This window comes from Cylindrospermum stagnale PCC 7417, from assembly GCF_000317535.1.
GTDB lineage: Bacteria > Cyanobacteriota > Cyanobacteriia > Cyanobacteriales > Nostocaceae > Cylindrospermum > Cylindrospermum stagnale.
This window is the reverse complement of record NC_019757.1, coordinates 1,726,788-1,784,458: the sequence shown is the minus strand read 5'-3', so window position 1 is coordinate 1,784,458 and position 57,671 is coordinate 1,726,788. Positions and strand designations below refer to the sequence as shown.

Sequence of the window (57,671 nt, the reverse complement as noted above, 5' to 3'; positions counted from 1 at the left end):
TCTTTTCCCAGTCTGAATCCAGACACATCACTTGTGCTGCTTCGTTGAACAGTTGTAATTTCAGTTTCTGTTGGGTAAGCAGCAATGGCGCTTGCACATCCTGCTTGATATATTCCAAACGTTCCTGGGGATAACCAGGGTCGAGCGGTACATAAGCACCACCTGCTTTTAATATTCCCAACAGCCCAACTATCATCTCTAGGGAACGTTCCACACAAATACAAACTGGTACTTCTGGGCCGACACCGCATTTTTGTAAATAGTGAGCTAGTTGATTTGCTCGCCGGTTTAACTCCCGGTAGGTTAGTTGTTGGTTTTCAAACACCACAGCTACCGCATTCGGTGTTTTTTCTACCTGTTCTTCAAATAATTGATCAATGCATTTATCTTGGGGGTAATCTGTTTGGGTGTCATTCCACTCCACAAGTAATCGGTGCTTCTCAGTTGGGGTCAGTAGAGGCAGTTGTGCAACTCGCTCTTGGGGATTAGCCACAATACCCGCAAGCAATATTTGAAAATGTTCTGCCATACGGGCAATAGTGGTTGCATCAAACAAATCGCAGTTGTACTCTAACTCACCACTAATTCCTGACTCGTTTTCCTGAATTGAGAGTGTCAAGTCAAACTTAGCAGTTTTGCTGCTGGTTTCCACAGACTGCAAAGTTAAGTCCGACAACTCTATAGCCGACATTGGTGCATTCTGGAGAATAAACATGACTTGGAATAGCGGTGTATAGCTCAAGTCTCGCTCCGGCTTTAATTCTTCCACCAGCAAATCAAAGGGTAAATCTTGGTGGTCATAGGCTCCCAAGGTAACTTCGCGTACCCTAGTGAGTAACCCTCGAAAAGTCGGATTATCTGATAGGTCAGTTCGCAGCACTAGGGTATTGACAAAAAAGCCAATTAATCGTTCTAATTCAGCACGGTGACGATTGGCAATTGGTGAACCGACTACAATATCGCCAGTATCACTGTAGCGGTATAACAGCACTTTGAAAGCTGCCAGCAGGGTCATAAATAATGTCACTCCCTCCTGCCGACTTAAGGTTTTGATAGCTTCAGATAGCTCAACAGACAACACAAAACTAGTGGTTTCTCCCCGGAAAGTCTGCACAGGAGGTCGCGGTCTATCTGTCGGTAAATTCAAGCTAGCGGGAGCGCCACCGAGTTGCTGTTTCCAGTAGGCGAGTTGAGTTTCTAGTACCTCTCCTTGCAACCATTGCCGTTGCCAAACCGCAAAGTCTGCATATTGAATCGGTAGTTCAGGAAGTTGCGGTTGCTGACCGGAAACAAAACCTTCGTATAATGCTCCTAATTCCTGAACTAATACGCCCATTGACCAGGCATCACCAACAATATGGTGCATCGTCAACAGCAAGATATTTTCTGTCTGATTTAACTGTAACAAGGTGACTCGCAGCAATGGCCCTATACTTAAGTCAAAGGGATGTTTTGCTTCTGCTAAAGCCAACCGTTGTACTTCCTCCTCTTGCTCTTCAGCGTTTAAGTCTTGTAGATCTACTATTGTTAATGAGAGTGTCTGTTGGCAAGCGATTACCTGCATCAGTTGCTTGCTTCCCATGACCAAGGTAGTGCGTAAGGCTTCGTGACGACTGATAATTTCGTTGAAGCTTTGCTCTAGTGCGCCAATACTGAGATTGCCTATTAATTTGACCGCAGATGGCATATTGTAGACGGATTTCTCCGACTCTAGCTGATCCAAGAACCACAGCCTGGCTTGAGCAAAGGATAGGGGCAGTTCTGAAGGGCGATCGCACACTTGTAGAGACTGTGGTGGTAAGCCCAGTTGTTGTTGACGGATAGTTTGTAAGCGATCGCTAAAGGTTGCTACTGTCGAATTTTCAAACAGAGTTCTCAGTGGTATTTCTACCTGAAATGCTTTTCGCACTTGGGAAATTACTTGAGTAGCTAATAAGGAGTGTCCACCTAGTTCAAAAAAGTTATCGTGGATACCTACTTTCTCTAACCCAAGGATGTTGGCCCAAATTTCCACCAGCATTTCCTCCGCAGGGGTACGAGGTACAACAAAGCCCTTAATTTCGTTTACTTCAGTTGCATCGATTTCTGGCAAGGCTTTGCGGTCAACTTTGCCATTTGGTGTTAAAGGCAGGCTTTCCAAGAACACAAAAGTGTTAGGAACCATATAATATGGCAGTTGCTGCTTGAGGAAGTCTCGCAGTTGGCTAACTGTGGGTGTATTTTGGCAATTAGCAACTACGTAAGCGACAAGTGAATTTTGATTGGCGATCACAACTGTCTGTTGCACATCTGAGTGTTTTGCCAATACTGCTTCAATTTCTAAGAGTTCAATGCGGAAACCGCGAATTTTGACTTGATGATCAATTCGGCCAACAAAGACGATGTTTCCATCAGGTAGGTAATAAGCTAAATCGCCAGTTTTATACAGACGTGTTCCTGGGTCATTGCTGAAGATATTAGGTATAAATTTCTCTTCAGTTAAATCTGGGCGATTATGATAACCTCTTGCTAAACCGACACCACCAATGTAAAGTTCTCCAGAAACACCAATCGGTACTGGCTGCAAGCACGAATCTAAAATATAGAGTTGGGTGTTAGAAAAGGGTCGCCCAATCGGTACTAAATGCTCTGTTGATAAGTTCCCCGTAGTGCTTTCAAAGTAGGAACTGTCAATTGTGGCTTCAGTTAAACCAAAAGAGTTAATTAGCCGTGTTTCTTCCCCAAGGAAGGTTTGATATTTGCGGTATTCTGAGCCATACCAACTATCAGAACCACAAATTACCAACCGCATAAATTTGAGACACTGCTGACTGCTTTCTAAATACTGTATGAGGTTATTTAAAACAGTCGGCACAAATTCAGCACAATCAACTTTGTGTTGGCAGATGTAAGCATACAGTTGCTTTGGTTCTAGTAAAAAATCACGAGGACACAAAACTAACTTGCCACCAGAGCATAAAGCACGACTCAGATCACCGACAAAAACATCAAAAGAGAAACTGGCCATTTGCAGATGATCATGTACAAGCGATCGCAGTTGATAAGCTTCTTCCCAGCTAAAGTAGGCATTGACAACACCTCTATGCTCAACCATCACCCCTTTTGCTTGACCAGTTGAACCTGAAGTATAGATGAGATATGCTAAATTTTCAGCTTTAACAGTGCTACTAGATAAATTAGATTCTGATTCCTGTAAAATCAGCTGCCAATCAGCATCCAGACAAACGATATTTCCCTGATAAGAGGGCAAGGTATCTAGTAAATTCGTCTGAGTCAATAGGACTGGACAATCTGCATCTTGCAACATGAAAGCTAGTCGCTGCGGAGGTAGATTTGAATCTAGAGGTACATAAGCACCACCAGCTTTCAAAACTCCCAAAACTGCGATTATCATCTCCAAGCTGCGCTCTACACAAATACCTACCAATACATCTGGAGAAACACCCAATTTTTGTAAATAGTGAGCTAATTGATTTGTTTGCTGGTTAAGTTCTCGATAGGTGAGTTGTTCATTTTCAAACACCACAGCTACTGCATCCGGTGTTTTTTCTACCTGTTCCTCAAATAATTGATGAATGCATTTATCTTGGGGGTAATCTGTTTGGGTATTATTCCATTCCACCAACTGTTGATGTATTTCGGCTGTTGTCAATATAGGTAATGAAGACAGAGATTGGTGAGGATTTGTAACTATACTCTCTAATAATTTTTGCAGATGACCTAAGATGCGGGTGATGGTGTCTGCATCAAAACGAGTGCGATCATATAAAATCTCTAGCTTTAACTCTGTACTTACTTCTACTGACAGAGTGATGGCATAATTTGTTGATTCCGCAGACCGAATATCATGGATTTGCATTTCTGTAGCTTTTACTTTTAAGGAAGCATCTACAGGGTAGTTTTCAAATACTAAAATAGTTTCAAACAAAGGCAAATTTCTAGGAACTTCACTCCACCCCTGCACTTGTACCAGAGGGCTGTATTCGTACTGCTGCGCTTCTACTTGTTGCGCTTGGAGTTTTTGCAGCCAGGGAATTAATAACTCTTCCCCAGAAATCTGTACTCTTACTGGCAAAGTGTTGATAAACAGCCCCACCATTGATTCAGAACCTGTTAATGCAGGTGGACGACCAGCAGCAGTAGCTCCAAAAACTACATCTTTTTCACCGCTATAACGACTGAGGAGTATAGACCAAGCCCCTTGTATCAAGGTGTTTAAGGTTAACTTGTGCTGTCTTACCAAAGATTGCAACGCGGCTGTTGTCGCTGGTGATAGCTTGGTTAATTCTTCTCCAGAACCTGTTGCTGAATTGTTTGACAAATTCCCTATACTCAGTTGAGTAGGTGCTGTAAAACCCTTGAGAATCTGACGCCAAAATGTTTCCGCTTGAACTAAGTTTTGCTGTTGCAGCCAAGCAATATAATCTTGATATGGACGACAGCGTGGTAATGTTAAAACTTGTCCTTGACAAAGTGCCTCGTAAGCTTGAAAAACTTGGTGTAGTACCAAAGCCGCAGACCACCCATCTAAAATTAAATGGTGGCTACTCCAAATAAAATGGTAAGTTTCTTTGGCTACTTGAATAAATGTCAAGCGCATTAATGGTGCTTGAGAAATATCAAATCCTTGCTGATAGTCTGCTGCTAATAAAACTTCTAGTTGCTTTTGCTGTTTAACTACAGATAACTCTTGCCAATTATCTGTTTGCCAAGGTAAGTCTACAGATTTATATACTACTTGAAAAGGTTCTTTTTGCTGTTTCCAGTGAAAAGAAGTGCGTAAAATTGGGTGCTGATTGATGACTTGTTCCCAAGCTTGTTTAAAAGCTGTAAAGTTAACAGATTTGCTGAAGGTATAACAACTTTGAACAACATACACTCCTGATTCTGGGGCGCGGAGAGTATGAAAAAGTATCCCTTGCTGGGTAGGGGAAAGGGGATAGATATTTTCTATATTCTTCTTATTCATTAAAAGTTACCTTAGGCTTAGTCGAGTTCTGCAATTAACTGATCGAGTTCTTCTTGGTTCAAGCGCATTTGGGAGAAATCAGAGGGAGTGTAGCCTCCAGAAGTGGGGGATTGACAGTGAGCAATCAGCTGCTGCAATTTTTCGATATATCCTTGAGCTAGCTTTTCTACTGTTGTTTGTTGATGCAATGCCTTGCTATAAGTCCAATTTAGCCGCAACTGACCACCCACGATTAACCCATTCACCTCTAGCAGGCTGTTACGGTTTCCCTTTGGACTTTGAGTTTGTCCAGTGGATTCAGCAGCCGGTCGAAACATCGATGATTCGGAAATTACTTGGTCAAACTGACCTAAGTAGTTAAATGTCACTTCTGCTTGGGGTAAGGCTTGCAGTTGTTTCGCAATTGGCTGTTGACTGAGATAACGTAATACGCCATAGTTAATGCCTCGATGGGGAATACTCCGCAATTGCTCTTTTATTGCTTTTAATGCGTCTCCAGGGTCAAAAACTGCTGTGATATCCAATAAAACCGGGAAAATAGTAGTAAACCAACCGACTGTATTTGATAAATCAACATTTTCTAGAAGGTCTTCCCGTCCGTGACCTTCTAAGTTAACTAAAAGCGAACTTTTACCAGTCCATTGCTGAAAAGTTTGGACAAGGGCAGTCAGCAAAATATCATTAATTTGAGTTTGATAAGCTGCTGGTACTTCAGATAATAAAGATTCGGTTTCTTCTTGAGTAAGAGTAACTGAAACTGTGCAAGCTGAAGCTACAGTATTTTTATCGGCTGGGTAGTCAGTAGGCAAAGGAGAAATGTGTTTATTAGACTGACTCAGCCAGTAATTAACTTCTGAATGTACGGTCTCTAAATTAGCATATTCTTGCAGTTTTTTAGACCACTGTTTCACTGAAGTAGTTTTAGCCGGCAGTTGTATTTTTTTACCATGACTAAGTTGTTGATAAGCCGTTTGTATATCCTCTAATAAAATTCGCCAAGAGACCCCATCAACTGCGAGATGATGAATGATAATTAACAGTCTATCTGGTTGGTTTTCACCTAGTACAAATAAAGCAATTTGCAATAATGGCCCATCTGATAAATTCAGGCTGGCTTGTAGTGCAGTCGCTTTAGCCTCAATCGCCTGTCTCTGTTCAGTTTGGGGTAAGGTTGACAAATCAATTATCGAAAAAGGTGTAATTTGGTCAGGAGCAGCGATGTTTGATTGCCAACCAAATTCTGTTTGCACAAACCGCAAACGTAGGGCATCGTGATGAATGAATAATTGCTGAATAACCTGCTTTAATAAAATTGGTTCACAAGTTTGATTAACTTCCAGGATTACTGCCTGATTCCAATGATGGAAATCAATAAGTTCCTGTTCAAAAAACCAATGTTGAATAGGCGTTAGGGGCAGAAAACCTGTAACAATGCCTTGTTCAGTTTCAACTTTTTTATTTGTACCTGCTACTAATGCTAAATCGGCAATTGTTTGATATTCAAATATCTGTTTAGGAGTTAGCTGTAAACCCGCTTGATTAGCTTTAGCTATTACTTGCAGGCTAAGAATAGAATCTCCACCCAACTCAAAAAAGTTATCATAAATACCAACTTTCTCTACTCGCAGAACTTCCGACCATATCTGCACGAGAGTTTCTTCAATTGGAGTGCATGGGGCGACAAAAACTTCTTGTAAATCTGGTCTGGCGTTATCGGGTGCTGGTAATGCTTGGCGGTCTATTTTACCATTAGCTAAAAATGGCAGAGTATCTAACAGGATAAACACCGTTGGTATCATGTAGTCAGGCAGATTCTGCTTTAAGAAATTACGCAGTTCGCTGACTGTAGGGGCATGATTTGGGATGGGAATAAGATAAGCTACTAAACGTTGTTCACCGGGGAAATCTTCCCTAACTAAGACTACAGCTTGTTTTACTGCTGAATGCTGCCTTAATTGTGCTTCTATTTCTCCTAGTTCAATGCGGAAGCCTCGAAGCTTGATTTGCCCATCGATGCGATCGCAAAATTCAACAGTACCATCTGGGCGATAACGAGCTAAATCACCTGTTTTATACAGTCGTGTGCCAGCAAAGAACGGGTTGGAGATAAATTTTTCAGCAGTCAAATCTGGGCGGTTGAGATAACCCCGCGCTAAACCTGCACCACCGATGTAGATTTCACCCCGTACACCGATGGGAACAGGTTGGAGGTGGGAGTCTAAGATATATATTTGGACATTTGCGATCGCACTTCCAATCGGTACGACTGGCCGCTCATCTTCATATTTGCATTTAAAGTAAGTCGTATCAATAGTAGCTTCTGTTGGCCCATAGAGATTACACAGTTCTACACCAGGCAAAAGCTTAAAGAACTTATTTTGTAAATCAATCGCTAATACTTCACCACCACAAAATACCTGTCGCAGGCTTTGACAGTGTTGTATCTTTTGTTCCTCCAACAACACTCGCAACTGAGAAGGAACTAATTGTAAAATCGTAATTTTTTGTTCAGCAATCAATTCCACAAGATAAGCGCTGTCTTGCTGTCCCCCTGGTTTAGCTAAAATTAACTGTCCACCAGCTAACAATGGTGCGTAGAACTCCCAAACAGAAGCATCAAAGCTAAAAGCTGTTTTTTGCAAAACCCGATCTGATTCATTTAAGGGAAATTCAGCCTGCATCCATAATGTATGGTTGCAAAGGGAGCGGTGAGAAATTGTCACACCCTTGGGTTTTCCCGTAGATCCTGATGTATAAATAACATATGCTAAATTATCCGGTTGGACTGTGTTTTCTGGAGTGAAACTATTCTGTTGAGCAATAACTTCCCAGTCTTTATCTAAGCAGACAATCTGCCGCTGTTTGGGAAGCAACCCAACCAACCGTTCCTGAGTCAACAACACCGATACATCAGCATCATTGAGCATAAACTCCAGACGTTCTTGGGGATAATTTGGGTCAAGTGGCAGATATGCACCACCAGCTTTCAAAATGCCCAGCAGTCCCACCACCATTTCTAAAGAACGCTCTACACAAATTCCTACCAAAACATCAGCCCCAACACCTAGTTTTTGCAAATAAAAAGCTAACTGATTCGCTTTAGTGTTTAATTCTTGGTAAGTTAATTCTTGCTCTGCCAATACTGCCGCAATAGCATCAGGTGTCCGTTCTACCTGCTCTGCAAATAGCTGATGAATACACTTATCTAATGCATACTCTGCTGAAGTGTGATTCCATTCTTTGAGTACCTGATACCGTTCTGCCTCTGTTAATAACGGTAAGTCTGCCAGATGCTGCTTGGGATTAACAATAATACTGGTGAGCATTGTCTGCAAATGCCCCAGCATTCTGGTGATAGTGGCTACTTCAAAACGATGGGCGTTATATAAAATATTGATATAAAACTCTGAAAAAACTCCCACAGAGATTGTCAGGGGATAATTTGTTTCTAAGATCGAATAAGTTTTACGTATCTTTAAATCCCCAGCCCGCTCTTGTAGAGAGGCGTCTGTTGGATAGTTCTCAAAAACAATAATACTCTCGAATAGTGGTACTCCCCGATAAATTTCACTCCACCCTTGAATATCTACCAATGGACTGTATTCATACTGCCTTGACTCGATTTGCTGAGTTTGTAGCTGCTGTAGCCAAGGCAGAATCAACTGATCAAAATCTACATTCACCCGCACAGGTAAGGTGTTGATCAAGTTCCCTACAATCGATTCAGATCCAACCAAATCCACCGGACGACCGGAAGAAGTAGCTCCAAAAACTACATCTTTTTCATTGCTATAACGGCTTAATAGCAAAGCCCAAACACCCTGGACAATTGTGTTTATAGTCAGCCGATGCTGGCGAGCAAAGGATTGGAGTGCATCTGTATTTTCTGCCGATAACCGCATCTGTTGTACGGCAGCAGTTTGATTTTGATTAACTAAAGTATCAGCAACTTTATCAACTACCAAAGGAGTTGGTGTAGTGAAACGCTGAAGATAATCCTGCCAAAACTTCTGAGCCTGAACTATATCCTGCTGTTGTAACCAAGCGATGTAATTTCGATAGGGATGAGGGCGTTCCAAAGATAGCTTTTTCCCAAAACGAAATGCTTCATAATAGGCTATGACTTCCCTAAATAGTAAGGGCAAAGACCATCCATCCAGCACCAAATGATGGTGACTCACAATTAATTGGTAGATTTCATTGGAAAATTGAATCAGACTGAGGCGGATCAGTGGAGCTTTGGACAATTCAAAGTCCTGATGGCGATCGCATTGCAGAAAAATCTCTAGTTGCTTTTGTTGTTGACTAGGAGCTAACCCGCGCCAATCATGGTGTAGCAGTGGTAGTTTGACATGCCGACCAACTACTTGAAGAGACTTTTCTAAATTTTCCCAGACAAATGCAGTCCGCAAAATCGGATGTCGATCGATAACCTGCTGCCAAGAACGCTCCAGGGCTGAGATATCCAAGCTTCCATGTAATTCATAGGTGATTTGTCCGATATAAACCCCAGAGCCAGGAGCAAAAAGGCTATGGAATAGCATCCCCTGTTGCATCGGAGATAGAGGATAAACATCTTCGATATTTCTTGACTTCATTTTATACATCCTCTTTAAAACTCAACTATTCCTAATGCTTGATCGAGTTCGTCTTGACTTAGCTGTACTAGGGGGAAATCTGAAGGCGTAAAGCCACCTGCATCAGGAGACTGACAGTGAACGATGAGCGATCGCAATGCCTCTACAAATTCCTGAGCTAAAGCTTCTATAGTCGTCTGACAATGAACAGCCTGACTGTAAGTACAATTCAGTTGCAATTGACCACCAACTACAAAACTATTGAAGCTGAGTAAGTAACTGCGGTTGTTTTCTAGACTGCTTTGTGGGCCAATAGGCTCTTGAGACAATTTCAAAAGCGATGACTCAGATAATGTCTGGTCAAATTGACCAAGATAATTAAAAACAACCTCCGCTTGTGGAAGTAACCCTAGGGAATTAACCACAACCGCGTTATTACTGAGATACCGCAGCACGCCATAGCCTATTCCTCGATTTGGAATACTTCTTAGCTGCTCTTTAATTGCTTTCAACGCATCCCCTGGACGAGAAACTTCTCCCAAATCCAAAAGTACAGGGAAAATAGACGAAAACAAACCTACAGTCCGTGAGAGATTGACATCAGCAAATATTTCCTCTCGTCCATGACCTTCTAGGTTAATCAGCAGCGATGTCTTCTCTGTCCATTGGGAAAATGCCAGTACAAGTCCCGTTAATAAAACATCGTTAATTTGGGTGCGATATAGCACAGGCACTTCCTTGAGCAAAACTTGAGTTTCTGCCACACTCAGCTTTACTGACACCGTACAAGCTAAAGCCTCAGTATTCGCACCTCCCGAATAATCTACTGGGATGGGAGACACCTGCTCGCGGGATTTCATCAGCCAATAATCGATTTCTTGTTCTACTATTGCTGAGTTTGCATACTCTTGCAACCGTTGAGACCACTGTTTAAACGAGGTTGTTTTCGCTGGCAATTGGATTATTTCTTGCCCTTGTTTCAACTGCTGGTAGGCTGTCTGAAAATCATCAATTAAAATCCGCCAAGAAAAGCCATCAACTAATAGATGGTGAATAACTATCAACAGGCGACTGGTTTTACTTGCACCCAGATTAAACAACGCTACCTGTATTAAATAACCTTGTGATAAGTTTAAGCTGTCCTGTATTTTAGTAGCAGCCGTCTCTAGAGCAGGTGCTTGTGCATCTGGTGGTAAAGCTGACAAGTCGATGTATGAGAAAGGAATACTATCATCAGGTGAAAAATTAATTTGCTGCCAGCTAGATTCTGTTGGTTCAAACCGTAGTCTAAGTGCATCATGGTGTACCAGTAATTGTTGTACAACCTTGTTTAACAACTGCGGATTCCAAGGTTCTAAAACTTCTAGTAATACTGCTTCATTCCAGTGATTTGGGTTTTGCAAATTCTGCTCAAAGAAGTAATGCTGAATCGGTGTTAAGGGTACATTACCTATCACTAAACCCTGTTCTGCTTGGATAGCTTGATTTGTACCAATTATCTTAGCTAATTCAGCAATTGTCTGGTGTTGAAACAATTGCTTGGGTGTAATATTAAATTCTGCCTGGTGTGCTTTGGCAATAACCTGAATGCAGAGGATGGAATCTCCGCCTAATTCAAAGAAGTTATCATGAATCCCCACCTGGTTAACACCTAAAACTTTTTCCCAAATCCTGGCTAATGTTTCCTCCACAACTGTAGAAGGAGCGACAAAGGTTTCTGCTATATTAGACCCTTGCATATCAGGCATTGGTAGTGCTTTCCGATCTATCTTGCCACTAGGCGTCAGTGGCAGTTCCTCTAACAGCACAAAAGCCGAGGGTATCATGTGATCTGGTAGCCTTTGTTTGAGGAAGTTTCGTAGTTGCGACACCAGTTGATTATCCTCAACATTTGGAACAATGTAAGCCACTAAACGCTTTTGATTAGGTATATCTTCTCTGGCAATAACCACCTTTTCTCGTACAAATTGATGTTGACCTATTACAGCCTCAATTTCTCCTAGTTCGATCCGAAAACCACGAATTTTTACCTGGTGATCAATCCTTCCTAAAAACTCAATATTGCCATCCGGTAGCCACCTGCCTAAATCTCCAGTTTTGTAAATTAAATCCGTACTGGTTCCTGGTAAAGGTTTTGCAATGCTAGGAAATGGGTTAGAAACAAAGCTTAATTTAGTACTTTCTTCATTTTTCCAGTATCCAACACCCACCCCAAATCCCGACACACAAATTTCTCCTGGGAAACCAACAGGTACTAACTGCATCTGTTGATCAAGAATATAAAGATTTAAATTAGCTAACGGTTTACCAATGGCAACTGTTCGTTGATTTTCGGTTAATGGCTTATCGATAATTAATTGAGTGATATCATCAGCCGCTTCGGTTGGTCCATAAGCATTAATTACCTGAATATCAGGATAAAATTCTAACCATCGATTAACAAGTTCTCCTGGTACAGATTCTCCAGTTACCATCATCCATCTCAGGTCAGGTAAAAGCCTTTCTTGCTCTGATAAATGAGAAATATAATCTAGTAAGTTATTGAGTACAATGGGAACTAATTCAACGATAGTAATTTTTGCTTTCTTGATAACTTTAAACAGATTTTCTGGATTACAAACAGTTTCTGTATCTACTATTATTGTCTTACCACCAATAAGTATCGGCGCTAAGAATTGCCACACAGAAATATCAGATGAAGCCGGGGCACTTTGTAGAAAAGTTAAACTTTCAGTTAACTCTAAAGCATCATATTGAGCATAAATATGATTAATTGCACCTCCATGTCTAATAATTGCTCCCTTAGGCAATCCAGTTGAACCGGAGGTATAAATCATATAAGCTTGATCGATTCCCTCACTATGAATATCTAAATTAGTTTTTGGGAATTTCTCAAAATCAAGCTGATCGTATACGTTGATATTTAATAGAGTGGGTAAAACTTTGTCATTTGGTTTGATGCCTAAACAGATTAAAGATTGCAAGTGCTGAGAATCTTCTATTAAACCTGCTAATTTATCTAAGCAGGAATAATCTGTTAATACAATCTCTACCTCACTGTTAAAGAGCATATATTTAACTCTATCTGGCGGATAGCTAATATCAATGGGTACATAGACTCCGCCCACTTTTAAGATAGCAAGTATAGCGATGAGAAAATTTATGTCTCGTTCTTTGATGATACCTACAAAATCACCTTTTCTCACTCCTGTATTAGCCAAAAAATTAGCAAGCTGATTGGCGCAATCATTAAGTTTTTTATAACTTAGGTGATTATTTTCACAAACTACAGCTATATGTTGATGATTTTTCTCTACTTGGCTTTCAAATAACTGATGAATAGATTGTTTAACAGGATATTTTTTATGGTTTTGATTAAATGATTTTAAAAGTTTATGTTGTTCTCGTTCTCCAACCAAAGAAATATCTGCTAACTTGATTTTTGGTTCATTGATAGTAATGTCAATGATATGGAGATAAGCTTTAATGATATTTTCAATAGTTGCCTCTTGAAACAGGGAATCATTGTAAACTATTTTGCCTTTAATGGAATTATCAATCACCCTAAATGAAATATCTAAATCATTATTAATATCTAGTAAATGACTGGAATCATGAATATTCTCCAAGAGCATCACTATATCAAAAAGAGGATGGCGGCTCCAATTATTTTGTATATCTAATAACTTAAGTATCTTATCTAAAGGATATTTTGAATGGCAATATGCTCCGATTGTGGTTTTTTTAACTTCTAAAAGCAAATTTTTAAAATCTGTTTCTTTGCTTAGATTAAATCGCAAAGGGATAATTTGATTGATTAGTTCTTCATTTTCTTGTTTTCTATTAGGTGTTCCAACAATAATGTCATTACAGCCAGTGTATCTTTGTAGCAATATATTTAAATTCGATAAAAGTATTAAATATATTGATAGATAAGAGCCATTTGCTAATTTAATGATTTTCTCAGACAAATCATTCGATAATTCAAAATTAACATACCTATTCTTGCTGCTAAAAAATACAGGTCTAACATAATCAATAATAAAGTTAGTCTCCGGTATTTCTTTAGATAATTTATTTAGCCAGTATATTTTATGAGCTAACAAAGAATCGGAGATTATTGTATTTTCAGTAATTTTGTTTAACATCATTTTTTTCATTATAAAAAACTGCTTGGGTTAAAGATTTAGTGAATAACAAATGGCAATTCACTTGTAGATTAGGCAAGATATCTGCTTTGAGCAAGTCTCTCGTCTGCAAGCTCAATGCACTAGAAAATAGCTACAAATTTTAGCAAGACTGTAGTAAGTGAGTGTAATGTTGAACTTCCTTCTTAGAGAGCATTCAACATTACATACATTCCATTATTTCAAGGTGCTGCAAAGTTGTTTTAAGATGCGCTCTTTCGGCAAACAAATATATCTTGATCTACACCAACACTAATTCCTAGCGATTGGTCAAGATTATAATGATTCATCTCTGTAAACCCAGCTTTTTTTAAAGCTAATTCAATTTCTTGTTCCGTATAACCTTTCACAAACCAACTACTATCTGAACGTTGCCATGTTCCATCTAATAATTGGAAAGCAGTAACTTTTACCTCAGATGTTTTTTCTTGTTCTTGATAAAAGTATCGCAGATACCAGGCATAATCGTCTTGAACTTCGGCTATTATCTGTTCTTTTGGTAAGTTTGAGGATTCTTCTTCTAAAGCAATGTTGAACATAAAAATACCATTTTCCCGCAATGCTGAATAAACATTACAAAATACAGATGTTAAGTCCTCTAAATTAGTGATCATTGCCATGGCAGTTTGTGAAATAACCCCATGAAAAGTAGACGACAACTCAAAGGAACAGGCATCAGCCAGCATGAATTCAGCATGGGGTGTTTTTTCACGGGCATGGGCTAGTGCTGTTTCTGAGCCATCAAGCCCAGTCATTTTATAACCATTTTTGTCAAGCAGTTGTATTAAATGTCCTGTGCCACAACAAAGATCAAGAATGCTAGCTCCTTCAGGAATATACTGTAGCATCAATTTTTTTAGCATTAGCAATATAGCTTCAGCTTTCTCAGAACTCCAGAGTTCTTTTGCTCTTATTGGAGCGATTACATCATAACTAGGGTAGTAACTTACTGAAGACATAGAAAATATTCCTCGCTACTAAAACAGGACAAAAACCAAAGTAATATCAACTGCAAAAATAGCCTGAATAAAGATTGGCATTGCTAAATAATTCTGAGATTCAAATTTGCATCATGGATGATATATGCATATATACTCAGCAATTTTACTGTATAGCCGATGCTATTTACTAATTAAGCTAAACAATCTTCAAAAGCTTGTTGAATGATTGAACATCCCTTTTCCAAAAGTGGGGTTTCAATAGTCAAAGGTGGTAAAATTTTGATGACATTATCATTTCTGCCAACTTTCTCAATTATTAGTCCCAGTTCAAAACAACGCGAAGTTATTTTTTTTGTCAAATTATTATCTTCATAGTTGGCAATATCAATACCCCAAATTAATCCTAGTCCACGTATTCTTATTTTATCATAAATTGCCGCTAATTTATTAATCAAGAAATTTTTTAAAAAAGATTCTTTAACTTTGACAGTTTGCTCTATGTTGTTAATTTCTCTATATTCTAGAGCAGCAGTTCCGCCTACAAATGCCAGTTGATTTCCTCTAAACGTGCCAGTGTGTTCACCAGGCTCCCAAATATCAAGTTCTGGTTTAATCAGCAATAAGGCCATGGGAAAACCGTAACCACTGATAGATTTTGAAAGCACGACCATATCAGGGACTATATTGGCTCTTTCAAAAGAAAAGAATGAACCAGTGCGGCCACAACCAACCTGAATATCATCACAAATTAATAAAATACTATGCTTGTCACACAGTTCTCGAAGTTTTTGCATCCACTCAATTGGTGCGACAATCACCCCCCCTTCAGCCTGCACGGTTTCAAATATTATGGCGGCAGGCTTTTCAATTCCCGAATTAACATCATTTAGAACTGAATCCATGAACTGTATGGTGTCAAAAGTCTCCATAAAACCAAAGGGATAAGGCATAAATGTGACATTATTTGATGTACCTAATATGCCAGAACGAATTGCCAGGTTTCCAGTAATTGCCAAGCTGCCCAATGTCATGCCATGATAGGCTCCCATGAATGAGAATATGCCAGGTCTTTTTTTGATTTTTTTGGCTAATTTTAAAGCTGCTTCCACAGCATTAGTACCAGTAGGCCCGCAAAACTGAATTCTATAGTCTAAATTTTTAGGGTCTAGTACTGCTTCAGAAAATTTTGATAAAAACTGTTCTTTAGCAGATGTATGCAAATCTAAACCATGTGTAATGGCATCTGCTTCTAAATAAGAAATTACTTTATTTTTGATGTAGTCATTGTTATGTCCATAATTTAAAGCTCCTGCGCCTGCTAGAAAATCTATGTACTCATCTCCTGACTCAGAGTAAATTATAGAACCTTTTGCTCTATGGAAAAGAGCGGGAAAACTCCGACAATAACTTCTCACATTTGATTCACGAGCTTCAAAGATATTCATATAAATCCTCTATTGGCTTGGTAATAATACTTGAGTCGCAAATTGCTTTAGTTGATTTAGGCTTGGACTTGAGCAGGAACAGATAGAAGATAGTCAAAATTAAAGGTTGCTTCTTTTTCTAGCATCGTAGCGAGCATCTGCTCTCTCTCTCTGAGAAACTGTAAGTCCTGAAGGCGTATGTGGGGATTGGTGACTATATTTAGCAGCAATATTTCAAAATCTTTGAGAATTTCGGCGATAGTTATCACATCAAAGCGGCGAAAATCGTAGGAAATAGCGATCGCTAACTCAGAACCTGGATACACCACTACAGTCAGAGGATAGTTTGTTTTGTAAAAAAGATTAGTGCTCTGAATCTCTATATTTCCCTGCCAATTTCGTAAAAACTGAGTAACTGGCTGATTCTCGAACACCAAAATACTCTCAAACAAGGGTAAACCTCTTTGCACTTGACTCCACCCTTGAATATCTGTCAGTGGGCTATATTCATACTGACGTGCATCAACTAACTGCGCCTGAAGTTGTTGAAGCCAAGGCAGGATAAGTTGTTCGCCATCTAGCTTGACATGAATGGGTAAGGTGTTGATAAATACACCTACCATCGCATCTGCTCCTGCTAAATCTACTGGACGACCAGAAACAGTGCAACCATAGACCACATTGTTTCTGCAACTGTAATGACCAAGGAGAATCGCCCAAGCTCCCTGAACTAATGTATTGAGTGTCAGATGATGCTGTGATACTAAAGACTGTAATGCCTCTGTGGTTGCGGCTGATAGCTTAATTTGTTCCTCATCATACCTTTCTGCTTGCTGGGATAAGTTATCAGCCGATAGATTTGTTAAAGGTGTTGGCTCTTTTATTTCCCTCATCGCCTGTCGCCAAAACTCCTCTGCTTGATCTTGATCCTGCTGCTGTAACCAGCCAATGTAATCTCGGAAAGGACGACTGGGTGCCAAACAAACTTCTTGTTCTCGACAAAGTATTTCGTATGTTTGCACAAAGTCTTTCAGCACAATGGGCATTGACCATCCATCCATAATCAGATGGTGTTTGCTCCAGATAAATTCATAAGAGTTATCAGTCAAGCGGATCAAATGTAAACGCATCAAACATTCTTGAGCAAGATCGAAACCTTGTTTGCGATCGCTTAACAGAAATGACCTTAACGCTTCTTGCTGTTCAACTGTATCCATTTCCCGCCAATCATACTGTTCTAGCGGTACTTTTACCTGCTTGTAGACCACTTGTAGCGGTTTGTCAATTTCTTCCCAATAGAAGCCAGTACGTAAAGCTGTGTGGCGATATATTACTGTTTGCCAAGCACGCTCAAAAGCAACTATATTCAGATTGCCACCTAGGGTATAGCTAATCTGGATAAAATATAGTCCTAATTCAGGATTGTATAAACTGTGAAAAAGAATACCCTTCTGTAAAGGCGTGAGTTCATAAATATCTTCAATATTTTCTGTTTTCATTGGCCTTTCTTCTCACTTCTGCGGTTGATTTGCGCTAAAAAATTATCTAGTTCTTTTTGACTCAAGTTTGCTTTGGAAAAATCAGAAGGTGTATAGCCTCCGGCATTAGTTGATTGACAATGGCTAATAATCTCTCGCAGTGCCTGGACAAATTTTTGAGCAAGAGTTGATACTGTTAATTGTTTATAAATTGCCGCACTATAAATCCAATCAAGTTGCAGGCAACCTCCAGTCACAAACCCGTTAATCTCCAACAGATGACGGCGATTTCCTAAAGGGCTACGTGTTTCACCACTTGATTCTGGGGCTATGGTAAATAAAGAAGACTCTTGTAAAACTTGGTCAAATTGTCCTAAATAGTTGAAACAAACTTCAGCTTGTGGCATCGCAGCCAAACTATTAGTGATAGCAGAATCGCTGCATAGATACCGCAATACACCATAATCAAAACCCCGATTTGGGATACTACGTAGCTGTTCTTTAATCGCCTTTAAAGCATCACCAACATTGGAACTTTCTTCTAAATTCAACAGAACAGGAAACACCGTCGTAAACCAGCCGACTGTACGCGATAAATCAACATCGCTAAAAATGTCTTCCCGTCCATGTCCCTCTAAATTAACTAGCAGGTTTTGTTCCCCTGTCCACTCTGCAAAACTTTTTGCCAGCGCCGTCAACAATACATCATTAATTTGAGTATGATAAACGGCGGGTACTTTTTGCAGCAGTGCTGTTGTTTCAGCTTCATTTAATAAGACTGACAAAGTTTTGCTTGTGGACAGAGTATTTAACCCACCCAGATAATCTACTGGTAAAGAATAAACTTGCTTCCTTGACTTAGAACACCAGTAATCTAACTGTGAGTCCAGCTTTTTCTTGTGTGCATAATCTTGCAAACATTCAGCCCACTGCTTAAAAGAAGTTGTTTTAGCTGGTAGATTTATTTCTTCATTTCGCTGAAGTTGCTCTAAGGCTGTTTGCAAATCAGATAATAAAATTCGCCAGGAAACACCATCAACAGCTAAATGATGAATGATGATTAACAGGCGGCTATTTTGGTCAGTTCCTAAATCAAATAGCGCCACCTGCACTAATCGATTACTTGATAAATCTAAACTTGCTTGTAATTCCGCTGCTTTGGCTTCAATAGCTGCCTGTCTCTGCTCTTGAACTATATCAGAAAAATCAAATTTAGTAAATGGTAATTCTTGGTCAACACCAGCATTAAACGATTCCCAAGCATCAACTTTCGGTTTAAAACGTAAGCGTAATGCATCGTGATGTGCCAATAAAGAATGTATTGCTTGCTGTAACAGTATTGGCTCTATTTTTTGCTGCAATTCCAGCAAAAATGATTGATTCCAATGATGAATCGCCGGTAGATTCTGACCAAAAAAGTTATGCTGAATTGGTGTTAAAGGTACAGAACCAATAACCAAACCTTGTTCTGATTCAACTTTTGAGGTAATCTCAGCAACTATTGATAGTTTAGCAATAGTTTGGCATTCAAAAATCTGCTTGGGAGTCAGCCGTAAACCAACTTGATTAGCTTTAGCGATCGCTTGAATGCCAATAATCGAATCTCCACCCAATTCAAAGAAATTATCGTGAATACTAACTTGCTCTAAACCGAGAAGTTCTACCCAGATTTTTGCCAATGCAACTTCTGCTGGAGTGCGCGGTGCAACAAAGGTAGCTTGTAACTCTGGTTTAACTGCATCTGGTGCTGGTAAAGATTTTCGCTCAATTTTGCCGTTAGCTGTTAGCGGTAAAGCCTTCAGGAGAATAAATTGTGAAGGCACCATATAGTCAGGCAGTTTTTGCTTGAGAAAATCGCGCAGTTCAAAAGATTTGAAATTAGCAATTTGTTCTTCAGGGACTATATAAGCTACCAACAGTTTTTTGCCTGGGCGATCTTCTCTTGCAACTACAACTACTTCTCGCACTTGCGGATGTTGGCAGAGTATAGCTTCAATTTCCCCTAATTCAATGCGGAAACCATGCAATTTTACTTGGTCATCAATTCGACCTAAAAATTCTAAATTACCATCTGGTAAATACCGTGCCAAATCTCCTGTTTTATAAAGTCTTGGACTCAAACAATGATGAATAAATCTCTCGGCAGTTAATTCCGGTTGATTTAAATAACCTCTAGCCACACTATCGCCACCGATATAGATTTCTCCTGATACACCCAAGGGTACAGGTTGATAATAGTTATCGAGTAAATATATTTCTGTATTAGCTAAGGGACGTCCCAAAGGAACTGTATTTGATAGCGAATCAGTAGACGCTTGTTCTACAGGATAGGTGAGTACGCCAACAGTAGTTTCTGTTGGCCCATAGTGGTTAAATATTTTGCATTTTGGTGCTAGTTCACTTACACGTTTAATCAACTCCCAACTTGCTGCTTCACCACCAAGAATGAGGCGCTGACGAGGTAGAATTTGTTCAGGGTTGGAGCCTGTTAATAAAGCAGATAGGTGTGAGGGAACAATTTTCAGACAGTCTAGGGAATAACGTTGATTATAATCAGCAAATGCCACTGGATCTTTAGCACATTCTTCAGAAATAATGTGTAAGCATCCACCTGTACACAATGCTGAGAAAATAGCCGTTTTACCTAAGTCGGCGGCGAAAGTAGAAACTGTGGCAAAACTGGCAGCAACTGGTAAATCTAGTTTTTCTAAAATACCGTTAACGTAGTTAAGTAGTTGTCGATGTTCTACTGCAACTCCTTTGGGTTTACCTGTAGAACCAGAAGTGTAAATAATATATGCTAAGTTTTCTGAAGTAGCAAAACTGAGAATATTATCTTGGGTGAGTTGATCACTCACATCTGTGTCAAGACAAACTACCTTTACCTGCTTTTCAGCTACTAGAGAAAATTGCTTAATTTTGTCTACAAGGTACGTTTGGGTTAACAACACAGATGCTTGAGCATCCTGCAATCTAAATGCTAATGCTTCTTCGGGTAAAGACGGTTCTAAAGGTAAGTAAGCTGCACCTGTTTTCAGAATACCAAGAATACCAATTATCACATCTAGTGAACGTTCCAGGCAAAGAGCAACAACTGTTTCTGGTTTAATTCCTTGGGATACTAAATAATGAGCTAATTGATTAGCTTTGGTATTTAACTCTTGATAAGTTAACTGTTTATCTTCAAAAACAATTGCAATATTATCTGGTGTTTTATCTGCCTGGGCTTCAATCCAGTGGTGAATACATTGGTATGGGGCAGGAGTAGTTTTAGTATTGTTAAATTCAACTAATAATTGCTGGCGTTGTTTGAAAGAGAGAATTTCTAGTTGAGCTATAGCAGTTTCTGGATGATTAATTACACTGGTTAACAAAGTTTGAAACTGTGCCGCCAAGCGTTCAATATCTTCTTGATTGAACAAATTGGCATCATAGTATAATTCTGCTGCAAGTGAGTCACCTTGATGCCAACAGAATAGTTTTACCTGAAAACGCTCAATGCAACTATATATTTTCTCGATAGAGAAAGATACTTCACCAGCAAAATATTTACTAGGCTGGGATATAAACTCAAAGGCAAAAGGTAAAAATGGTACTTTTTGGCTATTTTTAGCTTCTGCGAAACATTCTTCTAAATTAAAATAGTCTTGCCATTGATTAATTTGAGTAACTTGTTGTTCTAGTTGCTTTAATATATCAGAAAAAATATAATCATCTTGGAGTTCAATATTTATAGGTAGATATTTTGCTAATAGTCCAACTGTCGGCTGTAATTCTTCGTAATTTCTGCCATCAGAACACAAGGCTAAAACTGTTGCAGTTTTGTTAGTTAAGCGCCACAGTAGTATTTGCCAACAAGCCATCAAAAATTTTGAAATATCTACATTTTTAATTTTCGCTATAGCATCTGTATCAGAATCAAATTTTATGCCAACAGATTGAGGTTGAAATATTCTTTGTTCGCCGACCTGTTTTTCATTTGGTAATTTACCTAGCTGCAAATTAGAGATTTTTTGCTTCTGCCAATAATCTCTTGCTGTTTCCGCTTCTTCTCCCAGAAGTAATTCATTTTGCCATGCAGCAATATCTGCATATTGTAAAGGCGTATCTTCTAGTTCTAGTTCCTGTGAATAAGCATGATAGGTTTCACTGATATCACGTAAGAGATGATGCAGCGATACCCTATCGGCACAAATAGCTGATATTGCTAAAAGTAAAATGTATTTATTAGCTGAAATTTTAATTATATCTATCTGCCCATTAAAACCTTTGTCTAAGTCAAAATATATTTTATTATGAACTTGAAAGAAATTTTCAATTTTTATTTGTTGATTTTCTGATTTATGCCAATCATGATAGTTAAGTTTTATAGCCGATTCATCTTGAATAACTTGTAAAGGAACTATCATTCCTGCCAATGTAGGAAAATTGGTACGCAAAATTTCATATTTAGCTAAAATATTATGTATGGCCTTCTCTAAAATTACATCCTGAATATTCCCTTCAATTACAACTGCACCTTGAACCCGATATGGCTGATGGTTGGTTTCTGACTGCAACAACCATAACCGTTTTTGTTGAGGTGAAATTTGAAAGCCTTCTATTGATAGAGTTTGCATAGTTTTTCTTGGTTTACTCAGATCAAATTAATTTATTTACTTGTGTATGGTTGTGCCATACCTACTAAAACTTTTCTCGCACCAGTAAATGGTTTACGTCCATGTGCTACCAACATATTATCTAGCAGTAAAATATCTCCTTCCTGCCAAGAAAATATAACTGTTTCTTGCTGATATATTTCTTTAATTTCTTCTAACACCGATGTTTCAATTTCCGAACCATCTCCATAAAAAGCGTTGCGTGGTAATTCCTCGGCTGTTAACATGTCAAGTAAAGAATTGCGAACTTCGGATTTCAAGCTGGATACATGAAATAAATGTGCTTGATTAAACCAAACTAACTCGCCGGTTTTTGGATGGGTAGCAATAGCTTGGCATACTTGACTGGTTCTGAGATTATTTCCCTTTTTCCATTCAAATTCAATGCCAGCATGATGACAATAAGCTTCTACTTCTGATTTAACTTTGGTTTGAAATACGGTTTCCCAAGGTAAATCAATTTCCTGTCCGTAATTACGGACGTACATAATCTTTTTTTGAATAAATTGCTCTTTTATCTGGGGATTTAACCGTTGAAATACTTTGTGACTATCAGCAATTGGTGTTTCTCCACTTTGCTCTGCTGCCTTTACACAAAAGAAGGCAATTTTCATGGGCCAATTAAGAGAATAGGCCATTTCGTTGTGCAAAGGAATTGATTGATCGGGCGGATATTCTGTAGATGTATATATCTTACCACTAACTTGACTGCGCGGAGTTGAACGATAAGAATATTCGATTAATTCCCCAGCAATAGCTTGAATAAAGTTTTCAAATTCGCTATTGTTATGTACCTGAAAGTTGCGAAACAGCAGACCTCCGTGTTGGAGTAATTTAGTTTCAATCCAATCACGATTACTGCTTGACCAACTGACTAAATTTACGCTATCAACAGCAGGTTGGATGACGAGAGGAAGCTGTTGTTCCGGTTTTAAAACTTCGGATTTGATGAGGTTTGCTGAGGAAAGATTAATTGTTTTGCGTTGGAAAGATTTTAAATTCATAATTATCTAAGGTTTAGATTAATCTGGCTTTTTTATTCAACCGCTCCAGATGCAGAGGACACAGAGAAAATTCCAAAGGATCATGATTCAATTTGTCCAGTAATTGTTTTGCGTCCAATTTTGCCTAATTTCTGAATCCGTGTTTGTTGTAATTCTTGCTGTTGAAGCATTTGCTGTTGTTTTTCTGTTTCTTGCAAAAGCTTTACTAGCTGGTCTAGTTTAATATCGGGTTGTTCGCTAATGATTGTTAGAAGGGTTTCTAAAATACCTGCCATGCGAGTGATGGTTGTGGCATGAAATAAATCGGTTTTATACTCAAAAAATCCTTGCAGTCCCGTTGGTGTTTCTGATAATTGTAGTTTTAAATCATGACGTACCATGCTGCTGTCAGTCTCTAAAATGGTGAGGTTTAGTCCCTCCATTTCTAGATTTGACTTGGGAGCATTTTGCAGGACAAACCATACTTGAAATAGTGGGGAGTGATTCAAGCTGCGTTCTGGCTGTAGTTCTGCAACTAGCTTTTCAAAAGGTATATCTTGGTTGGCATAAGCTCCTAATGCCATTGCTTTTACGCGTTGCAATATTTCTTGAAAACTGGGGTTATGGGAAAGGTTAGTCCGCAATAATAAAGTGTTGACAAAAAAGCCAATTAACTCTTCTAATTCACTGCGGTTGCGGTTAGCAATGGGAGAACCTATGAGAATATCTTCTTGCTCTGTGTAGTGGTAAAGTAACACATTAAAAGCTGCAAGTAGAGTCATAAACAAGGTGGCATTTTCTCGCTGGCTCAGGGATTTGATACTGTTAGATAGTTTTGGGGAAAGGGCGAATGAATGTTTTTTGCCTAGGCAAGTTTGTAGTTGGGAGCGTGGTTTGTCGGTGGGTAATTCTAGAACTGTTTTAGCGTTTTTTAGCTGCTGCTTCCAGTAGTTTAATTGAGTATTTAGTGTTTCGCCTTGTAACAATTTTTGTTGCCAAACTGCATAGTCAGCATATTGAATAGGTAACTCTGGTAGGGGAGAAGGTTTTCCGGTTGAGAATGCTTGATAAAGTGCTGAGATTTCCCGAATAAATATTCCCCCTGACCAAGCATCAGAGATAATGTGATGCATTGTTACGAGTAATATGTGTTCTTCTGTAGTGAGGCGTAGTAGAAGTAAGCGTAGTAATGGTACATTTTTCAAGTTGAATGGCTGCTGGGCATTTTCTGCTTCTAGCGATCGCACTTTTTGCTCCTGTTCAGCCGCTGACAAATGCTGCAAATCCATGACTGGCAAGGGTATCCGCAGTTCAGGTATAATCGAATGGTGCGATCGCCCCTCAACCGCTACAAAGCACGTCCGCAAAGCTTCATGGCGCCGCACAATTTCGTTAATGCTCTCCTCTAGGGCTGCCACATTTAGCTTCCCTTGCAACCGCACCAAATCAGCACCGTTATAAGCAGATGAATCTGGATCTAACTGATGAATAAACCACAATCTCTGCTGGGCAAAAGACAATGGTAATTCAATATCCCGTGAAACACGTTCTAGAGAAGGCACCGATTTTAATTCCGGTTCAGCCTTGATTGCCATCTCTATATCCTTGGCAAGTCCGGCCACTGTCGGTGACTTAAACAAATAACGTAGCGTCAATTCAACTCCAAACGCTTTCCGCACTTGCGAAATTACCTGAGTAGCTAATAGGGAATGTCCACCTAATTCAAAAAAGTTGTCGTTAATCCCTACTTGCTGAATCCCCAAGATTTGCGCCCAAACTCCAGCTAGCATTTCCTCAACAGGTGTGTGAGGAGCAACAAAAGTTTTTCCCAGTTGGGCGATATCCGATTGATTAGGTGCAGGTAAAGCTTGACGGTCTACTTTGCCATTGGTTGTTAATGGCAGCGCATTTAACAACACAAACACCGACGGAATCATATATTCTGGCAACTGCTCTTTTAGATAACTCCGTAGTTCGTTAGGCGCTGGAGTGACACCACGAACAGCAACAACATAAGCTATTAAACGTTGATCACCTGGTGTATCCTCCCGGACTATCACCACTGTTTCCTGCACACCAGGATGTTGTACCAGTAATCCCTCAATCTCTCCTAACTCAATCCGAAAACCTCTGACCTTGACTTGATGATCTATTCGCCCCAAAAACTCTAAATTTCCATCCGACCGAAAACGAACTAAGTCTCCCGTTTTGTACAACCTTGCCCCTGGTTCGTCGCTAAAGGGATGGGGAATAAATTTCTCTGCTGTGAGTTCAGGACGATTTAAATACCCTCTAGCTAGTCCGGCACCACCAATATAAAGTTCACCGGCAACACCTATCGGCATCGGTTGGTAGTTTTGATTGAGTACATATAACTCGGTGTTGGCAATCGGCTGACCAATAGGAATTGAACCGGAAAGCATCTCACCTGACGGCACTTGATAAATGCAGCAACCGACGACAGTTTCAGTCGGCCCATATTCATTAATCAGCATCGTGTCTGGTGCAAACTTTTGCCAAAAGGTGATGCTTTCTGCTAACAAGTTTTCACCACCGATGATAAAAGCTCTGGTTAGACCCTTTGCTTCTGAAGGTGATAACTGATGTGAGAGTAATTGCAGTTGAGCGGGGGTAATTTTGACTAAGCTGTAGTTTGAACCTTTGCGTAAAGCATTGCACAAAGACTCGATGCTCTGATCTTCTGGGAGAAGTTCTACGCAACGCCCTACCAATAAAGGAGAAAACAAACCTGTAATAGTCAAATCAAAGGCTAAGGAAGAGTGAACAACCGCCCCTTGTCCCAATTCCACTGCATAGGCTTGAGTACACCAGGTTAGATAGTTGACTAGCCCTCGATGGGGAATTAGTGTGCCCTTTGGTTTGCCAGTAGAGCCGGAGGTATAGATGATATAAGCTAGATTGTCAGCAGTTGTCTTACCAGCCAAGTTGTCTGTATCTTGTTGAGCAACTTTCTCCCAGTCGCAATCTAAGCAGAGTAAGTGAGCACTGTGATCAGGCAGAATCGGCAGCAACCGTTGCTGGGTTAACAGTATAGGTGCAGAGGTTTCCCCTAAGATAAAGGCTAACCGTTCTTGGGGATGGTTGGGATCTAATGGTAGGTAAGCTCCACCAGCTTTAAGGATGCCCAGGACTCCGACTAGCATTTCTAGCGATCGCTCTACGCAAATCCCGACGATCACTTCTGGAGCAACACCCAGTTGTTGCAGGTAATGAGCTAGCTGATTTGAGCGTGCGTTTAGCTCTGAGTAAGTGAGTTGCTGGTTTTCATAGACTACCGCAATATCGTCAGGTATGCGATCGCACTGCGACTCAAACCAATGGTGTATGCATTGGTATTGAGGAACAACAGTTTTTGTATTGTTGAATTCAACTAAAAGTTTGGTTCGTTCATTTGGACTCAGGATATCGAAGCTGCCGATTGCTCCTTCAGGATTCTTCACCACACTAGCTAACAACATCTCGAATTGACTAGCAAGACGTTGAATTTCTTCTAAAGTGAAGATATTGGCATCGTAGAAAAATTCGGCACTTATCCCATCATTTTGATCAACACAAGATAGTTTGACTTGGAATCTGTCAACACAACTGTACTGCTGATAAATTGAAAAGCAGACATCACCAGCATATTGTTTGCCTAAAACAGATTCATACTCAAAACAAAATGGAAAGAATATCTGCTCGGATCTGTTTCCATCTAACTCGGTATTTTTATCTAAACAAAAACTATTATGGCTAGCAAATATTTCCTCTGTAGCTTCTTCTACATGAAGCAACAAATCGCTAAATTTATAATTTCCTTCAAAATGGCACTGAAGAGGTAAATATTTAACTAATAGCCCTAGAGATTCTTTTAGTTCTTCATAATAACGCCCATCACTAGCAGTTCCAATAATCATATCTGAGTTATCAGTTAGCCGCCAAAGTAATATTTGCCAACAAGTTAGAAAAAATATATGTTTTGAAATATTTGTCTGCTGTATTATGGCGTTGATTTTAGCTATCAAATCTGACGCAACCTTCACCCGAAAACATTCGGGTTTGAATTCCGATCTATAAGTCTGCTGCTTTGAGTAAGGAAGCTTTAAATTTCCCAGACTATAGATATCAAACTCTTTCCAGTAATCTAAATCTTCTGTCTCCAGAAATTGATTTTGCCATTCAGCAATATCAGCATATTGTATAGCCTCCCCAGAAACTTCCTCACCCCGCAAACAAGCGACATAGCATCTACTGAGTTCACAAACTAAGTGATTCAGGGCTTGGATGTCAGCACATATAGCCGGTAAACTGAAGAGCAATATATGCTTTTGCGGCAACAAAGTTACTAGATTTATGCCCAATAATCTCCCTTGTTCCCAATCAAAATTCCGCTGATTTGCTGATTTAAATAGCTGTTCGAGATCGTTTTCTAAGGTTTCTTTTGATTCTAAATAGTATTCAGTAATTGATAATACTATGTTATCACTGATGACTTGAACAGGGCTTTTGATGCCACGGGTACTGTGAAAACTTGTCCGAAGAATTTCATGTCGTTTGACAACTTGATATAAAGCTTCTTTTAAAATCTCCTTGTCTAAATTACCTTCTAAAAGGACAGCACAATAAGAGGAATATACCTGACAATCTTGTTGTAAAAACCAGAGACGTCGTTGCTGTGGAGAAAGTTTAAATCCATAAGTTTGTTTTTGCATTTTTCTTGCTCAAAAAAATTAGTAATAGCTAGGTGATAATACTTTCCTAAAGTTGGGCTTTTTGGCTGATATTAAATATCATGAAAACTCGTCATTTCACCCATCGCCACAAAAAGCTTGCGTTCGCCAATATAAGGATTACGTGCATGAGCAATTAACAAATTATCTAGTATTAATAAATCTCCGGTCTGCCAAGGAAAACTAACTTCTAACTGCTGATAAACTCCACAAATTTCTTCCATTATAGAATCTTCAATAGTAGAGCCATCGCCATAATAACAATTCCGAGGTAAATCTTCTTCACAAAATGAAGAGGTTAAAGCCTCCCTTGTTTCCAGATTTAGGCATGAAATATGCCAATGTTGAGCTTGGGTAAACCATGTCAACTCGCCAGTTTTAGGATGCTTGACAACAGCGGGACGTACTGAACGAGTCCTTAATCCACCATCATTTTTCCATTCAAAATCGATAAAACCTTTTCGACAAACTGCTTCTACTTCTGCTTTATTTTTAGTCTGAAAAACTGTTTGCCAATCAAGCCCCAGCCCGTAGTTGTAATTACGAAGATACATCACATTTTTTTCAATAAACCTATCTCGGATCTTTGAATCAATTAGCTCGAAAACTTTTCGGCTATCAACAATAGGTGTTTCTCCTCCCCGCTTTGCCGGTCGATGACAACCAAAAAATATCTTTTGAGGCCAACTATGGTTAAAAGAATTTTCATTATGCCACAATAACTTTTGATCAGCAGGGTAAAAGACTGGAGTATACACATTACCACTAATAGCCTCTCTAGGATGTTCGCCATTTTTATGAAACAAACTTGGGCAAACTGTTATGCATACTTTTTCAAAAGCAGATGCAGTATCTAAATTAAATCCCCGTAAAAGTATAGCGCCATGCTTATTCAATTCTTCTGAGATTAATCTCTGGTTATCTTCCAACCAATCACATATTTCTATATCATTGGCTACTGATTTAAATACGATAGGCGTATTTGAATCTGGATGTAAATATTCTATTTTAATTAATTCTTTCTCTGTCAAACTAACCGCTTGTCGTTTAACCATTAAAAACTCTTTTTTTTGTTGATTATTTGTTGCTTTTTTCATAATCCTACTCTGATTATTATTTGGTGTGGCTTTATTAAATAATTTTTGGTTATTTTATAAAAACCTCCTTTCTTTTAATTTGTTTTAATCTCTCGTAGGCAGATGCTTGTTTCTCCTGTTTCTGGAATTTAGCTTGTTGTTTATTAACTAAAGTCAGATGCTTATTAATGTCAATTAATTTAGATTCTGGCTGGATGACAACAGTCTTTAAGATCGTTTCAAAATTCAGTAAAAATCTATCAATATTACTCGAAGTAAACAAGTCGGTGTTGTACTGTAAAATCGCTGTTATGCTTTGATTGGTTTCTACTATTGCTAGATACAAGTCAAGGCTGGCTGTGCCGTTATCAATATCATCCAAAAAAGTTACTTTTAAATCAGAAAACTCCAAAGATTGCATGGGAAAATTTTGGAGAACAAATTTAACTTGAAATAGTGGTGCACGGCTCAGATCACGCTCTGGATTCAGAGCCTCAACCAACTTCTGAAAAGGCAGATGTTGATGATCATAAGCACCTAAAGCCACTTCCCGCACTTGTATGAGAAACTCTTGAAAAGTAGGATTTCCTGACAAGTTGGTTCTTAACACTAATTGATTAATAAAAAAACCAATTAACCCCTCAATTTCAGCATAATTACGATTAGCGACATCTGTACCAACAACAATATCTTCTTGTCCGGTATACCAGTTAAGTAAAATATAGAATCCCGCTAATAATGTTGTAAAAAGCGTTACTCCTTGCTGCTGGCTCAAGGTCCTAAGTTGTTCATTTAAGGATTCAGGTAAAATTAGCGATCGCTTGGCTCCCCGGAAAGTCTGTATATCGGGTCTGGGTTTATCTGTAGGTAAGTTAATCACTGGAAGTTTATCCCCCAGTTGTTTTTTCCAATAAGAAAGCTGAGATTCTAGTACCTCTCCCTGTAACCATTCCCGTTGCCATGCAACAAAGTCTGCATATTGGATAGGCAATTCCGGCAGGGGAGATGGCTGTCCACAACAAATAGCTGTATACAGAGCCGCTAATTCCCGAATGATTACACCACGAGACCAGGCATCAGAAACAATATGGTGCATGGTGAATAGCATCACATATTGAGTTTCACACAGCCGCAGCAGCTTTACTCTTAGCAATGCTTCCTGCGATATATCAAAAGGACGTTGGGCTTCCTGTTTTGCTAATTCTTGCACCAATTGCTGTCGGTTACTTTCAGGTAATTCATGCAGATCAATTACAGGTAACTCTAAAGTCAAATCTGCAACTTTCTCCTGCACAGGTTGTCCCTCAACCATTAGAAAATGCGTTTGCAGGACTTCATGTCTTTGCCGGATTTGATTAAGGCTTTGCTCCAGTGCTTTTACATTCACTACACCCTCTAATAAGATAGCAACTGGAATATTGTAAACAGGGCTGTCTGGATCTAATTGGTGAAGAAACCAAAGCACTTGCTGATGAAAAGACAAGGGCAAAAAATTAGGATCTTTTCTCTTGGGTATTGATTGAGTTTTGACATAATTTAAACTCTTCTTTTTAAGACGTAACTCAAACAATGCTCGTTGTTCGGGAGATAAAGCGGCAATTCTTTGAGAAATATCATTCATCATAAATAATCCAATCAAAGCTAAGTTATGAGTACTGCCCTAGAAAGTTGATAATTCGCTCTTCTTGCTTACTGGTAAATGTCGATGAAAAGCTTCAACCGCATGCATAACGCCGTCCTCTGCCTGTATTCTCTTGCTCATTTCAGCCAAGCGAGTATGCATAGCCTGATCACTGATAGCAACTTGAATTGCCGCAGCTAAATCTTCAACTGGCAATTCTTCATTTAACAATTGTTTTCTCTGTAAAATCAGGGGAATGCCTAAACCCGACTGTCCTACCTGAAGTGTCCAAAAAAGGTCATCGTTATCACCTTGAACTGGAATAGCAATTGAAGGAACCCCAGCACGTAAACAACTCATCGTTGCTCCACCACCACCATGATGCACTACTGCTGCTACTTTAGTAAATAACCATTTGTGAGGTATAAACCCTTTGATATAAAACAACTTATCTTTTAATGATGGATCATCTAAGTAATCATCATCTAAACACTGTACAATCAATCGCTGTCCAGTTGTTTCTAAAACTTTTAGCAATATTTTTCTTCCTAGTTTTTTTGAGTTCCAAAGTTTACTAATATATATCGGTGGTGAGCCGACAGACAGAAAATTTATCAGGTCAGTTGGTGCTTGCCAATTATCATGGGTATCCAGAAACCAATAGCCTGTTATATGAATATTATCATCCTTCCATTCAGATGGTTTAGGTAGAAAAGAAGAACTATAACAGTAGAGAATGGGTGTTTTTTGACGCTGTATCTGGGGCATTACGCCTTCCCAAACAGGAAGAGAAGGCAAATTCAATATTTTCTGCCGCCACTGGTTAATTGGCCCCCGCATAAATTGCCAATGAACTTGATTAAAATACGTATAACTTAGCCAGTTATATATACTTCCTAAAGGCTTGCCGTTTGTCACCCACGCATTAGGGAAAACTCGCGTATGGTGGTAAGCTTGCACTGAGGCTGCGTAGCAAGGTATGCCTAATTTCTCAGCAATGTAAAAGCATGGATATGAAAACGGATTAAAAATAATCGCTTCTGCTTCTTGGCAAACACGCCATAACTCATCTAGTAAACCATTTTTTAACTGCTGATATCCCAGATTTATAGTAGTTAAAGGACGACGGAACTTAAAGATTTTCTCTAACCATGTTGGGGATGGGAAATTCCATCTCATCGGAATACATTCAACCCCAAAATTAGTGACAACTTCTTGATATTCAGCTAAAGTAGCAAGTTGCACTTGATGACCCGCCCTTTTTAATCCCAAAGCTAAGGCGATATAAGGTAAAACGTCACCATCTGACCCCCATGAAACAATTGTAATCCGCATCATCGCTCCTATATTCTTTCAATTTAAATATTTTGCTTTGACTTCGATTTGAGAAATCGTATTTGTAGTCTTTGATCAAAACAGGCTAATTGCTGAGTAAGAACTAACTTCTTTTTGAGGTTGATAAACTTTCTTGAAATCTTTCAATTTATCCAAGCTTGTCATGACAACATCAAAATCTAGACCGAAATCAACGAGACAAGCGATTTCATCAACTCCAATTTCTTGAAGACGTGCAATTGTTTGACCACAGGTTTCTGGTGTACCAATCAGTACCCTTCCTTGTTGGAAGTATCGCTCAAATGCAAACTCTAGAAGCTGCTGTCGGTCTTCTTCTGTAAAATTTTCAGGATTGAATTGAAAATTGATGCGCTGGGCTAAATTTTCGACTAGCCCAAAATGAGTTTTAAGATATTCACAAAAAGGTTGTTTAACTTTTTGCTTAACTAATTTCTCATTGTCTCCCATATAAGTGTGCATCATTAGAGATACCTTACCACTTTTAGGGTTGTGACCATTTTGAGCTAAAGTTTCACGATAAAGAGATATTTGCAGCGCCAAATCATCAACTGTGGCATACAGTAAAGAAGTTAAAACATTAGCTCCTATCTTTGCTGCACCAATAAATGTGTTATCTGATTGACAAGTTATCCAAATTGGAACTTGAGATTGTATTGGTCTAGGATATGTTTTTATCTTGACTTTATTACCAGTTCCCCCAACAAATTCAATGTCTTCTCCATGCCAAAGTTTTTGTAAAGTCTCGATGTCGCGCCACATGACTTCTTTCCGTTCAGCATAGTTTTCTGGACGTAATAAAAAGTCATCAGCGTGCCAACCAGGCGCAAAAGAAAGACCAACTCTACCATGAGATAAATTATCAACTATTGCCCATTCTTCAGCAACTCTTGCAGGATGCTGTAATGGCATTACAATACTACCTGATCTGAGTTGAATTTTCTCTGTAACCATTGCTAAAGCAGCACTAATTACAGAGGGATTTGGATATAAACCACCAAAAGGATGAAAATGTCTTTCGGGAGTCCATACTGCCGAAAAATCATGGTTATCGGCAAATTTAGCTGTTTCTAGTAACAGTTTATATTTATCTGATTCAATTGTTGAACCATCGCCAGAAAAATATAAAAGACTGAATTTCATAATTTTGTGTAGTTTTTAATCGTTTTGCTCATAGCTTTTTCAGACGGGTTAAATGTTTTGATGATGCATTTCTTTATGCATCCCGTAGGGTGCATTCTCTAACGCACGCACGAATTAAGTTATGTTGCTGGGTTAACAACTCATTCTCTTGATGCGTCAGGGGACGCATCCTACCCAGACAATTAAGTTATGTTGGTGGGTTGAAAAATCATAAATTTATAGCATTTATCAGTTAATTTCGGTAGTCTCAGAATTAACCACGAGATTTACATAGATAAATTTGATTAGGAAGGGTTATAGCTAATTGCTGATTCTTGCACAAGTTGTTTTTGCAGTTCTTCAAGGGAAAGATTTTCTACTTCGGCTAACAGTTGTGCTAAATCATCAAGTTCTTCTGATGGTGATTTTTTTTCGACAATCACAGTGGCTAAGTCAGCAATTGTGGGAGCGTCAAAGAGGAGTGTACGCAGTGGCAATTCCACCTGAAAATTTTCTCGGAGACGAGAAATAGTTTGGACTGCTAGTAAAGAATGTCCACCTAATTCAAAGAAATTATCATAAATTCCTACTTTTTCAATGCCTATGAGTTCTTGCCAGATGTTAGCAATAATTTCTTCGGTTTGATTGCGAGGAGCTATATATGTGCTTGCTTGCAGAGTCCGAGTATGTCTGGTTGCAGATAATTGACTAGATTTAACTGATTTTTGCGGCAAACCCAATTTATTAATTTGCTCAATACTTGTCTGCAAATCTTGAGTAGAAACTACAACTTGAGGTAGAGAGTTTGCCAAAATCCGGCTAAATGCATCAACTCCTTCTTCTGGCAGAATAGCATTTTTTAAACTTTCTTCTCGCCATTTTTTTAGTTCATCGGGAACAATAGTATTTGCTGCCATCCCAACTTCTTGCCAAGCATCCCAGTTAATAGCAACTGTAAATCGGCTATTTATTGATGTATTCCAGTGAGCAAAGGCATCTAAAAAGGCATTAGCAGCACAATAATCTACCTGTCCAAATCCTCCTTGAATAGAACTCAAAGAAGAAGCGAGAACTAAAAAGTCTAAGTTGATGTCTTTGAGAACATTATTTAGAATCAATGTCCCCTGAATCTTGGGTGCAAAAACGCTCTCGGCAATTTCTGGGGTTTTGAGTTGAATCATCCCACCTCCAGGTATACCAGCAGTGTGGATGACACCGTGAATTTCCTTAAAGCTTTCTAGCGCTTGCGCGATCGCATTTTGCATCTGTTGCTGATTAGTGACATCAGCAGCTAATACCAGCACTTGCGCTCCAAAAGCCTCTAATTGCCGTACTTTCTCCATCTGCGGACTATCTTCAGATGGTAGAGAACGTCCTAATAAAACCAGCTTGGCTTGTACGGTTTTGGCCAGGTATTCAGCTAAAACTAAACCGATACCTCCCATGCCACCTGTGATTAAATATACTCCTCCTTGCCGGAAACGGATTTTATCTTCAGCAGGTTTTTCTAGCAGAATTGGCTCAAAAGTTTGCACCCAACGATAATTACCACGATAAGCAATAATTGGGCTTTCTGATTCATCTGTTAATTCTGCCAACAATTGCTCTACAAAATCTTTGTTGGCTGATGTTGGTAATAAAACATCAACGAGACGACAACTTATATGGGGATACTCTTGAGGAATTACTTTACAAGCACCCAAGATAGTTGCTTTTTCTGGAGATAATTTTTCACTACCCGTAATTTCGTAAAGATGATTAGCGATAACTAAAAGTTTAATCGCATTACTTAGCTGTTGTTGTCCGATAGCTTGGGCTAAATAAACCAGACTGTAGAAACCTAAATCTTGAGTAGTTTCCCAAGATAAAGTTTCTGATTGGGTAATACTCCACAGATGAATAATTGTCTGGGGAATTTTTCCCTGTTCCCCTAACTGCCGCAGCAAGTTCTGATAATCATCTGCTTTGGCAGGGTTGATAGTATATGTGTTGCTATTAAGTTGATTAAATTGCTCACTTGCCTCAATGGCAATTATATCATATCCAAGTTGTTGCAATTGTCGGATAATTTGTAACCCCACCCCACATTCATCTACAAAAAATAAATAGCAACCAGAGGTAATATTTTTAGTTGGGAGTTGGGGAAATCGTTTCCAAGAAGGAATATAAAACCAGTCAGTAATATTAGGCTTTTCCCCCAGCTTACTTGTTACTTTATTTTCTGTTTCCGGTGCAATCCAGTAACGCTGACGCTCAAAGGGATAAGTTGGTAAAGGAACGCGGTAAGGTTGCTGATAATTATAAAAACTAGACCAATTTACCTCAACTCCTGCTAACCACAATCGCCCTAAAATATTGACTAAAAAATCTACATCTGATTTCTCCTCTTGGGAATGGCGTAATGAAGGTAATACTACCTGTCCGGCTGCTTCTTGGGTGTGTTGTTTGACGAGAGTACACAAAGTTCTTCCGGGACCTACTTCTAACAAAATGCCTTCAGTTGTTTGCAACAAAACAGATAAACCTGCCGAAAACTGTACTGTTTGCCGTAAATGCTGCACCCAATAATTTGGATTTGTGGCTTCCTGAACTGTGATCCAAGTACCCGTTAAATTGGAAATAAAAGGAATTTGGGGCGGATTGAGTTTGACTTTTTTTACTTCCGCAATAAATGCTTCTAACATCGGTTCCATCATCTGTGAATGGAAAGCATGGGAAGTATGTAAACGGCGATACTCGATGCCTTTTGCTGTGAGTTTTTCAGCAATTATATCTACAGCTTTATGGTTTCCTGAAACCACACATAGAGAAGGTGCATTACTAGCGGCTAAAGCTAAATTTTCATTTAGTAAATCTTTAATTTCTGCCGCTGGTGCGGAAATAGAAAGCATGGCACCTGTTGGCATTTTTCGCATCAATTGTCCACGGATAGCTACCAAAGCTAAGGCATCTTCAACGGACATTACACCAGCAAGGCAAGCGGCTACATATTCCCCGATACTATGTCCAATCATTGCTTGAGGCAAAATCCCCCAAGACATCCACAACTGAGCTAAAGCATATTCAATTACAAATAGTGCTGGTTGTGCTAAATCTGTCTGTTTTAATTGTTCTGCTGCTGCTTGTTTTTCAGATTCTTTTGGATAAATAACTGTACTTAAATCTAACCCTAAATAAGGTTTGAGTAGCAAACAACAATGATCAACCTCTTCTCGGAATTTAGAAACTGTTTGGTATAGTTCTTGAGCCATTTCCACATACTGAGCGCCCTGTCCAGGAAACATAAAGGTGATAGAGCGTTGAGTTGGTTCTTGAAAGTGGGTTAATACTTGTTGATTATCTGTAGTTTCTAGGGCAGTAATAACTTCTTGGATATTTTGACAAACTACCATGCGGCGATAATTGAAAACCCCACGCCCTACTTGCAATGTATAAGCTACATCTGCCAAGTTTAAATCAGGATTTTGTTTGAGGTGTTGAGCGAGATTTTGAGTTAATTTTTCTAAAGCTGAATCAGTTTTCGCTGAAAGTACTAACAGATGATAATTTCTCTTTTGCTTCTCCGCTGTTTTAACAAATGGCGCTTCTTCTAAAATCACATGGGCATTAGTCCCACCAATACCTAAAGAACTAACTCCTGCGCGGCGCGGTGTGGAAGTTGAATTCCATTCTTTCAGCTTAGTATTGACGTAAAAAGGACTATTATCAAAGTCAATTTCTGGATTGGGTTTTTCAAAATTTAAGCTGGGAGGAATTAATTTATGTTGTAAAGCTAGAGCAGTTTTAATTAAACCTGTAACTCCAGATGCTGCGTCTAAATGTCCTATGTTGGTTTTGACGGAACCTACAGCACAAAAACCTGTTTTTTGAGTCTCAGCCCGAAAAACGTTGGTTAACGCAGATATTTCGATGGGATCGCCTAAATTAGTTCCTGTTCCATGAGCCTCAATATAGCTGATAGACTCAGGTTCAACCTCAGCTAAGGCTATTGCTTCAGCGATCGCATTTGCTTGTCCGTTGACGCTGGGTGCCGTATAGCCCACTTTCGCCGAACCATCGTTATTGATGGCGCTACCCTTGATTACAGCATATATGTGATCATGATCAGCGATCGCATCTGCTAACCGCTTTAACACCACCACCCCCACACCATTACCAATAATTGTCCCTTGTGCCTTGGCATCAAAAGCGCGGCAATGACCATCAGGTGATAAGATTCCCCCTTCTTGATGCAAATAACCTGTTTTTTGGGGTACGCGAATCGAAGCCCCCCCAGCCAAAGCCATATCGCATTGATAATTGAGCAAGCTTTGACAAGCCAAAACAGTTGCAACTAAAGAAGTAGAACAAGCTGTTTGTACTGTTAAACTTGGCCCTGTCAGATTTAATTTATAAGAAACGCGGGTAGTCAGAAAATCTTTATCATTTCCTATTAACTTTTGGAAGCTATTCGCTGAACCAATTTGGTCACGATTTAAATTAAAAGATAAATAGTTATTTAAACTAGCACCAGCATAAACTCCAATCTGACTTTCGCATCTTTGGCAATCATAGCCAGCATTTTCTAATGCTTCCCAAGCACATTCTAAAAAAATCCGATGTTGCGGATCAGTCATTTCCGCTTCTTTGGGGTTAAAGCTAAAAAAACCAGCATCAAATAAATCTGTGTCTTCTAATACTGCACCTGCTTTGACATAATTAGGATTATCTAGTAATGCCAAATCTACCCCAGCAGCAATTAACTCTTCGTCGCTCAATCGAGAAATTGACTCAACACCATCACATAAATTATGCCAAAATTCAGTAATGTTTTTAGCACCGGGAAACCGCCCAGCTATGCCAATGATTGCTATTTTTGTAACCGAATTGTATGTTTTTTCACTATCCATATTTCTTTTGAGGTTGTAAAATATTTTTCAGTGTAACTGTAGCTGATAAATTATTCATTCGGGATATTATCGACTGAAGAAATTTTAGGTACATCTATACCCAGTTCTTCCCATGAATTTAAACCCAAAGTTTCTAATACCGTTAACTTTGGTTGATTATATTCAAAATACACTCAAAGGAGCAAAATGGACATTATAGTGTTGAGCGTACCAATGAGAATTCCACTTATCAGTACCATAAAAAATTGCCAATTTCCTTAAATCCTTGCGATAGATAAATGGCATAATTTGCTGGCGTATTCTTGAAAATAAATTAAATTTATTGCTAATTATCATTACTTTTGTCGACTCCTAAAGTTTTTAAATATTTACTCAACTTATAATTTTTTTCTTTGCTTATGCAACAATTGTTGTTTATTGATAGCCTCTATTTGCTTCTGAGTCCTTTCACGCATTGATTTAAAAGCAGGAACATTATCTGGTTTTTTGCCTAAATGTTGAGCCAATGACTTAATAGTGGGGTTTTGAAAAATTTCTACAACTGATAAATCTCGTTTTAATATCTCCCGTAGTTTGTTATTTAGCTGCACTACTAGCAAAGAATGTCCACCAATGTCAAAGAAATTATCATTGACACCTACTTTTTCTAAATGCAGCAGATCTTGCCACATATTAGCTATTGTTTTCTCTATCTCAGATTGAGGAGACTGATAAGTAGCTGTTAATTCTGGACGCAAATTTTCTGGTGTAGGTAAAGCACGACGGTCTAATTTGCCATTGGGGTTTAGAGGTAATGCTTCTAAAAATACAAAGGCAGAAGGAATCATATATTCAGGCAGATTTACCTTCAGAAAATGTCGTAATTCATTCACAGAAGATGCTGTCTTTTGCTCAGGCACTACATAAGCAATAAGACGATTTTCACTAGCAATGACTACTGTGTCTCGCACATTTGGATGTTGTGCTAAAACTGCCTCAATTTCTCCCAATTCTATACGGAAGCCGCGAACTTTTGCTTGATGGTCAATTCTGCCTAAAAAATCAATGCTTCCATCAACTCGATAACGTGCTAAATCACCTGTTTTGTAAAGACGTTTTTCTGAGTTAAATGGATGAGGGATAAATTTTTCGTGAGTCAACTCAGGTCTATTTAAATATCCTCGTGCCAAACCAACGCCACCGATATGCAATTCACCCGGAATACCAACAGGAACAGGTTGTAAATGCCTATCTAATACATATATCTGAGTATTGGCAATTGGGCGACCGATAGGAACAATTGTTTCTTTTTTATCCGGTTTACAGCACCATGAAGTGACATCAATAGCTGCTTCTGTTGGCCCGTATAGATTATATAGTTCTGCCTGCAACCGCTCAAAAAAGTGTTCTTTTAGCTCTAAGGATAGTGCCTCACCACTACAAATTATCCGTTTGATACTATGGCATTTATCAACCTCGATTTCCTCTAAAAAGACTTGCAGCATTGAGGGGACAAAGTGCAATGTTGTAATCTGCTCTTGGGTAATAAGTTGCACTAGATAGCTTGCATCTTGATGACCACCAGGTTTGGCTAAAACTAGAGTAGCACCAGTAAATAAAGGCCAGAAAAATTCCCAAACAGACACATCAAAACTAAAAGGTGTTTTTTGCAAAACTCTATCATTGGGTGTTAGTTGATAAGTGTCTTGCATCCACAGTAAGCGGTTGCATAAGCCTTGATGAGTGTTAATAGCTCCTTTGGGTTTGCCTGTGGAACCAGAAGTATAAATTACATAGGCAATGTTTTCTAACTGGATGTTAGTAGTCGGGTTGTTTTGGCTGTAATCAGAAAATGCTGCAAAATTGCTATTTACACTTATAACTTGGGCTTGATGTGGTGGTAATTCATCAACTAGATGCGGTTGCACCAGCAACAAAGATACTTGAGCATCTTTTAACATGAACGCTAAACGCTGTTGAGGATAGGTAGGATCTAGCGGTAAATACGCACCACCGGCTTTCATGATTGCTAATATCCCAACTACCATTTCTACAGAACGCTCCATACAAATACCAACCAATATCTCTGGTTTCACACCTGAACTTTGTAGGTAGTGAGCGAGTTTATTGGAGCGTTGATTTAACTCGCGGTAAGTAAGTTTTTGATTCTCAAATACCACTGCTACAGCATCCGGTGTTTTTTCTACCTGTGCCTCAAATAATTGATGGATGCAAGCTGCTTGGGGGAAATCAACTTTAGTGTTGTTCCAGTCTACCAGCAGTGTCTGCCGTTCAGCAGAGGTCAATAGTGGTAAGTTAGAAATACGCTGGTTAGAATTAGCAACGATACCCTCTAGCAAAGTTTGGAAATGTCCTACCATTCGTTTGATAGTTTCTGCATTAAATAAATCGATGTTGTATTCCAGCGTCCCGACCAATCCCGCTTCACTATCCACCATCGATAAAAAGGCATCAAACTTGGCTGTTTCAGTATCCATCTCCTCAGTTTTCCAGATTCCATCTGATACAGAATTTTGGAGAACAAACATTACCTGGAATAATGGGTTATAGCTTAAATCCCGGTTTGGTTTTAACTCTTCAACCAGCTTCTCAAATGGCAAATCTTGGTGAGTATAGGCTTCAATTGCCACCTGACGCACTCTCAAGAGCAATTCTTTAAAGCTAGGATTTCCATCTAAATTGGTACGCAATACTAAAGTATTGACAAAACAACCGATTAGTTTTTCTATTTCAACACGATTGCGGTTAGCAATTGGTGAACCGATAATAATATCTTCCTCACCTGTGTAGCGGTAAAGCAAAGTCTGAAACGCCGCTAACAAAGTCATGAATAAAGTCACGCTTTCCTGTTGGCTGATCTGTTTAATTGCTTCAGTTAAGGTTTTAGATAAAACAAACTTTTGCTGCGCTCCCCGGAAAGTCTGTATTGGCGGTCGGGGACGGTCTGTAGGTAATTGCAGTACTGGGAGATTTCCACTTAATTGTTGTTTCCAATAAGCTAAATGCTTTTCTAAAACTCCACCTTGTAAACGGTTTCGTTGCCAATTTACAAAGTCAGTGTATTGTACAGGAAGTTCTGGTAATGGTGACGGCTTTTCATCAGCGAAAGCTTGATAAATTGCTGATAATTCTTCAACTAAAATCTTGATTGACCACCCATCAGCCACCAGATGATGCAGTGTCAAAAGTAATATTGATTCTGCTGGCAAATGCAGCAGTTTCACCTGCAATAATGGTGCTTGCGCTAAATCAAAGGATATTTTAGCTGCTTGCTGAGATAATTTTTGCAATTCGCTCTGCTGCTGTTCGTCGGGAAAATGCCGTAAATCAACTTCTGGTAAAGTTAATTTCACAACATCAGCAACTTTCTGGACAGGTTCACCTGCGACTATTTCAAAACTTGTTCGCAAAATTTGGTGTCTTTGAATAATTTCGTTGAGACTCAATACCAATGCAGAGACATTCAGTTGTTTTTTTAGATGAACAGCTACAGCAATATTATATGCAGGTGTCCCCGGTCGCAGTTGATTGATAAACCACAACTGTTGTTGAGTAAAACTTAGAGGATCTTGGCTGGTGGTTGTCTTAGAGATAGGCAGAGATTTACAAGGAAGATTATTATTAACTTGCTCTAAAATTTGAGTTGCTAACTCAGCGAGACTAACACCATCAAAAAAATCTGCTACAGATATCCCTACTTGAAAATCAACCTCAATCTGGTTTTTTAACTCGAAAACTTTGAGGGAATCTAAACCCAAATGACTTAAAGGTTGCTGATAATCTAACTGAGAAGGTGTTACCCTCAGTACCCGTGTTATTAGTTTTTGTAAGTAAGAATTTAATAACTGTTGTTGTTGTGATGGCTCTATTGCTAGTAATTCGGCGCGTGTCAGAATCTCTTCAGCCTCTCTCACCTGGGAAATGTCTAGAATATTGCTACCAACGATATCTAATGTACCTGCTAAAAATCCTGCTTTTGTAGACCGGCGCTGAATCTTACCACTGGAAGTCTTGGGAATGGTGCCAGCTTTGATTAAAACGACTGCATAGACTTGTACTTCATGTTCTTCGGCTACAGCCTGACGAATAGCACCGATAACTTGCTCTATATTAGGTTTAGCTCGAAAATCTAGTTCTTGTACCACTACCAATCGTTCTTCTTTTTCCACTTCCACCGCAAAAGCCGCTCCACTCCCTGAACGCAACATTTTATGGCTCCGTTCTGCGGTCAGTTCTAGGTCTTGCGGGTAAAGATTTCGTCCCCTAATGATGATTAAATCTTTGACGCGACCAGTAATGAAGAGTTCATCGTTGTGCAAAAAACCTAAATCTCCAGTCCGCAAAAATGGCCCTGCTTCTGTATCTTGGAGGTAAGCGCCGAAGGTTTGCTCTGTTTCCTCTGGTCGATTCCAGTAACCAGAACCAATACTCGGCCCAGAAACCCAAATTTCCCCAACTTCATTGGTTGCACAACTGGTTAAGGTTTCCGGGTTAGCAATGACAATCTGCTGTTGTGGTACAACTCGGCCACAACCGACTAAGGCTACAGAATTTTCTTCGTTAGCTGTATCAATTACATGGTTGCGTTCTAAAGCATTTTTTTGGAAATTTTTAGTTGTGACTAAAGCAGATTTGACGCTACCAGATACCATCAAGGTTGCTTCTGCCATCCCATAGCAAGGATAAAAAGCTTCTGGACGAAAACCAGATTCAGCAAAAGTATCAGCAAAACGCGCTAAAGTCTCGTTGCGAATAGGTTCAGCGCCGTTAAAAGCTACGCTCCAACTGCTTAAATCCAGGGTAGCGCGTTGTTCTGTCGTTATTTTTTCAATACAAAGTTCGTAGGCAAAGTTAGGAGCACCACTGGTGGTTCCTCTGTAACGAGAAATTATTTCTAACCAACGGTAGGGACGCTGGAGAAAAGTTGCTGGTGGCATCATGATACAAGGAAAACTGCTGTACAGAGGTTGCAGTACGCCGCCGATGAGTCCCATGTCATGATAAACAGGAAGCCAAGTAACAAATTTACTACTGGGGGAATGTTCCATATACTGGCGAGTCACGGCGGCATTGTGTAGCAAATTGCCATGACTAAGCATGACACCTTTAGGTGTGCAAGTAGAACCAGAAGTGTATTGTAAAAATGCCAGTGTATCTTGATTAATAAAAGGTTCTTGCCAAGCTGCTTCAATCCCAGCAGTGAGATTATCGGTAGTCAGCCAATGAATATTATTTATATTAAATTTATCTTCAAATAAGGATTGCACTTGAGACGAGATGGCTGTGGTGGTAAGGATTACAGCCGCTTGTGCATCATTCAAAATTGCTAAAATTCTGGGGGTGTTGCGTTGGTTGCGTGGAGGATAAGCCGGAACTGCTACCACCCCTGCATATAGACAACCAAAAAAGGCGGCAAGATATTCTAAACCTGGTGGATAAAGGAGTAAGGCTCGTTCTCCACTCAATCCTAAAGCTTGCAATTGAGAGGCAACGGCTCGCGATCGCCGATCTAACTCAAGATATGTCAATATTGTTTCTTGAGTTTCTCCATCCTGTAGGAAGGTAAAAGCCTGATTATTGGGTTGGTGTAGACCTCTGTAACGCAACAGTTCCACAATTGTAGAGACGTTACGGGAAATTTCTTCCATATCATTGCCATTGATGAGTTGATTCATTGGTTTTTCCGCGAGATACCCCCGCTAAAAGCGATCAACCAGGGGATTTAATTGCACTTTCAAAATCTTGGTGCCTCAAAATAATTCCCAGCACCCAACATAACCAGCGAAAGTCAGCAGGCATAGCAGGGGGACAAGAATTTCTCAAAGTTGCCGTGGGAGGCTACTAGATGCGGCTAGTACTTATGTTGACTTCAAGCTTTAAAAGCTTCCTATTCGCGCAAATTTCACATTTCGCCTTTGTGGTAAATGCCGATAAATTACTAGGTTTTTTCACTAACCCCTAAATGTTTATTGCTAGTAATTTTCAATTGCCTTAATCAACTTAATACAATTGCATTAAATTTGCAATTAGTAATACATTAGGTTTACTTATGCAATAAGTATAATACTGTCTATTACACTTATAAATAGTCTTAAGACGGTTCTTTAAGCCTGATGTAACAAAAACTTGATATGAAGATAGCGATCAAGTTTTTTTGTCAAAGCATGGTCTAATGTCGTCAAAATACTGATATACAAGGCATTCTGCTGTTATGACAAGAGCAGGCTCTGTGGTCATTGGAAACAAAATGGCAGTAGCTGGTTTTAATGAATACTTGTGCAACTAAGAACTTTATGATAAAACTTGTCATTAGATAAATTAAGTTAAATGAAAATAACTTGCATTATAATCCAGGCAAATTTTCATTTATAGGTTGTAAGGCTAACTATTCTCAGGAATTTTGGCTTTATTGACTCAGAGGAAACGGTGGGTAATGGGTGTGAGGATAGTGATGAAAGTAGAGAAATTAGTTCAAAGCCTGTTAGTTACAGGTTCTGTTGTCATGGTGGCAACTACTCCAGCTAAAAGCGAGGAAATACCAGTTCAATCAGTGCAAAACACTGATACTAGCATTAGTAACCAGCAAATATCAGCTTTATCGAGTTCAACACAGGAACTAGCAACAAACAAAAAAATCCCACGACTGGATAAGATTGGACATCTGCCCAAGAGTGCAGAAATGCTAGTACAAAAGCCAACCTCAAGCGGAGCCAGTTCCCAAGAACTGGTACAAATTACAGAAGTTAAGCTGAATACCACCGAAAAAGGTTTTGAACTTATTTTGGTGACTTCCAAGGGGGAACAGTTACAGCTTGCACCCAAAAAAGACGGCAAAACATACTTTGTTGATATTTCCCAAGCACAACTAAAGACACCATTTCGCCAAGAAAAACCCGTTGCAGGTATTACAGAAGTCACAGTCACCAACCTGGATGCCAAAACTATCAGGCTGAAAGTTATAGCTGAGACAGATTTGCCCAAAGTAGACTTATTTGATGATGACCAAGGTTTAATTTTTGACTTTATACCAGTTACATCCTCTGCTCAGTCGCAGCCGCAACCTCAAACCCAACCAGCATCAACAGCAGAACTGGTGCAAGTTACAGGAGTCAAGCTAAATAATACCGAAAAAGGGTTAGAAATTATTTTAGAGACTCCCAAAGGTGAACAGTTGCAAATCACACCGAAAACTGAAGGCAACACATATATTGCCGATATTGCCAAAGCGCAACTGAACACACCATTTAACCAAGAGAACCCTATTGCAGGAATTACTGAAGTCACAGTTACAAACCTTGATGCCAATACCATCAGGCTAAAGGTTATAACTGAAGCTGATGCACCACAAGTAGAGTTATTTGATGATGCCGAAGGTTTAGTTTTTAATCTTATACCAGTTGCATCATCAACAGAACCACCCCAAACACAACCAACACCACCATCTACTCAGTCAGAGTCTGAAGCTCAACCAGAACAACCAACAGCTGAAGCTGAGACACCTATTGAATTGGTAGTTACGGGTGAGCAAGACAAATATCGCGTAATTGACGCTACCACTGCAACGAGAACTGATACAGCACTACGTGATACTCCCCAGTCAATTCAGGTAGTTCCCCAGCAGGTGTTGAAAGACCAACAAGTTCTCAAGTTGAATGATGCAGTTCGTAACGTCAGCGGAGTTAGCTCTGGTGATAGTTTTGCTGGTACCAGAGACGGCTTCGTGATTCGTGGTTTCTCAAGTTCTTTTGGCGGAAATATTCTCACCAATGGCTTAGGTAGTAATGGTTTTACTAGTGGATTTAACGAAACTGCCAACTTAGAGCGAGTAGAAGTTCTCAAGGGACCAGCTTCTGTCTTATACGGCAATCTAGAGCCTGGGGGGGTGATCAACTTAGTTACAAAAAAGCCGCTATTTCAGCCGTTTTATGCTGCTGAACTACAAATAGGAAACAATTCCTTTTATCGCGGTGCAATAGATATATCCAATCCTTTAAATATAGACAAAACTGCTAGCTATCGGCTGAATGCAGCTTACGAAAATTCCGGAACTTTCCGCAACTTTGACCAACGTATTGAGCGCACCTTCTTCACGCCTGTAGTTAGTTTGCAAATCGGCAAGCAGACAGATTTAACTCTAGAATTTAGTTATTTGAATGACGAACGACCTTTTGACCGGGGTCTTATAGCTATTGGCAATAAAGTTGTTGATACTCCCTACAACCGGATTTTTGGTGAACCAGATGATGTGAGTAAGCTAGAAGAAATAAGTGCCAGCTATCAGTTAGAGCATCGGTTTAATGAAAATTTAAAACTGCGGAATACATTTCGATTCCTGTCATCTGATACTTTTGACTATCGTGCCGACCCACAAGTACTAAATGCGGAAACAGGCGAATTACAAAGAAATTTCCGCTCAAATGATGATATTGCCAGAAGATATGCCTTGCAAACTGATTTGACAAGTAAATTCAAAACTGGTGCGGTAGATCATACTTTGCTGTTCGGTGTTGATTTCTCTAGAAATACTTCTGAAGGAACACAAAGCCGATTGCCAGCCGGGTTGACTCCAAGTATCAATATTTTTAATCCAATTTACAACCAAACAGCCAGACCTGGTCTTTCAGAACTCACAAATGTAGTACGTAATAACGAGGACAGTGCAAATTCTTTAGGCTTCTTTTTGCAAGATCAGATTGCGCTAGCTAATAATTTGAAATTAGTATTGGGTGGAAGGTTTGACTTTGCAGACCAAGAAAGCAAGGACAATACCAGCGATACTACTTCTAATCAATACAATGAAGCCTTTAGTCCGCGTGTTGGTATTGTATATCAACCAACTCAGCCAATTTCACTCTACGCCAGTTACAGCGAATCATTTCAACCAAATTTTGCTACTAAAGTTGATGGTTCTTTCCTGAAACCAGAACGTGGTAGGCAGTATGAAGCGGGTATCCGAGGGGAATTTCTGAATAACAGACTGGTAACTAATTTAGCAGCTTATCAAATTACTAAGTCCAATGTTGCGACGACAGATATAAACAATCCAGACTTTAGCGTCGCTATCGGTGAACAGCAAAGTTCGGGTATTGAGCTTGATGTTGCTGGGCAAATTCTCCCTGGTTGGAATGTGATCGCTTCCTATAGCTATACAGATGCCAAAGTCACCGCAAGTAATGAAGGATTGAAAAATAATAGATTGAGCAATGTTCCCTATAATGCTGCCAGCCTTTGGACTACCTATGAACTTCAAAAAGGTAATCTGCAAGGATTAGGGTTTGGAATTGGGATGTTTTTTGTGGGAGAACGCCAAGGTGATTTGGGAAATACTTTCCAAGTGCCTAGCTATGTCCGCACAGATGCAGCCATTTTTTACCGCAGAAATAATTGGAAAGCAGGTCTTAACTTCAAAAACCTTTTTGATGTTCAGTACATCCGCGCATCTGAATATAGAGAAGCTATTACTCCTGGCGATCCTTTTACCGTCGTTGGTTCAATCTCCGTAGAGTTTTAACAGGATGGTCATTTTGAAACTACGCAAACTCGCCCTGGTTTTGCATCGCTATGCAGGCATAATTGCTGGTATCTTACTTGTGACTATTTCCCTAACAGGTAGCCTGCTAGTATTTTCAGGAGAAATTGAGCATTTTTTTCAACCTCAGCTACTAACAGTTGTTCCCCAAGAACAGGTTATTTCAGCCCAGCAAATTTCTGATGTTGCTAAGATTGCTTATCCAAATTTTAAAACTCATCGCCTCATCGTTCCAGAGTATCCCAATTGGGTGTATGAAGTGATGATGCAGTCTCCAAAGGCTGAATCTATAAATGTGTATATCAACCAATACACAGGTGAGGTGACTGGTTCTCGCCCTTGGAAACAAAGTTTAGGTGGGTTTTTGATTGATTTGCACGTCCACCTGCTTTCTGGAGATATTGGGGGGCAAGTGGTTGGAGTTTGTGGGGTTATATTGCTACTGATGGGGGTAACTGGTTTAATTTTGTGGAATGGCTGGCATAACCTGAAACAGGGCTTGAGATTGCGTTGGAATGCTCCTGGGAAACTGGTAAATTATGACCTCCACAAACTTGGGGGTATGGTATCTGTAACCCTTTTAAGTCTGCTGGCTTTTACCGGAACGGCAATGGTTTTTTGGACTCCTGTGGAAGCTGCTATGCATTCTCTGACACAAACGCCACTACCTCCCCCTGCACCGGTGTCTAAGGTTGTAGCTGGTGTCCCTCCAATGGGAATTGATGATTTATTGCAAAAAGCTCAGGCAACTTTTCCCGCAGCTAAATTCTACAAAATTTTTCCAGCAAAGGAACCTGAGGATGCTTTCAGTGTCTGGATGCACCTTTCTGATGAAAATGAGTTTAACAAAACTCCTTGGCTTTATTTTGATCAATATACAGGTGAGCTTTTGCAAATCAAAAGTTTTAATAAAGCTCCTTTTGCCAGCCAATTTATGGAAGCAATGGTAGTTTTACATTTTGGTGAATATGGTGGATGGGTAAGTAAAGTTGTCTATTTCATTATTGGTTTAAGTCCCCTAGGTCTGCTGATTACGGGGTTGATTATGTGGCAGCAGCGACGTTGGGCAGAAGCTAGGCGTAAGGAAGCAAAGACCGTGGCGAGACGAACTTTAGAAAGTCATTAGATTAATTCTTGAACAACAAGATCCCCGACTTCTTAGATAAGTCGGGGATCTAAAGCTCTTCGTCTTTAAAAAACTTGACGCTCTTGTAAATGGGCTGTAATTTCTGGCTTTGTGCGCCACACTGGACGTAACTGTTTATTAGCGAAAAGTTGTAATTGATCTTCTCTATGGGGTGAATTTGGTTGAGTTGCATTTCCGTAGCCGGTAAGTGCCATTGCCTTTACTGGCTGAGAAAATTCTATTGCGGCTACAAAAGAATCACCACTCACGGCTTGAAAGCGTCCTTCTGTTTCTGGGGCAAAGTTAACAACTCGAAAGATTCCTAAATATCCATCACCGCCGTTGCTTGGTAAATCTACATTACCTGCACGCATACGGTAAACTTTTCCCCAGTTGACATCTAAGCTGCCATAGGTTTTTTCTACTTCTGCTGCAACTGTTTCTAATAGTTTGACGGCTGCTTTAGGGTCAGCTAAACCATCGGGGGTGGTGCGTGGTTGGGTTTGATTCCAAGGTTGACTAAATGCTTTGTCAAAGTCTAATTTATTTGCCCAAGCTGCAAATAAAACAGCACCTTGGCTATCTGCATTTGCTTGTCTATCCCATTTTGCTAAGACATTAGCTGCTTGCTGTGCTAAGTTGTTGCCATACTTGCGAGCGGCGGGAATCAAATCGTCTAGAATGCGATCGCTAAATTCCATCCGTGTAGAATGTTTGTATGCCACCATTTCTGCAAAGGATATTTTTTCATCCTCAGCCAGCATTCTTGCAGAGCGTTGGGACCGGAAACCCATCCACCGGGGCGCCATATAAGACGGATAATCATCGGCTTTAATCGCTGGGGGAAAGGTGGTTGTCCAAGGTGGGTCATTGGTATTCTGTAACCAACCACTTGGAGGGTCGATGACTTTTGGTAAGTCTTGATAAGGGTGGTTTTTTGTCCATAAGGTTTTTGATGTGTCACCGGGAACTACGCCTTCCCAGTAAGCAAAATCACCTTGAGAACGCACAGGTACTAGACCGTTAAACAGGTGCATGATGTGTCCTTCTCGGTCAGCATACATGACTGTAAACATGGGTAGTTGCAAGCGCTGGAGTGCTTTTTCAAATTGTGATAAATTCTGAGCGCGGGCCATATCCCACCACTGTTCTAGCACACCGGGTTGGTCAAGACCGACCACACGCAAAGCTATAGCTGTATTGTCTGTTTCTGAAACTATGGGACCGTGAACAGAACTTTTAACGACTAAAGGCTTTTCTTGGATGCTGCCGTCTGTTTGCTTGACTTGTAGGGTTCGGGTTTGGGTTTGAAAAGACAGAACTTTACCATCAAAGAGATAACCTTTATCGCTTAACTTCAGCTTGTAAGCGTCCCAACCATCATGGGTGTTGACAGTGTGAGTCCAACCTAAGTTATCGTTAAAGGCGATCGCTAAAACCGGCACTCCCACCAATGTCGCGCCATATGCATCAATTCCCGGTGCGGTAATTTGCGCTTCATACCACAAAAACAAGTCTGACCAAGGTAGATGGGGGTTTGCTAACAGCATAGCATTGCCACTGCTAGACCGAGAAGGTGCGATCGCCCAACCATTAGAACCTGGAAGTGATTCCTGTTTGCTCACAAGAGCCACCACACTGGGATTAACTACAAATGTGAAATGCATTACCCGATGCAGGTGAGCTAAAACATCTTCCCCTGTAACTGGTAATACAACCTCAACAGCATCATCGATTAAATCAGGATGTTTACTCGCATAAGCATTAATACCCGCCGCAAAAGCATCTAAATAGCTGCGAAAGCTGGGATTTTGGGCTTGATACCAAGAACGAGCGCGACTGGGTACACCCATTGTCAACACCCATTTATCAGACTCTAAATATTTTTCTCCCCAGTACGCCGCCGCACGTCCCCTAGCTTGACCATAAAGACGCAACAGCAAATTACCATGACTTTGCATTTGCGCCGAACCAAAGGCATAAAATGCGCTACGGTTATCTTTGGCGTAAATATGGGGTACGCCGTAGCTATCCCAAAGTATTTCCGTCGATTTTAATGGATAACTAAAAGCTTGTGTTCCTAGCAGCAAAACCAAAATAAAACTGAGTATAAAATGCAAAATCCTGACTGATTTTCCTTTGTATACCCAAGACATTAATTGCACTTTACTAACAAACATTTATTAACCAACATATTAGCGGGGCTGGCATCACAATCTTTTGCAAGTTGACTATTTGCGAGTAGCTATCCCTAACTTCACTCCCTCTACTTGCCGCACTTTATCCATCACCGCTACTACTTGTCCGTGATTAACTTTCTCATCAGCATTGAGTACTACCATCAACTGCTGTTGAGGTTTTACATTTTCTCTGACTCCTGCTTCTAATTGCTCTAAACTAACTGCTTGCTTGTTCAGAAACATCTCTCCAGTACTATTAATTGTTACCGTCACCTGTGCGGGACGATCTGTTTTTCCCGTAGCTGCTTGAGGTAAATTAACTGGTAACCCCTCGGAACGAGTTAAATAAAGCGATGACATGATAAAAAATGTCAAAATCGCAAATATCACATCAATCATCGGCACAATGTTAATCTGTGCTGGGATATCCGGCTCATCTTGTAGACGCATAGGTTTTTTCTCCTCTTTCGTAGCGACGACGGTACAGTAGTTCTAAATGACCACCATATTCTTGAATCAAAGCGATTTGTCGTTGATAAAAACCCCGGAAGGTATTAGCAAAAACTAATGTAAAAATCGCCACAATTAACCCAGAAGCAGTAGAAACCAACGCCTCACTAATACCGCTAGTTACTCCAGCCGCTTTTGTTCCGCCTACATCGCCAAGATTTAGAGAGGCAAAAGAGCCAATTAATCCCAATACAGTACCGAGAAGACCTAACAGGGGTGCGAGAGAAATTATCGTGTCAAAAATTGTATTAAACCGTTTGAACACGGGTATTTCTGCCTGTGCTTCACTCTCCAACGCCAAGCGAAACTCTTCTGGGTTTGGTTCTTCTAATTCTAAAGCCGTCAAAAAAATTCGTGCAATGGGTAAATCTGCATTCTTTCGCAGTGCATCAATTGTACTCACCACATTGTCCTGACGATAGAGATTCAACACATCTCGTACTACCCGTTGCTGGCGGGTACTGATTTTTACCCAAAACCTGATCCGTTCGATGATTAGCCCTACAGCTAACACAGAAGAAATCAGCAGGGGCCACATCACTACACCACCTGCGATAAATAGATTTTTAATATCCATATACGCTTCTCAAGCCTTTTGGTTAAATTTCCTTAATAGTTCAGCAAGGGTAGCTGACATAAGTTCTCAAATCAAAGTAGAACAAATGAGAATATCTGTCAATCTTTTGCTACCTAGTAGGGTAAAAATAACGTCAAAGGTAGGGTAAAAATCGCTGAAACTCTTGTCTGACAAGATATTTAGGGTAAAATTAAGTATCGGTAATAGTTAAAATTTATTGATTGACATTTTCATCTAATTCCTGCTACTCTTCCTAAGTTACTGATAATGGGTAGCAACAAATATGAGTTTTTCCAGCACAGCCCTAGAGCAGCGAGAGAAAGAATTAAAGGCACTCACAATTTTTTTGACTTATAGTTTGATTGGCTCGTTGGCTCTACATATTGGGTTGCTGGCGAATGGTATTGGCAATCTACTAACGAAAGTGCCAGAAATTGTAGAAGAGCCGCTGGAAGTTACTGTTGTAGAAACTCCACCAGAAGCAGAACCGAAACCTCTAGAAAATCTAGAACAGCCACAACCCGATATTGCTTCACGGATTTTGACTAGTTCAGATAGTCAGCCTGGTGGTGGCGGTGGTGGCGGTGGTGGCGGCGAGTTGAGTATCAACAGCAGTTCTTCTACATCTGAATTAAAGCCGCAACCACAACAAAACGCGGTAGTCGCAACTAAAGTACCATTCCCGAAAATAGAAGCGCTAAAACCTTTACTTTCTATACCCAAAGGAACTGTTTCGGAAAGGAAATTAGAAACCCAGCTTCAAGCAAAAGCACCTGCTTCCCAAAATATACTTAGTCAAACGTCATTTAGAGATAGCACAACGGTACAAGCATCTTCACAACCCAGCGCAAATTTAAGCAAGTTGCTCGCAGGGATTAGAGACTACAGGGCAAATCAGGGAGTTTTACAACCTTCTCAGGGTTCGGCGGCTGGGAATGGTACAGCAACGTCTAACTCATCAGGGATTCCTGGTAATGGTTCTACTTCTGTAACTGGTAAAGGTGCTGGCGGTAGTGGTAGCGGCAGTGGTAGCGGTAGTGGTAGCGGCAGTGGTAGCGGTAGTGGTAGCGGCAGTGGTAGCGGTAGTGGTAGCGGCAGTGGTAGCGGTAGTGGTAGCGGCAGTGGTAGCGGTAGTGGCAATGGCAACAATAATGGCAACAGCAATAGCAACGGCAACAGCAACGGTAATGGCAATGGTGCAAATAATGGACAGGAAAATAATTCAAAAGTTGCCACAGCGCCGACAACTCCCAAAATAAGAACTAACTCTGGTAATGGTAATGGCCGTGCTGCTTGCCGGGAGTGTAACGCAAATTATCCAGAGTGGGCCAGGAAAAGAGGATTAGAGGGGAGGGTTGAAGTAGCTGTTGATACGGATGCACAGGGTAATGTTATTAATAGCCGCTTGTTGAGATCTAGTGGTAATGCTAAATTAGATGCAGAACACTTGGAGCGATCGCGCAATTGGAAGCTGAAACCCAATTCAGGCGGTAGACAAGGCACAGTTATTGGCACTGAATATGCGATCGCAGGTTCCCAACGATATCGTAAATTACAAGAACGCAAAAACCAGACAACAGCAGAAGCTAGAAACAGTGAATCTACGAACAATTCTCGTAACTCTGCCTCTGAAACCCCCAGACGCAGAAGAAGGTTAGTTGCATCAACTAGCCAAACTGTTCCTGCTGAATCCACCACACAAACTACACAAACTAGAAGAGTTCGCCGCAGAAGAGATATAGCAACATCAAGAGAATCTACAAGTCCAACTACATCAACTACTAGAGGGCAAAGATTGGGCGAAGCGCTGAGAAGAAGAAGGCCGCAAACTGCAACTAATAGCACTCCATCTTCAGGTTCAGGAGAAACCAGAAAAAGAAGGCGACGGGAACTCAACCAGGCAACCTCTGTTAGTACAACTAGTAGTAACAGTAGCCCTAAACCGACTAGACGGCGGCGACGTTTGGAACAACCTGTATCTTCAGAGCAAAATCAATAACCGTCTCAGTTAAGCATTAATATGAGCCAAACTGCTTTAAATTTAGTTGCAATATCTGTCTTTCTCATTACCCTCTCGACACTGTTGGGGCCATTGGTACACTTATCACCGGCAGTTCCCGCCCTAGCTACCTTCATGATTTTGGGCATAGCGACGCTGGATAGTTTCAGCTTGCAGGGTCAGGGAGGGACTATATTTTTAGATTGGATTTCTAGTTTTTCTAAAGAATATCGCGATCGCATTCTGCACCACGAAGCCGGACACTTTCTGATTGCTCACCTCCTGGGAATTCCCGCTACAGGCTACACTCTTAGCGCTTGGGAAGCCTGGAAACAAGGACAACCGGGACAAGGTGGCGTGACTTTTGAGGATGAGCAATTAGCATCTCAATTGGCGGCGGGTAAAATCGGTGTCCAAATGCTAGATCGCTACTGCACCGTTTGGATGGCGGGTATTGCTGCGGAAACTGTAGTATTTAATAGCGCTGAAGGTGGAACTGATGACTTAGGCAAGTTAAAAGGGGTTTTGACAACTTTGGGCTTTACTGAGTCGATTTGTCAACAAAAACAGCGGTTTTACGCCCTTCAGGCAAAAAACTTACTAGAAGAAAATTGGTCTAGTTATCAAGCTTTAGTCAAGGCTATGGAACAACGCGCTTCGGTGGAAGATTGTCAAAATGCGATCGCTTCGGGCGGGGCGCAGCCCATCGCGAACAGCGGGGTGAAGCCCATCGCTAGTGCTGGGTTATGAGTTCAAACATTCTCAATTCTCAGAAGTAACAGCTTTTAGAGGGGAATAGCGAACACTGAGTTTAGTATGACAATTTACACATAAAAGACTCTAAGAAGAAACTGCTCTGAGACGGGAACGTTGGGATGGATAACCCCAACTAACTACTTTGTTACGCCCGGTTGCTTTGGCCTCTAAGAGACATTGATCGGCACGATGTAGCAGCGTCAAACCCTGCTCATCATCTTCTGGTTCTAGGCTGGCTATACCCAAGCTAATTGTGACATTAATTGCTAGTTGATTTTTAATAGCAAATGGTTCTTGATTGACTATACGATTGAGACGACGGGCCAATAGTAGGGCTTCTTCACCTGTTGTGTTTGCCAGAAGCACGACAAACTCTTCACCACCATAACGAAATGGCGTGTCTTGACAACGCAGACTGTGACGCAGACGGCTAGAAAGTAACTGCAAAACGCGATCGCCAACTAAATGCCCGTAAGAATCGTTAACTTTCTTGAAAAAGTCTACATCGAGAATAATCAAACTGAAGGGATCTCCCTGGGTTTTCGCTTTTTTAATTTGCCTGGGTAAGTCCCATTCTAAAGCACGGCGATTATTTAATTCTGTCAACGAATCAGCCAAGGCGAATGTTGACAACACATCATTTGTCCGGAGTAAATCCCGGTATTTTTGCGCTTTCCGCAAGCCAACGGTCAATTGAGCTAGTATCAGCTGATGGTTAGCACCCAACTGCATCGAGGTACAGTCTGTTTTTTCTGCGGGTATTTGCCAAATGTAAGCGTCGGCGCCTTCTTTTAAGGCAGTTACAGTCATTTCCAACTCCCATTCCCAGCCATACTTACTTCTATTAGCAAGCAGATGAGGACGATCTTCAAACAAAATACAGTAGATCGAAGATAACTTTGTCTGGTTTTTTAGCCAACCGCATAGTTGCGTACTCCCATCCAACCCAGCCTGCACCAGCATGATATCGGGCGGCGCAGTTTCAATCCGCGACATTGCCTGATTGAGATTGGCGATCGCTTCGACACTAAAATCGGTTGGATAACGGATCTGGTCTGGAAGTGAGCTAAGAAAGTCTTTACTTCCAAAGACCAGAATAGAAATATTCATTGATTTGCGTTTTGCCCTATTTCAAAATCAAGGAAAGAATTTACCACTCCCCCAATGGAAATATCCAAGGTATGCTCGTCTATTTCAGAAAGTCGGGGTATTCTTTAGTTCAGAGACTCGCCAAGAGACAGCAGAGGTATCATTTAATTTTCTGAGCGCTCAAATTACAATAAATTGCCAATTCTAAACTCCTCTTCTAAATTATTTGATTTTTTTGCAATTGTAGAAAATACCTTCTGATAATTACTGTCCGCCTTTTGATATTTTTTTTCAAACAGTAGAAATACTGAATATTATCTGGCTGCCTAAAAATCTGACTGTAATTTCCAGGTGCTAATCAGATGAGAAGGAGACAAAACCGATTAATTACTGTTTTTATCACATCTAACAAACGTATTTGTACGGTTAGTACTCGGACTAAATACTTTTTATTTATACCGTCAAATCTTGTTATGTTTTATGTAGTAAATATATAAACTCTTTTGGTTCAGGAAGCCGTTTACTGAGGCAAAAATGGCTGCTAAACCAATGATAAAACGGCGGTAGTGTTGCCAAGCAGCTTTTGAGGAAGCTTTGCATTCGGTTGGCAGAAGACAGAAATTACTGTTTTCTGCCAAGGCAGATCTATTTAATTATCCACAGCATTTATGAAGGTTCGTTAAACTAACCGTAAATCTACATAAACTGAGTTAATCAAACGCCTGGGAGCATTGCCCTAGCTATAACAAGGGAAGATTGCTACCACTCCGCCCATCCCTAAAACAGAAACATCAGCGAGCAGTACTATACGGAAAATTTATGTGGAGTAACTCGTTATTTAGCTAACTTTTTGAAAAGTTGTGACAACTATCAATAACCTTCAATCTTATATCCAGCCGCAACGATTACCTGTTTGATTGACTCCTCAGAAGCTATGGATTCAAAAGCTACGGAATCAACAGTAACAGTCTTAGCATCGACATCAACATTAACTTTGGCATCAGGCATCATTGTGTGGATAGATTGAGTGATCGTTTCCGCACATTTATCACAAGCAAGATTCGATACTTTAAGTTTTAGCGCCATACTTGACCTTAACCTTAATAAGTTGATTTGAATATTCAGAAATCACTCACTTGGATTAGTATCATTGATCTAAGTCAGTGTAGTCATCCCACTACAGTTATATAAATTGCCTAAGGCATCAGCTATTGGGCATAAGTAGTTGGCAAAGGGTGTGTCTCATTTTGGTAATGCTCCGCTGATCTTCACAATGAAGCTGCTGCTTTTCGGACGCTTTGCCAAATATTTTTGCCAAACCCAGATGCTGCCATTGGCAACAGAATGAAACAAAATGCAAAAATAAGCTATCAGGCGATCGCTAGATCAGCAGTAAGCTTGTGGCACAGATGTCTGATCCTGCGGCATACTTTGTCAGTAACAGCAGATGTTACCCAGTCAATTGAACCTAATTTCGTAAACAGTTATGTCTTCAAATCCCCAAAATCTTAGCGGTAACGAAATTCGCGCTTTATTCCTCGACTTCTATGCCCAACGAGGACACCAAATTCTCCCAAGTGCCTCCCTCGTGCCAGAAGATCCAACCGTGCTGCTGACGATCGCGGGGATGCTTCCATTTAAACCGATTTTCTTAGGACAGCGCACACCAGAATTTAAACGGGCTACCACATCGCAAAAGTGTATCCGCACCAACGATATCGAAAATGTCGGGCGTACCAAACGCCATCATACGTTTTTTGAGATGTTGGGTAACTTTAGCTTTGGTGATTATTTTAAAGAACAAGCGATCGCTTGGGGTTGGGAATTATCGACAAAAGTTTTTGGTTTTTCCCCGCAAAACCTCGTCGTCAGCGTCTTTGAAGAAGATGATGAAGCT

The 57,671-nt window shown here is 40.0% G+C and carries 26 protein-coding genes (2 of these 26 cut by a window edge); 6 read left to right on the top strand and 20 right to left on the bottom strand.

The window, feature by feature from the left end; all coding sequences use genetic code 11:
- The 15 genes from CYLST_RS07325 to CYLST_RS07255 all read right to left on the bottom strand — a co-directional run.
- Positions 1 to 4,969, bottom strand: partial view of a non-ribosomal peptide synthetase gene (locus CYLST_RS07325; protein ID WP_015207072.1) — the 5' portion only. Its footprint begins 2,588 nt before the window's first position; 4,969 of the gene's 7,557 nt are visible here — the first part of the coding sequence; the start codon lies at positions 4,967 to 4,969; its stop codon lies beyond the left edge, outside the window.
- A 17-nt stretch (positions 4,970 to 4,986) separates the two neighbouring features.
- Positions 4,987 to 9,567 (bottom strand): non-ribosomal peptide synthetase, encoded by a 4,581-nt coding sequence (locus CYLST_RS07320; protein WP_015207071.1) that lies wholly within the window; start codon positions 9,565 to 9,567, stop codon positions 4,987 to 4,989.
- Between the two features lie 14 nt (positions 9,568 to 9,581).
- Positions 9,582 to 13,697 carry a non-ribosomal peptide synthetase gene (locus CYLST_RS34280; RefSeq protein ID WP_157162546.1) on the bottom strand — a complete coding sequence of 1,372 codons (4,116 nt, stop codon included), beginning with the start codon at positions 13,695 to 13,697 and terminating at the stop codon, positions 9,582 to 9,584.
- Between the two features lie 239 nt (positions 13,698 to 13,936).
- On the bottom strand, positions 13,937 to 14,692 hold the full coding sequence (locus CYLST_RS07310; RefSeq protein ID WP_015207069.1) for a class I SAM-dependent DNA methyltransferase: 756 nt from the start codon (positions 14,690 to 14,692) through the stop codon (positions 13,937 to 13,939).
- 173 nt (positions 14,693 to 14,865) lie between these two features.
- The gene (ectB, locus tag CYLST_RS07305; RefSeq protein WP_015207068.1) at positions 14,866 to 16,119 is read right to left on the bottom strand and encodes a diaminobutyrate--2-oxoglutarate transaminase; all 1,254 of its coding nucleotides are present in this window, start codon (positions 16,117 to 16,119) and stop codon (positions 14,866 to 14,868) included.
- 56 nt (positions 16,120 to 16,175) lie between these two features.
- Positions 16,176 to 17,597 (bottom strand): condensation domain-containing protein, encoded by a 1,422-nt coding sequence (locus CYLST_RS07300; protein WP_015207067.1) that lies wholly within the window; start codon positions 17,595 to 17,597, stop codon positions 16,176 to 16,178.
- Positions 17,594 to 22,195, bottom strand: coding sequence for a non-ribosomal peptide synthetase (locus tag CYLST_RS07295; RefSeq protein ID WP_015207066.1), 4,602 nt, complete (start codon positions 22,193 to 22,195; stop codon positions 17,594 to 17,596). The genes CYLST_RS07300 and CYLST_RS07295 overlap by 4 nt, the downstream gene beginning before the upstream one ends.
- 32 nt (positions 22,196 to 22,227) lie before the next feature.
- Positions 22,228 to 23,238: a TauD/TfdA family dioxygenase gene (locus CYLST_RS07290; protein WP_015207065.1), complete on the bottom strand. Its 1,011-nt coding sequence runs from the start codon at positions 23,236 to 23,238 to the stop codon at positions 22,228 to 22,230.
- 80 nt (positions 23,239 to 23,318) lie between these two features.
- On the bottom strand, positions 23,319 to 27,929 hold the full coding sequence (locus CYLST_RS07285; protein WP_015207064.1) for a non-ribosomal peptide synthetase: 4,611 nt from the start codon (positions 27,927 to 27,929) through the stop codon (positions 23,319 to 23,321).
- Between the two features lie 71 nt (positions 27,930 to 28,000).
- Positions 28,001 to 29,044 (bottom strand): TauD/TfdA family dioxygenase, encoded by a 1,044-nt coding sequence (locus tag CYLST_RS07280; protein ID WP_015207063.1) that lies wholly within the window; start codon positions 29,042 to 29,044, stop codon positions 28,001 to 28,003.
- Positions 29,045 to 29,093: 49 nt separating this feature from the next.
- Positions 29,094 to 30,647: a condensation domain-containing protein gene (locus CYLST_RS07275; protein WP_015207062.1), complete on the bottom strand. Its 1,554-nt coding sequence runs from the start codon at positions 30,645 to 30,647 to the stop codon at positions 29,094 to 29,096.
- Between the two features lie 36 nt (positions 30,648 to 30,683).
- The gene (locus CYLST_RS07270) at positions 30,684 to 31,982 is read right to left on the bottom strand and encodes a glycosyltransferase (RefSeq protein ID WP_245587475.1); all 1,299 of its coding nucleotides are present in this window, start codon (positions 31,980 to 31,982) and stop codon (positions 30,684 to 30,686) included.
- 72 nt (positions 31,983 to 32,054) lie between these two features.
- On the bottom strand, positions 32,055 to 33,140 hold the full coding sequence (locus CYLST_RS07265; protein WP_015207060.1) for an LLM class flavin-dependent oxidoreductase: 1,086 nt from the start codon (positions 33,138 to 33,140) through the stop codon (positions 32,055 to 32,057).
- 284 nt (positions 33,141 to 33,424) lie between these two features.
- Positions 33,425 to 38,008: a type I polyketide synthase gene (locus CYLST_RS07260; protein WP_015207059.1), complete on the bottom strand. Its 4,584-nt coding sequence runs from the start codon at positions 38,006 to 38,008 to the stop codon at positions 33,425 to 33,427.
- 377 nt (positions 38,009 to 38,385) lie between these two features.
- The gene (locus CYLST_RS07255; protein WP_015207057.1) at positions 38,386 to 43,683 is read right to left on the bottom strand and encodes a non-ribosomal peptide synthetase; all 5,298 of its coding nucleotides are present in this window, start codon (positions 43,681 to 43,683) and stop codon (positions 38,386 to 38,388) included.
- Here CYLST_RS07255 and CYLST_RS34275 point away from each other — a divergent pair.
- From CYLST_RS34275 to CYLST_RS07245, 3 genes are all read left to right on the top strand, one after another.
- The gene (locus CYLST_RS34275) at positions 43,683 to 43,853 is read left to right on the top strand and encodes a hypothetical protein (RefSeq protein ID WP_157162545.1); all 171 of its coding nucleotides are present in this window, start codon (positions 43,683 to 43,685) and stop codon (positions 43,851 to 43,853) included. The genes CYLST_RS07255 and CYLST_RS34275 overlap by 1 nt on opposite strands.
- A gap of 606 nt (positions 43,854 to 44,459) precedes the next feature.
- Positions 44,460 to 47,519, top strand: coding sequence for a TonB-dependent siderophore receptor (locus tag CYLST_RS07250; protein WP_245587474.1), 3,060 nt, complete (start codon positions 44,460 to 44,462; stop codon positions 47,517 to 47,519).
- 4 nt (positions 47,520 to 47,523) lie between these two features.
- Entirely contained in the window at positions 47,524 to 48,663 is a 1,140-nt protein-coding gene (locus CYLST_RS07245; RefSeq protein ID WP_015207055.1) for a PepSY-associated TM helix domain-containing protein, read from the top strand.
- Positions 48,664 to 48,728: 65 nt separating this feature from the next.
- On the opposite strand, the gene CYLST_RS07240 is transcribed toward CYLST_RS07245, so the two are convergent.
- Genes CYLST_RS07240 through CYLST_RS07230 form a run of 3 tightly spaced genes read right to left on the bottom strand, consistent with a single transcriptional unit; the run spans position 48,729 to position 51,930 of the window.
- Entirely contained in the window at positions 48,729 to 50,843 is a 2,115-nt protein-coding gene (locus CYLST_RS07240) for an acylase (RefSeq protein ID WP_015207054.1), read from the bottom strand.
- A gap of 51 nt (positions 50,844 to 50,894) precedes the next feature.
- Positions 50,895 to 51,293 carry an ExbD/TolR family protein gene (locus tag CYLST_RS07235; RefSeq protein ID WP_015207053.1) on the bottom strand — a complete coding sequence of 133 codons (399 nt, stop codon included), beginning with the start codon at positions 51,291 to 51,293 and terminating at the stop codon, positions 50,895 to 50,897.
- Positions 51,277 to 51,930: a MotA/TolQ/ExbB proton channel family protein gene (locus tag CYLST_RS07230; RefSeq protein WP_015207052.1), complete on the bottom strand. Its 654-nt coding sequence runs from the start codon at positions 51,928 to 51,930 to the stop codon at positions 51,277 to 51,279. Before CYLST_RS07230 ends, CYLST_RS07235 begins: the two co-directional genes overlap by 17 nt.
- Before the next feature lie 283 nt (positions 51,931 to 52,213).
- Here CYLST_RS07230 and CYLST_RS07225 point away from each other — a divergent pair, with 283 nt between their 5' ends.
- Positions 52,214 to 53,929 carry an energy transducer TonB gene (locus CYLST_RS07225; protein WP_015207051.1) on the top strand — a complete coding sequence of 572 codons (1,716 nt, stop codon included), beginning with the start codon at positions 52,214 to 52,216 and terminating at the stop codon, positions 53,927 to 53,929.
- Between the two features lie 21 nt (positions 53,930 to 53,950).
- Positions 53,951 to 54,679, top strand: coding sequence for a hypothetical protein (locus CYLST_RS07220; protein WP_015207050.1), 729 nt, complete (start codon positions 53,951 to 53,953; stop codon positions 54,677 to 54,679).
- Between the two features lie 90 nt (positions 54,680 to 54,769).
- Here the strand turns inward: CYLST_RS07220 and CYLST_RS07215 are convergent, their stop codons facing one another.
- Together CYLST_RS07215 and CYLST_RS07210 are read right to left on the bottom strand one after the other, a co-directional pair.
- Positions 54,770 to 55,795: a diguanylate cyclase gene (locus CYLST_RS07215; protein ID WP_015207049.1), complete on the bottom strand. Its 1,026-nt coding sequence runs from the start codon at positions 55,793 to 55,795 to the stop codon at positions 54,770 to 54,772.
- A gap of 849 nt (positions 55,796 to 56,644) precedes the next feature.
- Positions 56,645 to 56,860 (bottom strand): heavy-metal-associated domain-containing protein, encoded by a 216-nt coding sequence (locus CYLST_RS07210; protein ID WP_015207048.1) that lies wholly within the window; start codon positions 56,858 to 56,860, stop codon positions 56,645 to 56,647.
- 400 nt (positions 56,861 to 57,260) lie between these two features.
- On the opposite strand from CYLST_RS07210, the gene alaS reads away from it, so the two are divergent.
- Positions 57,261 to 57,671, top strand: partial view of an alanine--tRNA ligase gene (alaS, locus tag CYLST_RS07205; protein WP_015207047.1) — the beginning only. Its footprint extends 2,232 nt past the window's final position; the window shows 411 of its 2,643 coding nt (coding positions 1-411); it begins with the start codon at positions 57,261 to 57,263; its stop codon lies off the right edge, out of view.

Coding starts and splice junctions, on each gene's coding strand:
- CYLST_RS07275 (WP_015207062.1), bottom strand. CDS start 30,647: ATGATGAATGATATTTCTCAAAGAATTGCCGCTTTATCTCCCGAACAA.
- CYLST_RS07240 (WP_015207054.1), bottom strand. CDS start 50,843: ATGTTTGTTAGTAAAGTGCAATTAATGTCTTGGGTATACAAAGGAAAA.
- CYLST_RS07255 (WP_015207057.1), bottom strand. CDS start 43,683: ATGAATCAACTCATCAATGGCAATGATATGGAAGAAATTTCCCGTAAC.
- CYLST_RS07220 (WP_015207050.1), top strand. CDS start 53,951: ATGAGCCAAACTGCTTTAAATTTAGTTGCAATATCTGTCTTTCTCATT.
- CYLST_RS07235 (WP_015207053.1), bottom strand. CDS start 51,293: ATGCGTCTACAAGATGAGCCGGATATCCCAGCACAGATTAACATTGTG.
- ectB (WP_015207068.1), bottom strand. CDS start 16,119: ATGAATATCTTTGAAGCTCGTGAATCAAATGTGAGAAGTTATTGTCGG.
- CYLST_RS07225 (WP_015207051.1), top strand. CDS start 52,214: ATGAGTTTTTCCAGCACAGCCCTAGAGCAGCGAGAGAAAGAATTAAAG.
- CYLST_RS07285 (WP_015207064.1), bottom strand. CDS start 27,929: ATGCAAAAACAAACTTATGGATTTAAACTTTCTCCACAGCAACGACGT.
- CYLST_RS07270 (WP_245587475.1), bottom strand. CDS start 31,982: ATGATGCGGATTACAATTGTTTCATGGGGGTCAGATGGTGACGTTTTA.
- CYLST_RS07320 (WP_015207071.1), bottom strand. CDS start 9,567: ATGAAGTCAAGAAATATCGAAGATGTTTATCCTCTATCTCCGATGCAA.
- CYLST_RS07210 (WP_015207048.1), bottom strand. CDS start 56,860: ATGGCGCTAAAACTTAAAGTATCGAATCTTGCTTGTGATAAATGTGCG.
- CYLST_RS07265 (WP_015207060.1), bottom strand. CDS start 33,140: ATGAAATTCAGTCTTTTATATTTTTCTGGCGATGGTTCAACAATTGAA.
- CYLST_RS07230 (WP_015207052.1), bottom strand. CDS start 51,930: ATGGATATTAAAAATCTATTTATCGCAGGTGGTGTAGTGATGTGGCCC.
- CYLST_RS07280 (WP_015207063.1), bottom strand. CDS start 29,044: ATGAAAAAAGCAACAAATAATCAACAAAAAAAAGAGTTTTTAATGGTT.
- CYLST_RS34280 (WP_157162546.1), bottom strand. CDS start 13,697: ATGATGTTAAACAAAATTACTGAAAATACAATAATCTCCGATTCTTTG.
- CYLST_RS07245 (WP_015207055.1), top strand. CDS start 47,524: ATGGTCATTTTGAAACTACGCAAACTCGCCCTGGTTTTGCATCGCTAT.
- CYLST_RS07295 (WP_015207066.1), bottom strand. CDS start 22,195: ATGCAAACTCTATCAATAGAAGGCTTTCAAATTTCACCTCAACAAAAA.
- CYLST_RS07290 (WP_015207065.1), bottom strand. CDS start 23,238: ATGAATTTAAAATCTTTCCAACGCAAAACAATTAATCTTTCCTCAGCA.
- CYLST_RS07300 (WP_015207067.1), bottom strand. CDS start 17,597: ATGAAAACAGAAAATATTGAAGATATTTATGAACTCACGCCTTTACAG.
- CYLST_RS07310 (WP_015207069.1), bottom strand. CDS start 14,692: ATGTCTTCAGTAAGTTACTACCCTAGTTATGATGTAATCGCTCCAATA.
- CYLST_RS07250 (WP_245587474.1), top strand. CDS start 44,460: ATGAAAGTAGAGAAATTAGTTCAAAGCCTGTTAGTTACAGGTTCTGTT.
- CYLST_RS07215 (WP_015207049.1), bottom strand. CDS start 55,795: ATGAATATTTCTATTCTGGTCTTTGGAAGTAAAGACTTTCTTAGCTCA.
- CYLST_RS07260 (WP_015207059.1), bottom strand. CDS start 38,008: ATGGATAGTGAAAAAACATACAATTCGGTTACAAAAATAGCAATCATT.